Origin of the sequence: Idiomarina sp. ST10R2A5, assembly GCF_051842325.1 — a bacterium.
Classification (GTDB): Bacteria; Pseudomonadota; Gammaproteobacteria; order Enterobacterales; family Alteromonadaceae; genus Idiomarina; species Idiomarina abyssalis.
The window spans coordinates 53823-111493 of record NZ_JBNIEX010000007.1 but is presented as its reverse complement, the minus strand read 5'-3'; the positions used below and the strand labels follow the sequence as shown (position 1 = coordinate 111493).

The 57671-nt window shown below is 47.6% G+C and carries 49 protein-coding genes (2 of these 49 cut by a window edge); 22 read left to right on the top strand and 27 right to left on the bottom strand.

The features are described from left to right. The 4 genes in view from murB to ACP7FG_RS10100 are tightly spaced (at most 37 nt apart) and all read left to right on the top strand, a layout consistent with a single transcriptional unit that may run on beyond the window. Positions 1-172, top strand: partial view of a UDP-N-acetylmuramate dehydrogenase gene (murB, locus tag ACP7FG_RS10115; protein ID WP_439226289.1) — the 3' end only. The gene continues 830 nt to the left of window position 1, outside the view; 172 of the gene's 1002 nt are visible here — the last part of the coding sequence; the start codon falls outside the window, past its left edge; it ends in the stop codon at positions 170-172. Then, a complete protein-coding gene (gene birA / locus ACP7FG_RS10110; RefSeq protein ID WP_439226288.1) occupies positions 169-1164 on the top strand; it encodes a bifunctional biotin--[acetyl-CoA-carboxylase] ligase/biotin operon repressor BirA in 996 nt (331 codons plus the stop codon). Before murB ends, birA begins: the two co-directional genes overlap by 4 nt. Further along, positions 1151-1939 carry a type III pantothenate kinase gene (locus ACP7FG_RS10105; protein WP_439226287.1) on the top strand — a complete coding sequence of 263 codons (789 nt, stop codon included), beginning with the start codon at positions 1151-1153 and terminating at the stop codon, positions 1937-1939. The genes birA and ACP7FG_RS10105 overlap by 14 nt, the downstream gene beginning before the upstream one ends. Positions 1940-1976: 37 nt before the next feature. Next, positions 1977-2603 carry a tetratricopeptide repeat protein gene (locus ACP7FG_RS10100; RefSeq protein ID WP_054489265.1) on the top strand — a complete coding sequence of 209 codons (627 nt, stop codon included), beginning with the start codon at positions 1977-1979 and terminating at the stop codon, positions 2601-2603. Positions 2604-2638: 35 nt separating this feature from the next. Here the strand turns inward: ACP7FG_RS10100 and nspC are convergent, their stop codons facing one another. The 9 genes from nspC to ACP7FG_RS10055 all read right to left on the bottom strand — a co-directional run bounded on the left by nspC (position 2639) and on the right by ACP7FG_RS10055 (position 15735). Then, positions 2639-3772 carry a carboxynorspermidine decarboxylase gene (nspC, locus tag ACP7FG_RS10095; protein ID WP_199493569.1) on the bottom strand — a complete coding sequence of 378 codons (1134 nt, stop codon included), beginning with the start codon at positions 3770-3772 and terminating at the stop codon, positions 2639-2641. A 15-nt stretch (positions 3773-3787) separates the two neighbouring features. Next, the gene (locus ACP7FG_RS10090) at positions 3788-4987 is read right to left on the bottom strand and encodes a saccharopine dehydrogenase family protein (protein WP_278358477.1); all 1200 of its coding nucleotides are present in this window, start codon (positions 4985-4987) and stop codon (positions 3788-3790) included. 72 nt (positions 4988-5059) lie between these two features. Further along, a complete protein-coding gene (locus ACP7FG_RS10085) occupies positions 5060-7216 on the bottom strand; it encodes a prolyl oligopeptidase family serine peptidase (protein WP_439226286.1) in 2157 nt (718 codons plus the stop codon). A 65-nt stretch (positions 7217-7281) separates the two neighbouring features. Beyond that, positions 7282-9120, bottom strand: a complete 1839-nt coding sequence (locus tag ACP7FG_RS10080; RefSeq protein ID WP_439226285.1) for a GNAT family N-acetyltransferase — start codon at positions 9118-9120, stop codon at positions 7282-7284. Position 9121: 1 nt separating this feature from the next. Further along, the gene (locus tag ACP7FG_RS10075; protein WP_439226284.1) at positions 9122-10540 is read right to left on the bottom strand and encodes a sodium-dependent transporter; all 1419 of its coding nucleotides are present in this window, start codon (positions 10538-10540) and stop codon (positions 9122-9124) included. A gap of 250 nt (positions 10541-10790) precedes the next feature. Beyond that, positions 10791-11912, bottom strand: a complete 1122-nt coding sequence (gene zapE / locus ACP7FG_RS10070; RefSeq protein WP_439226283.1) for a cell division protein ZapE — start codon at positions 11910-11912, stop codon at positions 10791-10793. Between the two features lie 76 nt (positions 11913-11988). Then, a complete protein-coding gene (gene trxA / locus ACP7FG_RS10065; RefSeq protein ID WP_439226282.1) occupies positions 11989-12840 on the bottom strand; it encodes a thioredoxin in 852 nt (283 codons plus the stop codon). A gap of 82 nt (positions 12841-12922) precedes the next feature. Further along, positions 12923-14296: an aldehyde dehydrogenase family protein gene (locus ACP7FG_RS10060; RefSeq protein WP_439226281.1), complete on the bottom strand. Its 1374-nt coding sequence runs from the start codon at positions 14294-14296 to the stop codon at positions 12923-12925. Continuing rightward, positions 14293-15735, bottom strand: coding sequence for an NAD-dependent succinate-semialdehyde dehydrogenase (locus ACP7FG_RS10055; RefSeq protein WP_439226325.1), 1443 nt, complete (start codon positions 15733-15735; stop codon positions 14293-14295). The genes ACP7FG_RS10060 and ACP7FG_RS10055 overlap by 4 nt, the downstream gene beginning before the upstream one ends. A 344-nt stretch (positions 15736-16079) precedes the next feature. Between ACP7FG_RS10055 and ACP7FG_RS10050 the strand changes: the two genes are divergently transcribed. Further along, on the top strand, positions 16080-17858 hold the full coding sequence (locus tag ACP7FG_RS10050) for a DEAD/DEAH box helicase (RefSeq protein WP_439226280.1): 1779 nt from the start codon (positions 16080-16082) through the stop codon (positions 17856-17858). Here ACP7FG_RS10050 and ACP7FG_RS10045 read toward each other — a convergent pair. Next, positions 17855-18391 carry a lipocalin family protein gene (locus tag ACP7FG_RS10045; protein WP_439226279.1) on the bottom strand — a complete coding sequence of 179 codons (537 nt, stop codon included), beginning with the start codon at positions 18389-18391 and terminating at the stop codon, positions 17855-17857. The two genes, ACP7FG_RS10050 and ACP7FG_RS10045, sit on opposite strands and share 4 nt — an antisense overlap. Positions 18392-18402: 11 nt before the next feature. Then, the gene (locus ACP7FG_RS10040) at positions 18403-19959 is read right to left on the bottom strand and encodes a cryptochrome/photolyase family protein (RefSeq protein WP_439226278.1); all 1557 of its coding nucleotides are present in this window, start codon (positions 19957-19959) and stop codon (positions 18403-18405) included. A 119-nt stretch (positions 19960-20078) separates the two neighbouring features. On the opposite strand from ACP7FG_RS10040, the gene ACP7FG_RS10035 reads away from it, so the two are divergent. Together ACP7FG_RS10035 and ACP7FG_RS10030 are read left to right on the top strand one after the other, a co-directional pair. Beyond that, entirely contained in the window at positions 20079-20855 is a 777-nt protein-coding gene (locus ACP7FG_RS10035) for a glycosyltransferase (RefSeq protein ID WP_439226277.1), read from the top strand. A gap of 5 nt (positions 20856-20860) precedes the next feature. Beyond that, positions 20861-22846, top strand: coding sequence for a 3-deoxy-D-manno-octulosonic acid kinase (locus ACP7FG_RS10030; protein WP_439226276.1), 1986 nt, complete (start codon positions 20861-20863; stop codon positions 22844-22846). A gap of 71 nt (positions 22847-22917) precedes the next feature. On the opposite strand, the gene ACP7FG_RS10025 is transcribed toward ACP7FG_RS10030, so the two are convergent. From ACP7FG_RS10025 to mutY, 4 genes are all read right to left on the bottom strand, one after another. Further along, positions 22918-24171, bottom strand: a complete 1254-nt coding sequence (locus ACP7FG_RS10025; RefSeq protein ID WP_222235669.1) for a glutamate-5-semialdehyde dehydrogenase — start codon at positions 24169-24171, stop codon at positions 22918-22920. Further along, positions 24168-25283, bottom strand: a complete 1116-nt coding sequence (gene proB / locus ACP7FG_RS10020) for a glutamate 5-kinase (protein WP_054489237.1) — start codon at positions 25281-25283, stop codon at positions 24168-24170. The genes ACP7FG_RS10025 and proB overlap by 4 nt, the downstream gene beginning before the upstream one ends. 154 nt (positions 25284-25437) lie before the next feature. Then, a complete protein-coding gene (locus tag ACP7FG_RS10015; RefSeq protein WP_054489235.1) occupies positions 25438-25710 on the bottom strand; it encodes an oxidative damage protection protein in 273 nt (90 codons plus the stop codon). A gap of 7 nt (positions 25711-25717) precedes the next feature. Next, positions 25718-26761 (bottom strand): A/G-specific adenine glycosylase, encoded by a 1044-nt coding sequence (mutY, locus tag ACP7FG_RS10010; protein ID WP_439226275.1) that lies wholly within the window; start codon positions 26759-26761, stop codon positions 25718-25720. A gap of 115 nt (positions 26762-26876) precedes the next feature. Between mutY and ACP7FG_RS10005 the strand changes: the two genes are divergently transcribed. Continuing rightward, positions 26877-27968 carry an OmpA family protein gene (locus ACP7FG_RS10005; protein ID WP_439226274.1) on the top strand — a complete coding sequence of 364 codons (1092 nt, stop codon included), beginning with the start codon at positions 26877-26879 and terminating at the stop codon, positions 27966-27968. 112 nt (positions 27969-28080) lie between these two features. Then, positions 28081-28797 (top strand): tRNA (guanosine(46)-N7)-methyltransferase TrmB, encoded by a 717-nt coding sequence (gene trmB / locus ACP7FG_RS10000; protein WP_439226273.1) that lies wholly within the window; start codon positions 28081-28083, stop codon positions 28795-28797. Positions 28798-28814: 17 nt separating this feature from the next. Here trmB and hemW read toward each other — a convergent pair whose 3' ends face one another. Together hemW and rdgB are read right to left on the bottom strand one after the other, a co-directional pair. Then, complete coding sequence (gene hemW / locus ACP7FG_RS09995) at positions 28815-29966, bottom strand: radical SAM family heme chaperone HemW (protein ID WP_439226272.1); 1152 nt, start codon at positions 29964-29966, stop codon at positions 28815-28817. Further along, positions 29963-30574, bottom strand: a complete 612-nt coding sequence (gene rdgB / locus ACP7FG_RS09990) for an RdgB/HAM1 family non-canonical purine NTP pyrophosphatase (RefSeq protein WP_439226271.1) — start codon at positions 30572-30574, stop codon at positions 29963-29965. The genes hemW and rdgB overlap by 4 nt, the downstream gene beginning before the upstream one ends. A 131-nt stretch (positions 30575-30705) precedes the next feature. On the opposite strand from rdgB, the gene ACP7FG_RS09985 reads away from it, so the two are divergent. Next, entirely contained in the window at positions 30706-32436 is a 1731-nt protein-coding gene (locus ACP7FG_RS09985; RefSeq protein WP_439226270.1) for a potassium/proton antiporter, read from the top strand. Here the strand turns inward: ACP7FG_RS09985 and ACP7FG_RS09980 are convergent. From ACP7FG_RS09980 to ACP7FG_RS09965, 4 genes are read right to left on the bottom strand one after another with little or no spacing between them, the layout of a single operon-like run. After that, complete coding sequence (locus tag ACP7FG_RS09980) at positions 32433-32858, bottom strand: DUF4426 domain-containing protein (protein WP_224798220.1); 426 nt, start codon at positions 32856-32858, stop codon at positions 32433-32435. The genes ACP7FG_RS09985 and ACP7FG_RS09980 overlap by 4 nt on opposite strands. A 23-nt stretch (positions 32859-32881) precedes the next feature. Continuing rightward, a complete protein-coding gene (locus ACP7FG_RS09975) occupies positions 32882-33409 on the bottom strand; it encodes a YggT family protein (RefSeq protein ID WP_054489223.1) in 528 nt (175 codons plus the stop codon). An 8-nt stretch (positions 33410-33417) separates the two neighbouring features. Beyond that, complete coding sequence (gene proC / locus ACP7FG_RS09970) at positions 33418-34242, bottom strand: pyrroline-5-carboxylate reductase (RefSeq protein ID WP_199495112.1); 825 nt, start codon at positions 34240-34242, stop codon at positions 33418-33420. Then, positions 34242-34952: a YggS family pyridoxal phosphate-dependent enzyme gene (locus tag ACP7FG_RS09965; RefSeq protein WP_439226269.1), complete on the bottom strand. Its 711-nt coding sequence runs from the start codon at positions 34950-34952 to the stop codon at positions 34242-34244. Before ACP7FG_RS09965 ends, proC begins: the two co-directional genes overlap by 1 nt. Before the next feature lie 36 nt (positions 34953-34988). Here ACP7FG_RS09965 and ACP7FG_RS09960 point away from each other — a divergent pair, with 36 nt between their 5' ends. Together ACP7FG_RS09960 and ACP7FG_RS09955 are read left to right on the top strand one after the other, a co-directional pair. Beyond that, positions 34989-36023: a type IV pilus twitching motility protein PilT gene (locus ACP7FG_RS09960; RefSeq protein ID WP_439226268.1), complete on the top strand. Its 1035-nt coding sequence runs from the start codon at positions 34989-34991 to the stop codon at positions 36021-36023. Beyond that, positions 36023-37063, top strand: coding sequence for a phosphodiesterase (locus ACP7FG_RS09955; RefSeq protein ID WP_439226267.1), 1041 nt, complete (start codon positions 36023-36025; stop codon positions 37061-37063). The genes ACP7FG_RS09960 and ACP7FG_RS09955 overlap by 1 nt, the downstream gene beginning before the upstream one ends. On the opposite strand, the gene ACP7FG_RS09950 is transcribed toward ACP7FG_RS09955, so the two are convergent. Continuing rightward, positions 37041-38597 carry an amidase gene (locus tag ACP7FG_RS09950; protein WP_439226266.1) on the bottom strand — a complete coding sequence of 519 codons (1557 nt, stop codon included), beginning with the start codon at positions 38595-38597 and terminating at the stop codon, positions 37041-37043. The genes ACP7FG_RS09955 and ACP7FG_RS09950 overlap by 23 nt on opposite strands. Positions 38598-38723: 126 nt before the next feature. Here ACP7FG_RS09950 and tsaD point away from each other — a divergent pair, with 126 nt between their 5' ends. Then, complete coding sequence (gene tsaD / locus ACP7FG_RS09945) at positions 38724-39758, top strand: tRNA (adenosine(37)-N6)-threonylcarbamoyltransferase complex transferase subunit TsaD (RefSeq protein ID WP_278356598.1); 1035 nt, start codon at positions 38724-38726, stop codon at positions 39756-39758. Here the strand turns inward: tsaD and plsY are convergent. After that, positions 39742-40332: a glycerol-3-phosphate 1-O-acyltransferase PlsY gene (gene plsY / locus ACP7FG_RS09940; RefSeq protein ID WP_439226265.1), complete on the bottom strand. Its 591-nt coding sequence runs from the start codon at positions 40330-40332 to the stop codon at positions 39742-39744. The genes tsaD and plsY overlap by 17 nt on opposite strands. 97 nt (positions 40333-40429) lie before the next feature. Here plsY and folB point away from each other — a divergent pair, with 97 nt between their 5' ends. Next, the gene (gene folB / locus ACP7FG_RS09935; protein WP_126783000.1) at positions 40430-40813 is read left to right on the top strand and encodes a dihydroneopterin aldolase; all 384 of its coding nucleotides are present in this window, start codon (positions 40430-40432) and stop codon (positions 40811-40813) included. Between the two features lie 11 nt (positions 40814-40824). Next, the gene (folK, locus tag ACP7FG_RS09930; RefSeq protein ID WP_439226264.1) at positions 40825-41334 is read left to right on the top strand and encodes a 2-amino-4-hydroxy-6-hydroxymethyldihydropteridine diphosphokinase; all 510 of its coding nucleotides are present in this window, start codon (positions 40825-40827) and stop codon (positions 41332-41334) included. Here folK and ACP7FG_RS09925 read toward each other — a convergent pair. Next, positions 41331-42443, bottom strand: coding sequence for a multifunctional CCA tRNA nucleotidyl transferase/2'3'-cyclic phosphodiesterase/2'nucleotidase/phosphatase (locus tag ACP7FG_RS09925; RefSeq protein ID WP_439226263.1), 1113 nt, complete (start codon positions 42441-42443; stop codon positions 41331-41333). The two genes, folK and ACP7FG_RS09925, sit on opposite strands and share 4 nt — an antisense overlap. A gap of 109 nt (positions 42444-42552) precedes the next feature. Between ACP7FG_RS09925 and ACP7FG_RS09920 the strand changes: the two genes are divergently transcribed. The 4 genes from ACP7FG_RS09920 to ACP7FG_RS09905 all read left to right on the top strand — a co-directional run bounded on the left by ACP7FG_RS09920 (position 42553) and on the right by ACP7FG_RS09905 (position 47014). Further along, on the top strand, positions 42553-43983 hold the full coding sequence (locus tag ACP7FG_RS09920) for an ExeA family protein (protein ID WP_417447979.1): 1431 nt from the start codon (positions 42553-42555) through the stop codon (positions 43981-43983). Positions 43984-43985: 2 nt separating this feature from the next. Next, positions 43986-44693: a general secretion pathway protein GspB gene (locus ACP7FG_RS09915; RefSeq protein WP_439226262.1), complete on the top strand. Its 708-nt coding sequence runs from the start codon at positions 43986-43988 to the stop codon at positions 44691-44693. A gap of 109 nt (positions 44694-44802) precedes the next feature. Continuing rightward, on the top strand, positions 44803-46587 hold the full coding sequence (locus ACP7FG_RS09910) for an acyl-CoA dehydrogenase C-terminal domain-containing protein (RefSeq protein ID WP_224798215.1): 1785 nt from the start codon (positions 44803-44805) through the stop codon (positions 46585-46587). Next, positions 46577-47014, top strand: coding sequence for a hypothetical protein (locus ACP7FG_RS09905; RefSeq protein WP_222235654.1), 438 nt, complete (start codon positions 46577-46579; stop codon positions 47012-47014). The genes ACP7FG_RS09910 and ACP7FG_RS09905 overlap by 11 nt, the downstream gene beginning before the upstream one ends. Positions 47015-47064: 50 nt before the next feature. Here the strand turns inward: ACP7FG_RS09905 and putA are convergent, their stop codons facing one another. Further along, positions 47065-50232 carry a bifunctional proline dehydrogenase/L-glutamate gamma-semialdehyde dehydrogenase PutA gene (gene putA / locus ACP7FG_RS09900; protein WP_439226261.1) on the bottom strand — a complete coding sequence of 1056 codons (3168 nt, stop codon included), beginning with the start codon at positions 50230-50232 and terminating at the stop codon, positions 47065-47067. Between the two features lie 225 nt (positions 50233-50457). On the opposite strand from putA, the gene ACP7FG_RS09895 reads away from it, so the two are divergent. Continuing rightward, positions 50458-51957, top strand: a complete 1500-nt coding sequence (locus ACP7FG_RS09895; protein WP_222235652.1) for a CYTH domain-containing protein — start codon at positions 50458-50460, stop codon at positions 51955-51957. Positions 51958-51964: 7 nt separating this feature from the next. Then, entirely contained in the window at positions 51965-54814 is a 2850-nt protein-coding gene (gene glnE / locus ACP7FG_RS09890; RefSeq protein ID WP_439226260.1) for a bifunctional [glutamate--ammonia ligase]-adenylyl-L-tyrosine phosphorylase/[glutamate--ammonia-ligase] adenylyltransferase, read from the top strand. On the opposite strand, the gene lpxL is transcribed toward glnE, so the two are convergent. Both lpxL and tolC read right to left on the bottom strand, forming a co-directional pair. Further along, positions 54805-55731, bottom strand: a complete 927-nt coding sequence (gene lpxL / locus ACP7FG_RS09885; protein WP_439226259.1) for an LpxL/LpxP family Kdo(2)-lipid IV(A) lauroyl/palmitoleoyl acyltransferase — start codon at positions 55729-55731, stop codon at positions 54805-54807. The genes glnE and lpxL overlap by 10 nt on opposite strands. Before the next feature lie 99 nt (positions 55732-55830). Continuing rightward, the gene (gene tolC / locus ACP7FG_RS09880; RefSeq protein WP_439226258.1) at positions 55831-57213 is read right to left on the bottom strand and encodes an outer membrane channel protein TolC; all 1383 of its coding nucleotides are present in this window, start codon (positions 57211-57213) and stop codon (positions 55831-55833) included. A gap of 185 nt (positions 57214-57398) precedes the next feature. Between tolC and ACP7FG_RS09875 the strand changes: the two genes are divergently transcribed. Further along, positions 57399-57671, top strand: the 5' portion of a protein-coding gene (locus ACP7FG_RS09875) for an NUDIX domain-containing protein (RefSeq protein ID WP_439226257.1). The gene runs 339 nt beyond the window's last position; the window shows 273 of its 612 coding nt (coding positions 1-273); its start codon is at positions 57399-57401; the stop codon falls past the right edge of the window.

Here is a 57671-nt window from a genome sequence, read left to right as displayed (position 1 = left end):
TCCGAATCAGGCACTGGTGTTAATTAACCGGGCAAGAGCGACTGGAGCAGATGTCAGCCAGTTGGCACAGAAAATCATGAAGCACGTAAAAGAAGCCAGTGGAATTGAACTGGAGCCGGAAGTTCGTCTGGTTGGCAAGCACGGGCTTGTGCAGTTGGCGGCAGAAAAATGAAACAATCAGAGCGTCTTGATCAACTGATTACCCTGTTAGCTAATGGTGAATTTCACTCCGGGCAAGCTATTGGTGAGTCTCTGGGGATATCCCGGGCAGCGGTTAATCAACATATTCATAAGCTGGAAGAACTTGGTCTTGAATTGTTTTCTGTCACAGGGCGTGGCTACAAACTGGCAAGGTCTATTGAATTGCTGCGCTCACAAGCTATTGAAAAAGAAACACCGGCGCAATGGAAAAATAAACCAGAGTTTGAAGTACGCTCCGTGGTTGATTCCAGCAATGATCAGGTAAAAGAACTTGCTAAGTCAGGGACTTTGGACGCCGGCTTCTCCTTATTTGCAGAAGCTCAGACAGCCGGTCGTGGGCGGCGAGGCAAACAGTGGCACTCGCCTTTTGGCAGTAACCTCTACCTAAGTATTTACTGGCCTCTGGATGACGGTATTCATGGCGCTATGGGGTTAAGTTTAGCCGTTGGTGTTGCTTTGGCGGAATGCTTTACCAATTTGGGTATTGATGAGGTCAGTGTAAAATGGCCTAACGATGTTTATATTGCTGGTAAGAAAGTGACCGGAATTCTGGTCGATCTGGAAACTTCCCCAGAAGGTGCTGCGCACAGCATTATTGGTATTGGTATTAATTTAAGAATGCCGGACCATGTCGGAGAAAAAATTGATCAGGCATGGACAGATTTAAACTCTGAGTTACCACAACCTGTTTCACGTAATAGGGTTGCGGCCGAGGTGCGGGCATCGGTGTTGTCTGCTTTGCAGCAATACGGACGGAGCGGGCTTTCCGCGTTCCAGCAACGCTGGCAGCAGTACGACCGGTTTATCGATAAACCGGTAAAACTGATTATGGGGCAAAGGGTTTGCTTAGGAACCTGCCGTGGGGTTGATGAGAACGGTGCTTTACTCGTAGAAGATGAGCAGGGCGTACGTCGCTATTTTGGTGGTGAAGTTTCATTGAGGGCGCAAGATGCTATTAATTGATGCCGGTAATACCCGCAGTAAATTTGCCTGGTGGGATACTGACACCGACGAGATTGAAATATTGGGTGCGATACCTCACCAAAGTTGGCTTAATGATTTGAGTCATTCGCTAAAAGAGCTACTGCTGGAAGTCATCAGCAACCAACAAATTCAGCGCGAGCAAAAAGCCATAGGTTGCAGCGTTGCTGCGGTTCAGGTGATGGATACCCTGAATAGCTCACTGGCGGAGCTTGGTATCAGTGTTGTCTGGCAAAAAACGAAAGCGGAACAGGCGGGAGTCATTAACGGCTATGGTGAACAAGCTGAGCGTCTGGGTTCTGATCGATGGATGGCATTACTTGGCTGTCACGAGCAGATTCAAAAGAATGCTTTGATAGTAGATGCCGGTACTGCATTAACCATTGACTGGCTGAGAGCTGACGGGCGACATCTGGGAGGCTGGATAGTCCCCGGACGCCAGCTCATGCTAAATGCCCTTGGCCAGGGAACAGCGAACTTAAAAGGTATTACGGTAGACGATATTGAGCGTGACGGGCTTGCGGCCGGGCAAAATACCTTTGACGGTATTGCTCAGGGAACGGAAGCCGCGCTCACAGGCGCTATTGCACAGGCTATTCAGTTATCTCGGGAGCATTTCTCGCAAGAGTCTTTTGATGTCGTTGTTACCGGTGGCGATGGTGAGCATTTAATGCGAACCTTGTCTGGTAAATTTCGTCGTTATGACGATTTGTTGTTTAAGGGTTTGCGACTCTGTGCCGATAACCTAAACAGTTAAACCTTTAGGTAAATTCAGAGAGAGCACAGGCAACTTTATGAAAATAGTCATTCCAATGCTGATTGCTGTAGCCGGACTGACCGCAGTGCACAAAGCGCAGGCGCAGGACGTTGAGGCTGTGCAACTGTACTCAGACGCCGAACTTGTTGAGATGTTTGCAACCAACGCGCATCTTAAACGAGTACGCGATACCGACCGCTGCCAGCTGGCGCAGGATATTGAAGCTCAGGCAGAGCTCGAGCGTCGTCCAACGTATCAGTTCTTATATGGCGACATGATGGCCTGGGGCGTCTGTTATGACCGTGACCCTGAACTTGGCCTGCTTTATATGGAAAAAGCGGCTCAGCATGGCTTACTGGAAGCTCTGGAGCAGTTGGGGCGCTATTATCATGAAGGAGTTCTGGTTCAAAAGGATATTGACCGCGCCATTTTGTATCTTCGTGAAGCTGCTTCGTTAGGGAATTTGCCGGCGCAACGACGCTTTGCTGAGATCTTGCTGGCGGATAAAGGCAGCCCGTATGACTACGAAAAGGCCTATCATTGGTTACATAATGCGATAACAGCAAACCAGGGCACCTATCAGGATATTGAGCAAAAACTGGCAAAGCTGGCTGAGAGAATGCCACCTTCGGTCGTTGAAAAAGCAAAAAGGCCACTGGATTAGTGGCCTTTGTTTGAGTTGCGCAAGTTTACTTGTGCTTAAGACAAGCGGTTGCGGAAATCTTCGTAACTAAATTGCCGTACACAGTCAAACTGACCACTTTCCCGTAAAATACCAATAGCCGGATGCTGAACGCCGTTAAAGAAGGATGTCTTCACCATGGTGTAGTGCATCATGTCTTCAAAAACTAAACGGTCACCAACAGCCAGAGGCTGATCAAAACTGTACTCACCGATAACATCCCCGGCTAAGCAACTGTTGCCACCTAAACGGTAACTGAAGGCTTTTTCGGCGGGTAAGCCTGCGCCGGTAATGACCGGGCGATATGGCATTTCCAGCACGTCCGGCATGTGAGCCGTTGCTGAAATGTCCAGTAAAGCGATTTGTCCCTGGTTCTCAACAATATCCACCACTTCGCAGACCAGCGGACCGGTTTGCCAGGCCACTGCCGAGCCAGGCTCCAGTATCACTTGCAGATCATAAGTTTCGCGCAAGCGTTTCAGCTGCTTTATCAGGTGATCAACATCGTAACCCTGACGGGTCATGAGATGCCCACCGCCTAAGTTCAGCCACTTCATTTGTTTTAATTGCTCGCCAAAACGGCTTTCAACAGCATCAAGTGTGCGCTCAAGAGCAAACGAGTCGCACTCGCACAGGTTGTGCACGTGCAAACCGTCAACGCCGGTTAAGTCCTGCTGCTGAAGCTCGCTGGCGCGAATCCCCAGACGTGAACCGGGAGCACTGGGATCATAAAGCTCGGTTTCTGCTTCCTGATGCTCCGGGTTAATACGAAGACCAATAGAAACACCGGCAGCTGCAGTTTGTTCACGGTATTTATGCCACTGAGAGACACTGTTGAATGACAAGTGATTGACCAACGGCAATAGCTCGTCGATGTCTTCTTGTTTATAAGCTGGCGCATAAGCGTGAACTTCGCGTGAAAACTCTTCCGCTGCCAGCTTTGCCTCCCAGACAGAGCTGGCTGTGCAGCCTTTCAGATACTGACGGATAAGCGGAAAGGCCGACCACATGGCATAGCCTTTCAGTGCCAGAATAATGTCAGCACCACTTTGCTCTTGCACCTTTTGCATCAGCTCCAGGTTCTTGCGCAGCAGTTTTTCATCCAGCACATAGCAGGGAGACGGAATTTCCGGCGATGTATATTGGCTCATGCGTTGTCTTCTCTGTTACTTCTCAAATGGCTTATTGCATTCCTGAACTTGCCATGGAAGGCCATACTTGTTCAGGCGCTCCATAAACTCGTCCGGGTCAAACTGCTCCATATTCCAGACACCAGGCTCCATCCATTTACCTTGTAACATTAAAGATGCGCCAATCATTGCTGGTACACCCGTTGTGTAGGATACCGCTTGTGCGCCCACTTCTTTGTTGGTTTCGGCGTGGTCCGTATTATTGTAAATGAAAATGGTCTTTTCCTGACCGTCTTTCATTCCTGTCACATAAGTACCAATACAGGTTTTGCCGGTGTAACCTTCTGCCAGAGAGCCTGGGTTAGGTAGCACGGCTTTTAAAAACTCCAGAGGTACAATTTTTTTGCCTTCAAACTCTACCGGTTGGATAGAGGTCATGCCGACGTTTTCAAGTACGCGTAGGTGAGTCAGGTATTGATCGCCAAAGGTCATCCAGAAGCGCGCGCGTTTAATAGTCGGGAAGTGCTTAACCAGCGACTCGAGCTCTTCATGGAAAAGCAGGTAAGAAGGGCGCACGCCAACGTTAGGGTAGTCCAGATCTTTACGCACGCTGATAGGGGCAGTTTCGTGCCACTCGCCGTTTTCCCAGTACTTACCTTTCTGGGTAATTTCGCGAATATTAATTTCCGGATTAAAGTTGGTTGCAAATGCCTGACCGTGGTCACCACCGTTACAGTCAACAATGTCCAGGTAATGGACTTCATCAAAGTAATGCTTAGCGGCATAGGCGGTAAAGACGTTGGTTACGCCCGGATCAAAACCGGCGCCCAACAACGCCATTAAGCCTTTTTCTTTGAAACGCTCCTGATAAGCCCACTGCCATGAGTATTCAAATTTGGCTTCGTCTTTTGGTTCGTAGTTTGCGGTATCAAGGTAGTGCACTCCGGTTTCCAGACAAGCGTCCATGATAGGTAAGTCCTGATACGGAAGTGCGACGTTGATAACCAGTGACGGGTTAATGCCACGGATGAGCTCAGCCACTTCTGCTGAATCATCGGCGTCTACCTGATACACACCAACAACGCGGTCTTTACCCGCTTTTTCCTGCAACGCCTGACATTTTGACAGGGTACGGCTGGCCAGGTGAATCTCAGAGAATACTTCCGGCAGGCCCGCACATTTTTGTACGACTACGCCAGCAACACCGCCGGCACCAATAATTAGAACTTTAGACATGAATGCTATCCTTCACAGAAATCTTTTAACTAATAAAGTTGCTGCGAAAGATAGCATATTTTTATGGAATCATCATTCAGAAGCGTTGCTTTGTGCTGCCTCGGAATCCATACCTAAATGCTTATGTAAAAATGCCCAGTTTTCGGCATGTTCTTCAATGCGCATCCAGGTTGGTGTGCCGGCACCGTGTCCGGCCCGGGTTTCTACGTTTAATAATATTGGGTTGTCGCAGCTTTGGTCTCGCTGCAGTGCTGCTGCAAATTTATAACTGTGCCAGGGGACAACTCGGTTGTCGTGATCACCCGTAGTAATAAGGGTTGGCGGATAACAGGTACCACTCTCTGTATTGTGAACAGGGGAGTACTCGTACAATGTTTTGAAGTCTTCCTCGTTTTCGCTTAGACCAAACTCACTACTCCAGCCTCTGGCATTCGCGCTGGGAAGCTGATACCTCAGCATATCGAGCACGCCAACAGCCGGAAGAGCCGCAGCAAAGAGTTCAGGTCGCTGAACCATTGTTGCTCCTACCAGTAAACCACCGTTACTGCGCCCCTGAATAGCCAGTTTGTCTTTATTCGTGTAGTTATTATTTATTAGCCATTCGGCCGCGGCAATAAAGTCATCAAATACATTTTGCTTGTTTTCTTTAGTGCCCTGCTGATGCCATTTTTCGCCGAACTCACCGCCACCTCGTAAGTTGGGAATGGCCAGTACGCCGCCCATTTCCAGCCAGACAACACGAGTTGTATCGTAGTCGGGAGTGAGGGAAATATTGAAACCGCCGTAACCATATAACAGCGTCGGATTGTTACCATTCAGTTCCAGGTCTTTGTGATGAACGAGGAACATAGGCACTTCGGTGCCATCAGCACTGTTATACACCACTTGCTCGGTTGTATATTGGTCTAAACTCGCTGGCACCTCGGTTTCATACCAAAGGGTTGTGCGCTGTTGCTCTGGTTGGTAACGATACACTTTGCCCGGCTCGGTAAAACCTTTAAACGTGAAGAATGTATCCGGCGCTTTGTGGCTGCCCTTAAAACCGTCAATTGAGCCAATACCCGGTAAAGCAAGCTCCTGCAGCATCGTTCCCTCGATATCAAAGATAGCCACCCGCGAGCGAGCCGACTGCAGGTAGTGAGCAAACAGCTGCCCACCTACGGCGCTGACCTCTTTTAAGGTATGAGTTTTAGGTGCGATAATTTCTGTCCAGTTTTCGGGAGCCGGTTGCTCAGGGTCAACGGCAATAACCTGGCCAGTTGGTGCGCCATTTGTGGTTTTAAAATAAAGCTTTCCGTTGTGACTGGTAACATATTGGTATTGCCCGTCCCACGCTGTGAACAAGCTCTTAAAGGGCGCTTCTTCCTGTGCTAAAGGTCGCACGTATACCGCGTTGGCATCATAGCCTTTGAATACATCAACGAGTAAGTACTGGCCGTCGTCAGATATTTTTGGATAAGGGTTCCAGCTTGGTTTTTTATCAAAAGCAAAAATGAGCTCATCTTCACTTTGTTTGGTTCCCAGTTTGTGGAAATAGACACTGACCGGCTTTGAGTCATCAAAGCTTCCGTCTTCTTTTTGCGGATAACGACTGTAATAAAAACCACGCTCGTTAGGCAGCCATGCCACCTCACTAAATTTCACCCCTTTGATCAGGTCGCTGGTGTCTTTTCCTGATTGAATATTACGGACTTTTATCTGTGTCCAGTCACTGCCCCCGTCAGATAGTGCGTATGCCACGTATTTTGCCTGTGGTGAAACACTAATGCGGGCCAGTGAAACGGTACCGTCGTCGCTAAATGTATTAGGGTTAATCAGTACATCCGGTGCGCTGCTTAGGTCGGTCATAGTATAGAGAACGGCTTGGTTTTGCAGCCCGTCGTTGGAGAAATAGAAGTAACGATCAGCATAGCGAAAGGGCGTACTCACTTTTTCGTAGTTCCAAAGCTCCGTCATTCTGTCTTTAATGTTCTGAAATTGAGAGTAGTCCTGAAGCGCTGGTGTTGATAGCTGGTTTTGCTCGTTAACCCAGTTCTCAACTTCTTGGTTGTTTTGTTCTAACCAACGATAAGGGTCTTCCACCAGAGTCCCGTGGTAGTTATCTTGTTGATCAACGGTTTTTGTTTCCGGATAAGGGCCTTCAGGTTGTTCTTTCTCCTTTTCAAAAGAACTACAGGCGCTCAGTATCAGCACAGTAGAACAAGCAATAAAAACCGAATAACGAGTCATGGTAGAGATTCCTGGTGAAGTTCTGTGTTGATGATAGAAAGTTGTAACGAAAACAACAAGTCACATTAGCGCAGTGCTCGTATGTCTTTACACAATTTTTCGTTAGCTTGCCGCTGCGAAAGCCCGCCCCAGACTTGGCCGAGTTGTTTCAGTGTTATATCTGGCTTGCAGATCAACGATGTTAATGTGTGGTCGGGATGTTGCCAGTAAAGCCACTGTGCTAAGGCAAAATGCGCGGCATCGAAGGGAATTATATGGCGAGTATAGGAATCGATAATCAGGGCTCTTATTTCGCTAAGATTTTCGGTGGAAGCTAACGCAGCTATATCTTTAGACAGCCACTGTAACTTCTGCTGCCCCCACGCACTGAGGCGTTGAAACTGTTGCGAATTGTTGGTGCTAAACGGGTATGCATAAATAGCAGCAGGGCGGGCGGAAACGGAATCAATACGGCTGCTTATACGCCATGGCGCGTAATTGTTATTTTGCCAAAACGTATCTAACTCTGATGACCAGGCAAAACTGGTTCCTAATACTTGAAAGTGATTATCTCCGCCCCACTTGGATATTTCAGTGAGTAATGCTGAAGCGTACTTGCGGCGACGCTTGTCGGCGGGTACTGCTATTCGGGCTACTCGTAACCAGGATAAATCGAAAGCCCATTCTTGCTGCAGGAAATAGCCGATAGCCTGAGGAAGTAAGTTACCTTTTGGACGGCGTCGCCCCTGTTTAATATCGTGCTTTAATGGTGCGTCAATAGGGCCTTCAGCCATTAACCAGGCAACAGCAGTAACTCTACCTTGCTCAAGGCTATACGCAACTTTATGCAGCGGCTCGGTTAGTAAGAGGTTCAAGTCGTTAGGACTGCTTTGGTAGTGAGCATTGAGCAAGAGTTGAAAGCATTGTTGTAAGAGGCTTTCTTCGAGTTCAGACGCGTGCTTTATAAAGGTGCCTGTTATGGCTTCAGTTGAGGAAGCCAAGGGGCGTTTTTCGTCTAACAAAAAAGTTTCTGTTAGCCATTGTTCTAGTGGGTCATTGACGGGCCAGCGCATGGGCTGAGTCAGCTGGTGAATAGCAACCCCGGCCAGGTTTTTCTTTGCCCAGTCTGTAAAATGCACAGCAAAGCCACGGCCACAGCCTTCATATCCGGCTACTGTGGTGGCAAGCAGCCACGGTGTAAACTTTTGACAAAGCCTCTCAGTTGCCCAAAGCGGCAGACCGGCGGCTTCATCGATAATTAACTGCTTGTCGGGGGCGTCTGGTTGTTCAAGAAGCTTATCCCAGGCGACAAACTTAGCCTGAGGAGCTTGTTGCAGTAAAACTTTGGCGTTGGCTTTTCGTGGGGCGGTGACAATAACAGAGCTTTTATTCTTTGCATGGGCGAGAGCCTGCCCCAGTAAAGTACTTTTACCCCGTCCACGCTCAGCCGTTATGATGTGAGTTGTCGGCTCACTCTTAGCGCCTGAACCGGTCTCGTTAACGAGCTCCAAAATGTCACTTTGTTCCGATGTGAGTTTAAGCTTGTTGCCTGCCGGTAATGATTCAGTAGAGGTTTCAGGAGAAAGGTCAGCGGCGGCATTGCTCCAGTACTTTAAAGCAAAATGCTCCATGCGCTGGCTCATGGCATTGGGCTTTTCAGGTAGCAATATCGATAAGAGTCCACCGGCGGTTACCGTTCCGCAAAGCGCCGCAATGGCGTCAGCATGCAAACTGTCGCGGCAATCTATAAAGACACGTTCAAATTCATGGCCAAGGTAGTCACGATAACGCGAGAGCGCAGCATCTGCCTGTTTATTCGTGTCGGATAAATAGATAGAAAGGCCGGAGCGAGCCTGGCAATGTTGCTGCCAAAGGCTCGCATCATGCAGCAGTTCAAGTTTTCTGTAACCGCTGCGTTTGGACATGCTAGAAAATAGAGATTGCGAAGAACTTCGTGAGCACCGTATTAATAAATACTGCTGCCAATATCAGTGGAATAAAGGTGCAAATGGATAAACGCACGTATTTAGCCAGCAGTGTATTTGGGTACCCTGGGTTGCCTTCGGCAAGTTCAGCGTCCAGATTCTTGCGACGCCAGTGAAAGCTGACAAACAAGCAAATCAGCAGGCCATTCAGCGGCAAAATGGTATCGTAGAAAACGTCATAGATAACATCAAAAACTGACTTAGGCGTGTCCGCGTAGAAAGTAAACTCAGTAAATGCCGGAACAAAACCAAAAGAAGTGGCGGCAATAAGGGTTAAAATGGTAACGGCGATACCCATAAACAACAGAGCTTTTTTACGGCTGATCTTGGCTTGCTCAATAACCGCTGCGGTCGGAACTTCAAGAATTGAAACCAATGAAGTAATGGCTGCAATAAAGGTCAGAAGAAAGAAGACAGTCGCAGCAATACTCGCTCCTACATAACCGACAACGCCTTCAAGCGCGATGAAGATTTGCGGGAAAAACGAGAAGATCATGCTAACCGATGAGTCACTTAATGCGTCCGGGTCAGTATTTGGGTTGATGGCAAATATTGCAGGCAGTGTCATTAAACCTGCGGTAAAGGCTACGGCGGTATCTGTTAATGCGACCAGTTTACCTGAAGTAACAATGTCATCGCGACGGCTAAAGTAAGAGCCATAAGTAATTAAAATACCCATGCCCAGAGAAAGCGAGAAGAATGCCTGTGCTAAAGCGCCGTTTATCACTGAACCGTCAATTTTTGAAAAGTCAGGGACTAAATAAAACTCCAGTCCAAGGACGGCGTTGTCCAGCGAAAGAACAAAGATAACCAGCAGAATAAGCATAATGAACAATGCTGGCATAAGGAACTTGGCCGCTTTTTCGATACCCTGGCGAACCCCTCCAATCAAAATAACGTTAATAATGATAGTGACGGCGACAAGAAAGCCAACAAAACCGTAGTCGTTAACGAATTGAGAAAAATACTCCGGGTTGGCAAGCATATCGAGGTTACCCATGATGGAATGCCACAGGTAACCAAATATCCAGACAGTAATGACCATGTAGAAAACGGCAATCATGAATGGCGTAATCACCGCCAGTAAGCCAGCAATGTGCCATCCTTTATTATTTGGCGATAAGGCCTTATAGGAGCCGAGAGGGCTTTTTTGTGCGCGACGGCCGAGGCCCATTTCGGCAAGCATGACCGGTATACAGATGAAAGCAACGAACAAGGCATAGATAATTAAAAATGCACCGCCACCGTTCTTGGTAGCCGCAACCGGGAAGCCAACCAGGTTGCCAATGCCGACAGCAGAACCTGCTGCCGCTAATATAAATCCAATCTTAGAGCTAAATTGATCGCGTTGTTCGCTCATTCTGAACCTTCTTTTCTCGTTATTGTTTTAACGCCTTGTAAGCGCTGCCGTTCAGCAAATTTCAGCAATCCTAGCAAGGTGGCAATTTAACGGCAAGCAGCTAATCAGTGATTGTGCGGCAGAATGCGGGAAATTAGGTTTAAAAACAAAATTTATTTTAACATCCATTACAATTGCAATATTGGAATTTGTTAAAAATAATATAACCTTTTTATAACTCAGTTTTAACACGCTGGTAAATACAGGGAATTTAGCTCTCTGGAACAGATTGGCGTCTTTTTACCAGCGTGTTTCCTTTCATTGAGTTTCCCCACTGCTGCATTTCAAATAGACGAGAAACGCACCGTCTGAAAGGAAACTCCAGCTGCTTTGCCTGATACAACTTATCGATATCGGTTTCTGCGGTCAGTATTAGCAGGCACTCGTTGTCGTAGCATTCGTCAACCAAAGCGATAAAACGACGCGCTTCATTATCCAGTTTGCTGACGCTATTGGTTTGATGCTCACGTTGATAAGTTTCTTCAACGCCGTGTACCAGGTCTTTATCGGGCAGATAAGAAAATGTGGGCACACCATGGACCGCAATTGCACTATATTGAGCGGCTAACTCCATGTAGTCGCGTTGGCTTCTGGGGCCTGAGCAAAGTGCCATAAACTCAAAGCCAATGACGTTATCGTTTCGCCATAAAGAGTGAATTGACCGGTTCATAACCGAAATAGAGGAGCATTGGAGAGTTTCCCCAAACTGCTTTTCTGCGACCGAACGCAACTGCTTTTGAGTTCCCTGTTTGAGGTAAAACGGCAGGTCTGTATCCTTAAGTCGCCGATAGTCGGTGCCTAAGCCTAAATCCAGACATTCACATTCTTCATTCAGTAAGTCGATGGTAGGTTCAAAACGGTGACGTGCCAAACCACCTTTGTAAAGTTCTTTGGGTGGTGCGTTTGAAGTGGTTACCAAGGTAACGCCGTTATTGAACAGAGCTTCCCATAACCTGGCCAGGATCATTGCATCACCAATGTCTTCGACAAAGAATTCGTCAAGACAGATAACCGAATATTGCTGCGCCCAGGAACTTGCAATGGCTTCCATAGGGTCGGCTTCGCCTTGTCTTTGGTTAAGGGCTGTGTGAATTTTTGCCATAAAGTGGTGATAGTGCAGACGTATGGCTTTGTCTTTCGGAAGGTATTGGTAAAACAAGTCCATTAAAAGCGTTTTCCCACGGCCTACAGGGCCAAACAGGTACAGGCTTTGTGGTTGATTACCTCGGGCAAGTGAGTCCAGTCGCTGTTGCAGTGCATTAACAGCACTGTGTTGGTGTTTATCGGACTGAAGTGACCCGAACTGAATACGCTGATGATAGATTTTCTGCATGGAGTTATTATCACGAAAAGCCAGGATAAAAAAAAGCCGGCTGAGGAAGCCGGCCAAAGTTGCTAGTGAACAGCCATTAATACATAGTGCTGTATAACTTCCTACGATAGGTCGCTGCCAGAGGATCACCATCCGGTAAGGAATTGATAATGTCGAGCGCGTATTTTTTCGCATCAGCAAAGTTCACATCTTTAGCTAACACGGTGAATACCAGCTCTAAGGCTTCTTCATCGCGGTGTGCTTCATGAAGTTTAAGAGCAAGCTGCAGCTTTAGAGATAAATCGTCGGGTTGATTTTCGACCTGCTCCTGCAGAGCTCTCAGTTCCGGTGAGTCGGCGGCATCTTCGGCAAGTTCAAGTTTACCTTTTATGCGCTGGTAGTCGCCATCTTGTTCAACCATTGGAATTTTAGAGACCAGTTCTTTTGCCTGGTCTAGGCGGCCAGCATCAACGGCAGCTTCGGCCAGCAGTTTCAATGCCTGCATATTGCTGCTGTCGATATCGTAAGCCTGTTTCGCTAACGTATAAGCTTTATTCGCATCACCTTCGCCCATCGCGGTTTGAGCTTGCTGAATCAAGTCGTCAGACGGACTGGGCAGATGTTTATCCAGTATTTCACGAATTTCGCCTTCAGTTTTGACTCCGCCAAAACTGTCTACGGGCTGGCCATCTTTAAAAAAGGCGACTGTAGGTAAGCTTCGAATACCAAACTGCATTGCCAGCTCTTGCTGTTCATCACAGTTTATTTTGGCGAGGATAACCTGGTCACTGTATTGCGAGGCCAGCTTTTCCAGTACTGGCATGAGCTGTTTGCAGGGCTCGCACCAGTCTGCCCAAAAATCGATAATAATGAGTTTTTCTTTTGAACCTTCCAGTAGAACCTGCTGGAAGTTTTGCAAGTCAACGTTAACGATGTTGGATTCAGACATTAGCAGCGCGCGCTCCTGTAGATATTTCATTTCACTAAACTGTTACTAGTGATATGCAGACGCACCCGCTGAATTTCAATGCCTAGGGACTAAACCAGGATAAGATTTTGTCCTTAAACTTGCTGTAAGGCGGATAGCGCAAGGCAACATCAAACCGAAAACTGCGCTTCATAACGGGCTTTAAATGGCTGAATGTGTCGAACCCAAACTTACCATGGTAGCGACCCATACCGCTGCGACCAACACCGCCAAATGGCAGTTTGTCGTTAAGCATAAACATGAGCGTATCGTTGTAGCACACGTTTCCGGCAGAAACTTTCTCGGTAAATAAAGAGAGTAGCCGTTGAGTGTTGCTAAAGACATAAAGCGCAAGCGGTTTAGGATGGCGATGGATTTTCTCAATCGCATCGGCTGCTGATTTAATGGTAATAACAGGAAGTATTGGGCCAAAAATTTCTTCCTGCATGAGGGCACTGTTTTCTTTAACGCCATCGACTATGGTTGGTGCGATATAACGCTCCGCTTTATCAAAGTCGCCTCCAATAGCGATGTTTTCCTGATCCAGCATTTGCGTGAGACGCTGCCAATGCCCCTGGTGAATAATTCTGCCGTAACAGTCACTGTTCTGTGGGTCATCGCCGTAAAAGTTAACCAGCTCCTGATGCATAGCGCTAATGAGTTGTTCTTTTACACTGTCTTCGACCAGTACGTAGTCAGGTGCAATACAGGTTTGACCGGCATTCAGGAATTTACCCCAGACAATGCGTCGGGCTGCTACCTGAATAGGTGCATCGGCTAAAACTACCGCGGGACTTTTGCCGCCAAGCTCAAGTGTGACGGGTGTTAAATTTTCAGCTGCGGCTGCCATAATTGATTTAGCGGCATGTTCACCACCGGTATAAAAAATGTGGTCAAAAGGCAATGTTGTCAGCTGTTGCGACTCGGTTGCCGCTCCGGTCACAATTTTTATGGCGGAGTTATCCAGGTAGTCGGGGAGCTGTCGGGATAGTAAATCCGCCGTTGCAGATGCATGCTCGGATGGTTTTATTAATGCGCAATTACCCGCAGCGATAGCTGCCACTAAAGGCGCTAAAAGTAGCTGTAAAGGGTAGTTCCAGGCGCCTAAAATTAATACTGTACCTAAAGGCTCAGGGACTAACTGACTTTTAGCGGGCCAGGCGAGTAATGGATTTCCGACTTTACGGGCTTTGCTCCATTTCGGTAAGGCTTTTATTGTGTGTTTAATATCGCTTTGCAAAAACTGCAATTCAGTTAAGCGTGCTTCACTCGGGTGCTTGTTCAGGTCATTCTTTAATGCTTCCAGTAAAGGTTTTTCATTTTCATCCAGGAAGCGTTTCAGTTGTTTTAGTTGATTTAAACGCCATGACAGCGGACGGGTGAGTCCGCTGTCGAAATGGCTTTTCAGCTGTTTAAATGTACTTTCGAATGGGTTCATCCAAGTCCGCCAAGAGTCACTGTTTTTAACTCAAGGTATTCGTCTATACCGTATTTAGAACCTTCACGACCAACACCTGACTCTTTAATTCCGCCAAACGGATTGTAGGCGTGAGAAATTCCACCGGTATTAACACCAACCATGCCATATTCAAGCGCTTCGCTGACGCGGAAGATACGAGCTGTGTCTTTTGCTGCAAAGTAAGAGGCCAGACCAAAAGGTGTGTTATTCGCTTTCTCGATACCTTCTTCTTCGCTTTCAAAGGTATTAATAGCCACCACCGGGCCAAAGATCTCTTCTTCACTGATGTCCATATCGTCAGTGACGCCAGTTAATACCGTCGGAGCGTAGAATAAATCACCGAGCTCGGTCATTACTGAACCGCCGGTTTCTATGGTTGCACCATCAGACTTGGCCGACAATACCAGCCGCTGAACCTTATCAACTGCATCCTGATCGATAAGTGGACCTAAGTCGACGCCTTCTTCAGTTCCCGGCCCCACTTTCAGACCTTTTACCTTGCTGACAACAGCATCTGTAAACTTCTCGGCGACAGATTTTTGTACCAGTATTCTATTGGCCGATACGCAGGTTTGCCCGCCGTTACGGAATTTGCAGGCAATGAGCTGCTCAGCTGCTTGTTCAATATCGGCGTCATCAAAGACGATGAAAGGGGCATTACCTCCAAGCTCTAATGACAGTTTGGTTACGTGCTCTGAACATTGTTGCATTAAAATTTTGCCAACCCCGGTTGAGCCGGTAAATGACAACTTGCGAACCTTAGGAGAGGTAGCCAAACGTTTGCCGACTGTTTTTGCGTCGCTGGTTGGAATGATATTAATGACACCATCGGGAATACCAACCTCACTGGCTAGCTGTGCCAGGGCTAAACTGGATAAAGGCGTTAGCTGGGGCGGCTTAACTACGATAGTGCAGCCTGCTGCCAATGCCGGTGCTATTTTGCGAGTGATCATGGCATTCGGGAAGTTCCACGGAGTAATGGCCGCACAGACACCCACTGGCTCTTTAGTTACCATGACGCGCTTACTGCTGTCAGCATTAGGCAATATATCGCCATCGATGCGTTCAGCTTCGCCGGCAAACCAATCGACAAAGCTGGCGCCGTACTCGACCTCACCAACGGCTTCGGCGACGGGTTTACCTTGCTCAGCACTCATTAATTCGCCCAGTGCTTGCTTGTTTTCCATCATGGCTTCGTACCATTTACGCAGAAGAACTGCACGCTCGCGAGCGGTTTTCTTACGCCAGCTTTTCAAAGCCGTTTCAGCAACATTGATAGCGCGTTGCGTTAAATCCTCGTCGGCGTCAGCAACTTCGGCTAACACGTCGCCGGTTGCCGGGTTGGTAACTGAGAAACGTTTGTCTGTAGGAACCCAGTGACCTTCGATAAAGCAATCTTTCTTAGTCAACGATGACATAGAATGTGCTGACATAGTGCCTCCAAATTTGAAAAAACTCTCTAATAATGTAGGCAATATAAAGAGAAATGGTTCAACTTTTTCGATGATTTTGACAGAAATTGATGTGTTTGGTGAAAAAAAGCTCAAATACATTGCGTTCCTGGTAAAAAAACGTATAATCCGCCGTTCCTCAAGGAACACCGCATAACTGATGAGGCAGCGGTCACCCTTGATTCGTGGGGTTGCAGCGCCTGATTCCAGTCCAGACAGTTTAGAGACTGAATACTGATTCCTGTTGCCGGGCCATAACCCCTTTTTTGTTGTGTTTGCCAATGGGCAAACGGGAATAAAGTGAGACAAATATGTCAAATACCCAAACGGGCGTGTCGTTTAACGACATGGCCTTACCTAGTGCTGTGCTTGAACAATTAAACGCAATGCAGTTTTTAACCCCTACTCCTATTCAGCTGCAGGCTATTCCTGCGTTGCTTGAAGGTCAGGATGTATTGGGTGAAGCCCAGACAGGTACCGGTAAAACTGCCGCTTTTGGTCTACCAGCGTTGGCAAAAATAGACGCATCAGTTAAGCAAACTCAGGTATTAGTAGTAACGCCAACTCGTGAGCTGGCTATTCAGGTTGCTGAAGCGCTTGAAGGCTTTGCTGCAAAAATGCGTGGTGTTGGCGTCGCAACGGTATACGGTGGAGCGCCATTTGGACCGCAGGTCAAAGCTCTGAAGCAGGGAACCGCCATTGTTGTTGGTACCCCGGGTCGTCTTATCGACTTATTAAACAAAAACGTTCTGCAACTGGACGGTTTGAAAGTGGGTGTTCTGGATGAAGCCGATGAAATGCTTAACATGGGTTTCATTGAAGACATCGAAACCATTTTGAAAGCCGTACCGAGTACTGCACAACGTGCATTATTTTCAGCAACTATGCCGAACGCGATTCGCAAACTGGCAAAAACGTTCCTGAAAGATCCACTGAACATTCAGATTGAAGCTATTGCTCGCGAAAAAGCGACCATTAAGCAGAAAGCCTGGAAGGTCCAGGGCATGACTAAAATGACTGCTCTGACCCGGTTGTTAGAAGTGACTCCGTATCAGCGCGCATTGATATTCGTACGTACCCGTCAGGATACAATGGACGTGGCTGAATTATTGCAACGCAACGGCTTTAAAGCGGCGCCATTAAGCGGTGATTTGAACCAGGCTCAGCGTGAGCAGACCGTCAGTCAGTTACGTAGTGGACACATCGAAATTCTGGTAGGAACCGACGTTGTTGCTCGTGGCTTAGATGTTCCTGAAATTACGCACGTTATTAACTATGACTTACCAAGCGATACTGAATCTTATGTTCACCGTATTGGACGTACTGGTCGTGCGGGCCGTACAGGTGAAGCGATTTTGTTCTTCCGTGCAAAAGAGCGTCATTTGTTGCGTCACTATGAACGCTTAACCAATGCACCGGTTGAGTTCTTTGAAGTACCAAACGCTAACGAACTGAGCAAGTATCGTCAGCAACAGTTATTAGAAAAGCTGCAAGCGTCACTGGCACCTGAAACTGCAAGCGCTGATAAGCCTAAACTTGAGAAGCTGTTAGGGCAGTGGCTGGAACAGTCTGAATTGAGTGCTGAAGAAATTGCATTAGCTCTTCTGACTCAACAGAACGAGCAGCGTCCATTGTTCCTGAAAGAGGACCGCCCTGTGCGTGAAATGCGCAGTGAACGTTCAGGTCGCAATGAGCGCAGTGATCGTGGTGATAAACGCAAACCTCGTGCAGAGCGTGCGACAAGCCGTGCCGCCGATGTGGATTTTGAAACTTACAAAATTCAGGTTGGCCGCGAACATGGTGCTCGCCCTGGTGACATCGTTGGTGCTATTGCTAACGAAGCTTCAATGGACAGCAAGTACATTGGTCAAATTCAGTTGTTTGATAATCATTCTTTAGTGCAGCTACCTAAGGGTATGCCAAAAGATATTATGCATGTACTGAAAAAAGCCCGTGTGCGTCAGCAGCCAATGGGTCTTGAGTTAAGCGATGAGCAAGTAAAACGTGCGCCACGCCCACCGCGTGACCGTGATGCTCGCGGCGGACCTAAGCGCAACTCCGGTAAGGGTGCTGCGCGCCGCTTTAATTAATTAGCGTCTTGAAATTCGGCCGGATGATCAACCATGATCATCTGGTCTATATCGTATCCCCATTCATGAGCCTTAGCTAAGGCATAGTCAATATCATCCTGAGCAACATCAGGAGTCCGCGACAATAACCAAAAGTATTCGTGTGAGTCACTGGTTACTATTGCCAACTGATAGTTGTCATCCAGCCAACTGACATAGTACCCACCGTAGAATGGCCAGAAAAACGTCACTTTGTAAGCTGCTTTCATGTTTTCAATGGGTTTAGCCAGACCAATAGCTGTCTGCCACTCTTCGTTTTCAACATGATAACCGCGATTTGTAACCTCTAAGGTACCGTCACCGTTTAGGCGATACTCTGCCGTAACGCTTTGCAGACCTTCTTCAAAGCTGTGTGGCATGCGGACAATTTCGTACCACTTGCCTAAGTAACGTTTTGCCTCGAAGTCTTCGACAACATTGGCTACCGGTGTTGGCTGCGTGTTACAGGCACTCAGCAGAACTGTTAAAAGTAGCGGGATTATCCATTTGTTCATTGTGCTTCCTTTTATAACTCGTTGATATTATCTAAATAAATTTCGGCCTGTTTCAGTAGCGCCTGCTGTTCTTCGTTGGTTTTCTTACCCCATACCTGATACATCATGCGCATTCTGTGATTATCTTTAAACTGTTCTTTGTGACGCTCAATAAAATGCCAGTACAGGCTGTTAAAAGGGCAGGCTTTATCTCCACTTTTTTTCTTTGGATCATAATAGCACTCTTTACAATAGTGCCCCATTTTCTGCATATAGTTAGCACTGGCAATATAAGGCTTTGTGGCAATCAGACCGTTGTCAGCATACTGACTCATACCTCTGGTATTAGGCATCTCTACCCATTCAATAGCATCAATGTAAATACCAAGGTACCAGTCATCCAGAGCATCTGGTGACACACCCGCCAACAAGGCAAAGTTTCCGGTTATCATTAACCGCTGTATATGGTGTGCATACGCATATTCTAAGGATTGCTCAATAGAGTGATGCAGGCAATTCATTTTGGTGTCGCCAGTCCAGTAAAAATGAGGCAAAGGTTTATTATGATCCAGGGCGTTAAGGTTTTTGTAGTCAGGCATATGCGCCCAGTAAATCCCCCGGACGAATTCACGCCAGCCGATAATTTGCCGGCAAAAGCCTTCAATCTGAGCGATTGATATACTTTCTTGATTCTCAGACCAGGTATTAACAGCTGCTTTTACAACTTCTAGTGGATGTAACATTTTCGTGTTTAAAGAGAACGAGAGCCTGGAGTGATACAAACTCCAGTGGGCTTCCTTAAGTGTGTCTGCTGTTGCCATAGTGTCCTGATAACGACCAAAATTGGGCAGCCCAAACTGACAAAAATGTTCAAGTAACTGTTGTGATTGTTGACGGTTTACCGGCCATATTAATTGGTTTGGGGAAGCTTTGCCCATTGTCTGAATATGGCACTTTTGCAGCAAAGTATCGATATCTGAGACATCATTAGAAAATACCAGGGGAGGTTCTACACCTTGATTGGCAGGAATCTTTTTCTGGTTTTCCTCATCGTAATTCCAGCGACCGCCGACCGGGCGACCATTTTCCATCAAAATATCGTATTGCTGGCGCACCTTTCTGTAAAAGGTTTCCATTAAGTAGTTTTTGCTATCGGGAAAATATTCTCTTAATGAATCACGCGCAGTGAGGAAATGCTCAGTATCATACCAGTTTAACTTGATGCTTCTGGCGCCGGCCCAGCTTCTAAGTTGGTGATCGAGCCGATACTCGTCGGGTTGCTGACACTCCAGGATCGCTCTCTTGTTTTGAGCCATAATATATTCAAGGTTTTGTGTCAGACTTTGCTGGTTGTCGCTGTCATCCAGTTTAATATAGTGTAACCGATGTCCAGCCGAGTCTAATGCATTAGCAAAGGCGCGCATTGCGCTAAAAAAAGCCAAAACTTTTTGTCGATGATGAACGACATAGTCAGTCTCCTGTTTGAGCTCCATCATGACATAAAGTACGCCTTGCTCCTTTTGTCGGAACCAGGAATGCCTGACATTGAGTTGGTCGCCGAGTACTAGCCGAACGGTATGAGTGGTCATAGTCACTTAAGTTTAAATGTTCAGTCAGCTAATACGCAGGCTCTGAGGATTCAGATCGGCGTACCTAAATGAGCTAAAATATGGCATGATGCGCGGTAATTTAAGATCCAGGAGTGATTATGAATCAGGTTACAGAGAGCGGAAACTTTTCAGAGCAAAACACAGTTAATGTAATTTGTATTAAATGGGGTAAAAAGTATGGCTCAGATTACGTCAATACTTTGCACTCTATGGTCAGTCGACATCTCAGCCGGCCATTCCGTTTTGTTTGTTTTACAGACGATTTTGAAGGCATTAATGACGACATTGAAGTAAAGGCGATTCCTAAAATCGGCTTTAAAGACTTTGATGAACAGCTTCCCTGGACTAAAGGACACGGTTGGCTAAAGCTGACTTGTTTCGCAAACCCTTTGTATGATCTTGAAGGGCCTACACTGTTTCTGGACCTGGATATTATTATTGTCGGCAGTCTTGATGAATTCTTTGAACCTGAAGGTGACTTTATGGTGATCAAAGAATGGGATAAATCAGACGCTACAGGCAATACCTCGGTATTCCGGTTCAATATTGGGGCACATGAAGACGCCTTAGAGCATTTGAAGAAAGACCCTGATGCAGCTACCGCCGATGTGCGAAATGAACAAGAGTACATTACGCACTTTGTCGACCGTCAGAACAAGCTGAAATACTGGCCGGAAAAGTGGTGTCGTAGCTTCAAACGTCATTGTCTGCGCCCGTTCCCGTTAAGCTTTTTCCAGGAGCCCCGTATACCTGAAGAAGCAAAAGTTATTATCTTTCATGGCAAGCCACACCCGGATGATGCATTAGAAGGCCGAAGCGGTAAGTGGTACCGGAAAGTCCTGCCGACTAAGTGGATTGCCGAGTATTGGCGTTAAAGAATATGAGACTGTGGCTCTATGGAATGCTATTGCGGCTGGTCACTCCAGCCGTTTTTGTCTGGTTGTGGCTGCGTGGCAAGAAGGATGCCCGTTACCGTCAGAACTGGTCAGAAAGGCTTGCATTAGGCGCTGTTGATAAAAAGCTGCAGGGGTGCTTTGTTATCCACAGTGTTTCTGTTGGAGAAACCTTAGCGGCTAAGCGATTAATAGAGCAGCTGTTGCATCAACAGCCCGGACAAAAAGTGCTGATTACTTGTATGACGCCAACCGCCAGGACGCTCATTCAGCAGCATTTTGGCAAGTCTGTCAGCTGTCTTTATTGGCCAGTTGATACTCCGGGTTCAGCGAAGCGCTTCGTGCGTAAGCTGAAACCTAAAGCTGTATGGATAATGGAGACAGAGCTTTGGCCGCAGATGCTGAACCATTTTTCCAAAGCTAATGTACCAGTAAGTTTATTGAATGCCCGGCTTTCGGCGCGCTCCGCCAAGGGTTATCGGCGTTTCCATTGGCTTATGAAGGCTGTATGGAAACAACTGACTCTGGTGTCGGTTCAGAATAAAGAAACTGCGCGTCGAATGAAAGTTTTTGGGGTAGCGCCGAGCCGGCTTTTTGTAGACGGAAACCTTAAATACGATATCCAACTTTCCGGCAAGGATACCGATAAAGCTTACCCGTGGAAGCAGAGTTGCTCTGGAAGGAGTGTCTGGTTGGCGAGTAGCAGTCACCCCGGGGAGCATGAAGTTCTTCTTGAAGCACATAAGCTGGTTCAGGCAGAACAACCTGATGCCTGTCTTATTATTGCGCCAAGGCATCCGGAGCAATTTGAAAAAGTTGCTGAGCTGACCCGGCAGTCGGGACTAAAGTTGGCTCGACGCAGCGAGTTTAATGAGATACCACAGGACTGTGATGTCTTTCTCGCTGACAGTATGGGGGAAATGATGCTGTGGGGGCAGTTAGCTTCTATGAGCTTTGTCGGCGGAAGTATCATTGAGCGTGGAGGGCACAACCCCCTTGAAGTTATTGCTTCTGGCTCCAATGTTATGTCTGGGCGGCATGTATTTAATTTCCCACAGGTTTACGCTGAGCTGTCTAAAGTCGGTGCTGTACGGTGGGTAAAAAATGCCGAAGAAATTAAACAGGCAGTGAGTTTGATGCAGCAGACAGCGGTCATGAAAACGCAACATGAAGCTGCTAAAAGCGTTTTACAAACGCATCAGGGTGCTACGTTAAGAGTCTTAAAGCGAGCACTGGAATATACTCTGACAGGAAGCGGTATGATAAAAACAGAGCAGACTCCCCGAGGGCTCATTCGCTATGACAGCGATATTATGGAAACGATAGAAGATAAGCATTTTTCAGCCCAATATTGGCAGCAACAAAAGGCGATTGCCGGGAATTCGACGGGGCGTGCAACTGTTTGGTTTATCCAACAAGGCGATTTGGGGCTTTTGTTACGACACTATTACCGTGGTGGTTTAGTTGGAAAAATTAATAAAGACCGTTTTTTACGCGAGCCAGCGGAGAAAAGCCGGGCAATACACGAGTTTGATTTGCTCTGTAAACTCCGTGATATTGGCTTGCCGGTTCCTCGCCCTGTGGCGGCGAGAATGGAAAAGACCGGCGTATTTAGTTATAAAGCTGATATTTTAGTTGAAGTGATTCCTGGCGCAGTTGATGTTTATCGGCTATTGCGTGAGAAACAGCTTTCAGCAGAGCTTTGGCAAAAGCTCGGAACTGCTATTAAGCAATTGCACGATACTGGTGTTTATCACTCGGATTTGAATTGTCACAACCTTATGCTGGATGACAACGACAAAGCCTGGATTGTGGACTTTGATAAGTGTGATTTCCGTGAAAGTGGTGAATGGAAGGAAGCGAATATTCAGCGTTTGCTGCGCTCCCTGCGCAAAGAAAAAGAAAAGAACGAGACTTTTTACTGGAAGGAGTCTCGTGACTGGCCTGAGTTATTAACGGGTTATCGCCGTTAAGCTTCAATCCATAAAAAAAGCCCCGGCTCACTTCAATGAGCCGGGGCTTTTTTATGCGTTAAAGCACTGAATTAGTCGCGAACTTGACCGTTACCGGTTACCACGAATTTTTCAGTTGTTAGTGCTTCAAGACCCATTGGTCCATAAGCGTGCAGCTTACTGGTAGAAATACCAATTTCGGCACCTAAACCTAACTGACCGCCGTCTGAGAAGCGAGATGAGACATTCGCCATAGTAACGGCTGAATCTACTTCACGAATGAAACGCTTAGCGGTTTCATCGTTTTCAGTAATAATCACTTCTGTATGACCACTACCAAACTCCTGAATATGCTCGATAGCACCTTCGTAGTTATCAACGGTTTTAACCGCAATTTCCAGAGCAAGGTATTCTTCGCCAAAGGCATCGTCTGCAATCTCATCAGCGCCGTCAAAGTAGCTTACTGAGCGTTTATCGGCGTGGATTGTTACGTTTTTCTCAGCCAGGGCTTTAGCAGCCATAGGTAAGAATTTATCAGCAACATCCTGATGAACCAGTAAGCCTTCAAGCGCGTTACAAACGCCGGTACGCTGGGTTTTACCATTAAGTAAAATAGCCAGGGCTTTATCAAGGTCGGCGTCTTTATCAACGTACAGATGACAAACGCCTTTGTAGTGTTGAATCACCGGGATCTTACTGGTGTCACTAACAAAGTGAATCAGACCTTCGCCGCCACGAGGGATAACCAGGTCAATATAATCTTTCTGTTGCAGTAACTCGGTCATCAGTTCACGATCAGGTGTCGGTACTACCGTGATGACGTCTTTCGGCAAGTTGCTGGCTTCTAAAGCTTCGTGCAATGCTTCAGCAATGGCTTTACTGCTCTCAATTGCTTCACGGCCACAACGTAATATAACGGCGTTGCCAGACTTGAAGCACAGGGCACCGGCATCGGCGGTCACATTTGGACGCGCTTCATAAATCATGCAGATAACACCGAGTGGAATGCGCATTTTTTCAATTTTCATTCCGTTAGGGCGTTCATCCAGCACGTAGCTGTCGCCGACCGGATCTTTTAATGCAATGATTTCCTCAATGGCGGACGCCATGCCTTCAACACGTTCCGGAGTCAATTCCAGGCGATCCATCATGGCATCGCTCAGACCTTTCTCTTTACCGGTGGCCAGGTCTTTCTTATTGACTTCAATAATCTTGTCCTGGCGTGCGCGAATTGCGTCTGCCATTTTCTGTAGCACACGGTTTTTATCTGCTTCAGATAAGGTTGCTACAGCGCGTGCTGCTTTTGCAGCGCGCTGTGAAATTTCTTTTGCTAATTGCTGGCTCATGCGTCCTCCAAAATCATTAGATCGTCACGGTGAATGACTTCTGTAATTGGGCTATAGCCAAATTTTTCAGCTATGTCTTCTGTTTGCTGCCCTTTAATGTGCATAAGTTCATGCGCGCTGTACTGACAAATACCTTTTGCAATGGCGTCAGTATCATTAGCACTACGAACCAGCACGGCGTCACCGCGATCAAAATCGCCTTGTACATCAACAATGCCTGAACTCAATAGCGAGGCACCGTTCTCAATTAATGCTTTTTCAGCACCTTCATCAACCAATATTTCACCTTGAGCAACCAAGGTATGTCTTAACCAATGCTTTTTGTTGCTAATTGGATCAGATTGGCGACGGAATAATGTGCCGGGGATGTCACCTTGTAACAACGATTCAAAGGTTTCACCTTTGCGACCGTTGACTATGTAGGTATCAATACCATGGGAAGTGGCTTTCTCAGCGGCTTCAACTTTGGTCCGCATACCACCAGTACCTACAGAACTCACAGAACCACCGGCAAGTGAGTAAATACTTTCGTCAATTTGTTCAACCACCGGTATTTTCTTGGCATCCGGGTTCAGGTTTGGATCGGAATCGTATAAGCCGTCGATGTCTGAACAAATAAACAGAGCGTCAGCATCAACTAACGTGGCTACCATGGCTGACAAGTTGTCGTTGTCGCCTACTTTCATTTCGTCGGTAGCCAGAGCATCGTTTTCGTTTACCACAGGTAAAATGTTGTGCTCTAACAATCTGTTTAAGGTGTTTTTAATGCTCACGTAGCGAGCGCGGTCGCGTAAGTCACTGTGTGTCATTAACAACTGGGCGCAGGGGGAATCAAAGAAGCGCGACCAGTAGCCCATCATTTCATTCTGACCGACGGCTGACATTGCTTTGCGTACGGCTACAGGAACTTTTTTGTGTTCAAAGTTAATATGCTTGCGTCCGGCAGCGACACTGCCCGATGACACTAAGACAACTTCTTGTCCGCGTTCGCGGCATTCGTTAATAAAACGAGCGATGGGTAAAAGGTATTTGGTACTAACCCCAGTTTCATCTGGCGCGATGAGCGCACTCCCCACTTTCAGTACGGCTCTTCGCCAGGATGGCGCTTTCATAGAGACTCCCTTTTGTTGAATTCGTTAGTAGTCTAACAGATTGGCTGTCTAAGCTCCAGTGAGGCTCATAAGCCATACCTATTGTCAATATATTAGACAATAATTTAGATTGACAAGAAAAAAGAGCATTCTTTAAAAAAGATTACTGAGACAATTACTTCTCGGGAGGAGTATAGCCCTCTATTTGGGGATCTTTGCCTTCAAATAAAAAGGCCGTCATTTGGGCTTCAAGAAATTCGCGATCAGATGGATCCATCATATTTAGTCGCTTTTCATTAATCAGCATGGTCTGTTTCTTTTGCCATTCAGCCCAGGCTTCTTTTGATATGTTATTAAAAATTCGTTCGCCCAGTTCACCGGGGTAAAGTTGAAAGTCCAGTCCCTCGGCTTCTTTCTGATAATGCTGGCAAAATACGGTACGACTCATGTTGTACTCACTTATTGGTCATTAATTGTTTCATCAGTCTAACGGTTGGTGCAGCAAAGCCCAAGTCCTTATCGGTGTCAGGTTCTACCCAGAGGTGCTGGTTTTCGTTAAGCTGAGTTTCAGCGGGAACGACGTCTATCAGCAGAGGGTAGCAATCCAGATGAAAATGGCTGAAGGTGTGCCTGAAACCGTGCAACTGTTGGCGGCTATGCTCAGTTAACCCGTACTGCCTGATCACTGAGGGCACTTCTGTTTCTTCTGAGCTTTGAGGGAAGCACCACAACCCCCCCCAAATACCTGTTTGTGGTCTTTTCTCCAGTAACAAGTGGCCCTGGTGGCGGAAAAGCAGCATATGCGTTGCCTTGACTGGCTTGGCTTTTTTCGGCTTCTTACCCGGGTACTGTGTAATTGTATTCTTTGCTTTGGCTAAACAGGAATTGTTGACGGGACATTGCTCGCAGAGCGGCTTAGTTCGGGTGCATATCATTGCACCGATATCCATCATGGCTTGATTATAGGCACCAGAGTCACTCTCAGGAGTAAGCTCCTCGCTGAGTTGCCAGAGCTCTTTTAATACACTGGTCTTACCCGGCCAACCTGCGACAGCAAAGTGGCGGGCTAAGACACGTTTAACATTGCCATCTAAAATTGGGGCGTACTCACCATGCCCAAGTGAACGAATAGCACCTGCTGTCGAACGACCAATACCGGGTAATTCTTCAAGTTCATGAACTTTTTTAGGAAATTCACCGTTAGATCGGGTGCAAATGATTTTTGCCGTTTTATGAAGGTTGCGGGCGCGGGCATAGTAGCCTAAACCTGTCCATAAGTTCAGTACTCGGTCTTGCGGAGCCTCGGCTAATGCTTGAACTGTAGGAAATGTCTCCATAAAACGTTCGAAGTACGGAATAACGGTGGTGACCTGGGTTTGCTGCAGCATAATTTCTGAAACCCAGACACGGTATGGAGTGACATTTTTCTGCCAGGGAAGATGCTTGCGGCCATACTGTTGAAACCAGCGAAGGACCTGAGAGCTGAATGTTTGAGTCAACTGTAAATCTCTGCAAATAAAAATGACTAATTTCAAGAATGTACTATTCTTTATGACATACACAGTGTCTCATATTCCGAGCATGATTGTTATTGCAATTAAAAGGAGCTTTGCAATGAAAACCTTAAACCTAATTACTTTATCTTTGCTTACCGCTGGATTAACCGCTCCGGTTTTTGCACAGCAGACTGAGGTTGAGCAAAACGACTTTTATCTGGGTGCGCGTTTGGGCGTATTCTCTGCTGATGATGACCGCGTTGCGGTCAAAAATCAGCAGTTATTTTTTGTTGATGACGGTTTCAAAACCATCACCTCAGGTATTGAAGCTGGCATGATGTTTACTGAGGCATGGGAAGCCCGTATCTACTACGATTACATGGAAGCCGATTTAGTTGGCGGCGGCGATGGCTATGGCGACAGCTATGGTGTCGATGCGCTGTATCACTTTAATAACAGCTTTTATGCCGGTTTAGGTGTGAATAACACTGAAATTGGTGATGTAACCGATGTCGCAGCTCGCCTGACTCTCGGTCACCGTAGCTTTATTAACGATAATCTCGCGTGGCGGATTGAAGGTGGAGCCCAGCGTGGTTGGGAAGAAGACTACACCGAAATGTTTGCAAACATTGGTTTGCAGTGGTTCTTCGGCGGCCGTGATACAAGCCCTGAGCCAAGACCTCGTCCTGAGCCACAGCCAGAACCTCAACAAGCTGCACCTGAGCCTAAATCAGAGCCTGTAGATTCAGACGGTGACGGCGTTGTTGACTCTAAAGACAATTGCGCAAATACACCTAAGAATTACTCAGTGGATGAGAACGGCTGCATTTTATACGAGAACGAGACTATCACTGAAGAATTACTTGTTGAGTTTGACCTGAACTCATCTGAGATTCGTAGTGGCGAACGGAATGATATCGATGAAATGGCGGAGTTCATGAAAGAACACCCACAATTGGATATTACCATTCATGGACATACCGACAGCACCGGTGAAGCCGAGTACAACCAATGGTTGTCTGAGCGTCGTGCAGAGGCTGTTGCTAATTCACTTGTTGAAAAACACGGTATTGCCAGAAGCCGAGTCGACTTTAAAGGACACGGTGAATCTCAGCCTAAAGTTCGTGAAAACAGCGCGGCTGATCGTCAAACAAACCGTCGTATTGAAGCAACATTGAAAGTTGTTAACCGTGTACCTAAAACACGTTAATACCAATTGTATTGATTGCTTGAAATAGCGATAATAGCTCTACTGTAAACAGGCCTGATTTTTCAGGCCTGTTTTTTTGGTATTAGCTAAGTCACTAATTGTCAGGAAAGTCATGAGCCAGTTTAAAAGTGCCGAAGAAGCCGCAGCGGCGGGTAAGTATGTCAGAACAGTTCGGAGTTTCGTTAAAAGAGAAGGAAGGCTAACGAAAGGACAGGCAACTGCAATTGAACGCCTTTGGCCGACTCTAGGCTTAACGCTGGATAATGGTCGGTTGGATCTTGCCCGGGTTTTTCATCGAAAGGCCTCTGTAACTCTAGAAATCGGCTTTGGCATGGGGCACTCACTGGTTGAAATGGCTGCTAATGACCCCGAGCGCGACTTCATTGGTATCGAAGTGCATGAGCCTGGTGTTGGTGCCTGTCTTATGGCTGTCGAAGAAGCGGGGATAGACAACCTTCGGGTATTTCACGAAGATGCCGTTGAGGTGTTGAAACAGTGTATTCCGGACAAAAGCCTAAACTGCGTTCAGATTTTCTTCCCTGATCCCTGGCATAAAAAGCGCCATCATAAACGTCGTATAGTGCAACCAGAGTTTTTGAGCTTATTAACTCAGAAACTAGAATCTGGCGGAATTATTCATCTGGCAACAGACTGGGAAAATTACGCTGAGCACATGCTAGAGGTGCTAAATGAAGCCTCTGATTTAAGCAATTTATCAGCTTCAGGAGATTACGTGCCCAGACCTGAAAGCCGGCCCAAAACCAAGTTTGAACGCCGGGGCGAGGGTAAAGGGCATGGCGTCTGGGATTTACAGTTCCAAGTTAAGTAATGGTATACGCTTCCGGGTTAATCCAGAAGCGTATCTAAAACTGAGTTCAGAAAGCGGTGGCCTTGCTGTGTTAAACGCCAGTGCTGTGTGTTTTCAGTTACCAACCCTAGAGATTTTGCCTTGCGCAAGTGTTCTGACGCTAAGTCGGCGGAGAGTCCGGTAGTCTGTTCAAAGTTATGTTTGCTGACTGGCTCCAGTAAACGGAACTGATTCATAAAGAATTCAAACATACGGTCGTCAATTGCAACTTCTTTTAACTGATAACGCAGAGCTTTAGTCAGGTCTAAGTAACCTTTAGGGTGCTTTATCTTTTCACAGCGCAGAATCTTATTTTGCTGTGGAAGTGTGACTTTGCTGTGTGCTCCGCAGCCAATGCCTAAGTAATCGCCATACTGCCAATAGTTTTTATTGTGACGGCTTTGGTGACCCGGTTTTGCATAAGCACTCACCTCGTACTGATGATAACCGGCCGCTTCCAGAAGCTTATGACCCTGTTGGTAAATTTCCCATAAGGTGTCATCGTCAGGCAACTCAGGCGGCTGGCTCGCGAACAGGGTATTAGGTTCAATAGTTAACTGATACCAGGAAATATGTGGAGGGTTCAGCGCGATGACCTGACGCAAATCATCTAATGCCATTTCTACGGTTTGATCCGGCAGTCCATGCATAAGATCAAGATTAAAGCTGGCGAGCGGTAACTGATTTGCGTGTCTGGCTGCCTCTTTTGCCTGCTGCGGGTTATGAATACGCCCCAAACGCTGCAGTTGGTGCTCCTGCAGACTTTGAACGCCAATAGACAATCGATTTATGCCGGCAGCAACGAACGCGGAGAATTTTTCGGTCTCAAAAGTACCCGGGTTGGCTTCCATGGTTACTTCGCAGTCAGAACTCAGGGTTACCGTTGCCCGCACACCGTCCATTAATTGCTGTATTGCTGCTGCTGAGAGTACGCTGGGTGTGCCTCCGCCAATAAAAATAGACCGAATTTCTCGCTCCTGTACCCACTCAAGGTCGGCCCTTAGATCTTCCAGCAGGCGGCCGACATAACTTGCTTCGGGCACATCGCCCGTTAGCTTATGCGAGTTGAAGTCGCAGTAAGGGCATTTCTGAATACACCATGGAATGTGTATATACAGAGATAACGGCGGAAGAGTCAGTGGGTAAGTCATTTAGTGAGCTGCTCAAGCAGTTGTTTCAGAGCCTGACCACGATGGCTGAGCTCTTGTTTTTCTGTTTTATCAAGTTGTGCGGCTGAAGCATTTTTTTCTTCAACCCAAAAAACGGGGTCGTAGCCGAAACCATGTTCACCGACAGGTTTTGTTAATATGCGTCCGTCCCAGCGGCCCTGACAGATAATTGGCGTTGGGTCTTCTGCACTTTGCATATAGACCAATACGCAATGAAAACTGGCCTGTCGCTGGTGCTCTTCAGCGCCCTCTAAAGCCTGTAATAATTTATTGATATTCTCGGAGTCTGTCGCATTGGATCCAGCATAACGAGCAGAATAAACACCCGGGGCGCCGTTTAACGTTGCAACGGCAAGGCCTGAGTCGTCGGCAATGGCGGGTAACCCGGTTTGTTGGCACGCATGACGCGCTTTTATAATGGCGTTTTCGACAAAGGTGGTGCCAGTTTCGTCGGCTTCAGCGAAGTCCCAGTCGGACTGTGGGCGGACCTGCCAGTCGGCAGTAGCCTTCGTTTGACTTAACATATGACGTAACTCGGCAACTTTACCTGCATTGCCGGTAGCCAGTACCAAAGTTTTTTGCGGCTTCATAAAACGGACCTGTACACTCATTATTAAGGGGCACAGGATAAAGGGTTTTAACGGGATTTGAAATCTTACATTAGCGTCTAAGTTAAACCTGTTATGATAAATAGGCAGATACAGAGATAAGGAGATTCTATTTGGACTCGGCTAACACCTTGATTTTATTGTGTGGCTTGTTGTTGGTTGTCAGCATTTTAGCCGCTGTCGCCTCCAATCGACTGGGAGCCCCTGTACTACTGACCTTTTTGTTAATTGGTATGCTTGCCGGTGAACAAGGAGTGCTGGGAGTCGAGTTTAACAATCCGGATATCGCCTTTTTTATAGGCTCTGCTGCTCTGGTCATTATCCTTTTTGACGGGGGAATGCGAACTCACCCCGAACGCTTTCGGGTCGCCTTGTTGCCTGCCATTAGCCTGGCAACAATAGGTGTTGCCTTAACCTGTACCTTAGTTGCCTCGCTGGCTGTATATTGGTTTGCTTTGCCCTGGCCTGCAGCCTTGCTTATGGGGGCGATACTTAGCTCAACTGACGCGGCAGCGGTGTTTGGTATATTTCAATCCAGAGGACTACAAATTAAAGAGCGGGTTGCCTCAACACTTGAAATAGAGTCGGGTAGTAACGATCCCATGGCGGTCATTCTGACTTTAACGATGACCGGTGCCGTAGCCAGTGGCAGTTTTCCTGATTGGTATTGGATAGGTCTTGATATTGTCTGGCAGTTAATTGGCGGTCTGACAATAGGTTGGTTAGGTGGGCGGCTATTCATTATTGCCGCTCGAAAACTGCCGTTAAGCTTTAGCTTTTTCCCCTTATTGGCCGTAGCCTGTGCTATCTCCATTTACGCATTAACGGCGAAACTTCACGCCAGCGGCTTTCTGGCTGTTTATTTAATGGGGTTTGTTATCGGTAATGCGCGGTTACCTCAGTTGGTTCATATACTGCAGGTGCAGGACGGACTGGCGTGGTTAAGCCAGATAGCGATGTTCCTCATTCTCGGGTTGCTTGTTGTTCCTTCTCACTTAGTCGCTAACGCACCGGTCGCAATAGGTATTGCCTTTACTCTAATATTTATTGCTCGTCCGTTGGCGGTGGTGGTGAGTTTATTGCCCTTTAGCTTTCCGTGGCGAGAGCAGGTGTTTATCAGTTGGGTTGGTTTAAGAGGGGCCGTTCCCATTATCCTTGCTTTATTCCCATGGCTTAGTGGTGTACCAAATCAGGAGCTTTACTTCGATATTGCTTTTGTTGTGGTAATGATTTCATTGATTATTCAGGGCTGGAGTATTGCGCCGGTAGCGCGCTGGCTGGGGCTGGAGGTACCGTTAAAAGCAAAACCGCAGCAACGTATGCCATTATCGTCTGTGCCCAGTAAAGAGGCGTTGGAGGTCTGGCTTTATCGCATTGATAAAAACTCACCTGCCTGTGACCATACCTGGAAAGAGCTGAAGTTAACTGCGCCTGCCACTTTCGTTGGGTTGATCCGCGACGGCGAATGGTTGCAGCCGGAAACCCAGCCCATGGTTGAAGAAGGTGACGGTTTACTGGTAGCCGCAACGGTTAAAGATATTGATGAAGTCAGTCGAATTCTTGCATCGGGCGGTAAAGGCTTAAAAGTATCAGAAAAAGACTTCTTTGGTGACTTCACTTTACGCGGCGACTTGACGCTGGCCGATGTCGGTAGTTTCTACCCTGTGGGGGACCTCAATGAAGGGTTATTGAGCACAACGATATCCGATTACTTCTTGCTGAAGTTCCATCGCCGCGTAGTTATCGGCGACATGATACGTTTAGGTGATGTTATTCTGACCGTACGGAAAGTCAGTGACAAAGGTGATATCCAGTCAATTGGTGTAAAGCCGGTAAAAGGCTAGTCGTTTAACCAAAATTCCTGGTTAAATTTAAGCGTTTGCTGGTCACCAACCTCAATAGTAAAACGCAGGGTTTCGGCATTGGTGTAATTAAACTGTGCCAGATAGTAACTGGCATCGCCTTCTGTTACCTGCTGAAACTCGAGTTCCTGTATTTGACCCAGCGGGTTAACAACTTGCCCGGTAACGCCAGGGGTTTGTGCTTTTTGAGTTTGTTTGTCGAGCACGGCAATATTAAGTACACCTTTTGAGGCGCTTCGGGTTAAGTCATATTGCGTTGCTACTGCCGGAGCTAATAAGGTGGAGGTAAAAGCGCTGTAGTGAACATCCCATTGACCAAGAGTCTTTTTTTGCTCAGCCATAAGACTGGCAGAGAGCAGCATGGACATAGCTATTACTGTCTTAACAAAGAATGTTTTACTCATCACTTTATCCTCCACCAGTAGCGTTAAACGCCAATTAATATTCGTAAAAACTGCAGGGCAATAATAACAACCAGTACCGATAAATCTAAGCCACCAATTGGTGGAATAACTTTACGTACAGGTGCTAACAGAGGCTCTGTAATTTGATGCAGCATGGCTTCTACCGGGTTATACCCCTGTGAGAACCAACTAAGTATGGCGCGGATTATCAATACCCAGAACAGCATCGACAGCAGGCTGCTAATGGTTGTTAGTATGCCCTGAATGACAATAACCAGTGGACCCACAGCCAGACCATTTAGCCAGACCAAAGCTGCCACTTTCAACATGCCTAGCGCTAGCGCAAATATTAAACTGGCAGTATCCAGCTTACCTATCATTGGCATGAAGCTACGAAGCGGTCCGACAACGGGCTGTGTTGCTTTATACACAAATTGGCTGACCGGGTTGTAAAAGTCTGCCTGGGTTAACTGCATCCAGAGTCGCAACAGCACAATGATCAGATACAGATCAATTAGGGTGGCGACTAAAAATGTTAGGGCGTTATTCATAGTGACTCCTAGAAGAGTTTCGCCATTTCCTGATTACGGTTTACCGCTGCTTTTACGGCTTTTTCCGAAATGCCGTGTAAGTCAGAGTCCTGGTAGGCTTCAACACCCTTAGCTGTTGAGCCGCCTTTACTGGTGACTTGTTTGCGCAAGTCTTCTAATGACAGTTCACTTTCTTTAGCCATTTGTGCGGCGCCTAAACAGGTTTGCTGAACCATTGCGCGGGCTTTCTCTGCATCAAAGCCAAGCTCGGTCGCTGCTTTTGCAAGGCTGTCCATAAACTCGAAAAAGTAAGCTGGTCCGCTTCCGGCAACTGCACCGAGAATATCGAGCTGATCTTCGTCACTAACCCAGAGGGTTTCACCTACGCCGTTAAAGGCTTCTGTGACAAAGTTTTTATCGGCATCGTCCACTGAGTTGTCTGTGACTAACCCCGACATGCCCTGGCCAACCAATGATGGCGTATTGGGCATAACGCGGATAATACGGATGTTTTCGCCTAAATACTCGCGATATTTAGGAATACGGATACCGGCGGCAATGGTAATAATCAATTTATCGGTCAGGTTGTGGACGTTTTCGCGTAAGTGAGCGCAAACTTCTGCCATTAACTGAGGTTTAACTGACAATACGATAGCGTCAGCGTTATTCACCACTTCCAGATTGTCATTGCTGGTATTAACGCCAAGCTCCGACTTCATTTTCTCTAATTTGGCATCGCTGGGGTTACTGACCCAGACCTTGTCAGCAGGGTAACCGCTTTTACACATACCACCGACAATGCTTTGTGTCATGTTACCTGCGCCGATAAAGGCAATATTGCGAATGTCGTTCATTAGGACTCCCGTTCTCCAAAAATTGCTGTTCCAATACGTACCATGTTAGCACCCTCAAGCACTGCTTGTCGCATATCGCCGGACATCCCCATGGATAAGGTATCAATTTGCGCACCATAGGTTTGTTGCAGTTGCTCATAAAGACGAAACATGTGCTGAAAGCTTTGCTTGCGTTGCTCTTCAGTTGTTCCTGCTTTAAGTATGGTCATTAAGCCGCGTAATTTAAGTCTTGAGCAGCTCGTCACATACTCAGCTAATTCTTTAACTTGCTGTGGCGGCAGACCTGACTTGTTGTCATCGTCGTCAATATTCACCTGTAGCAAAACGTTGAGCTGCTCGAGACTGTCTGGGCGCTGTTCATTCAGGCGGCGTGCAATTTTCTCGCGCTCTAAGCTTTGTACCCAGTTAAAATGCTGAGCAATATCTTTTGTCTTGTTGGACTGAATCGGTCCAATAAAGTGCCACTGGACCGGGTCGGGTATTTGTTCTTTCAGCTGCGTTATTTTATCAACCGCTTCCTGAACGTAATTTTCGCCGAAATGCATTTGCCCGGCGGTTACGGCGGCTTTTATTGCATCCAAAGAGTGCTTCTTACTCACGGCAAGCAATCTAACCGACTGCCCATGTTGAGACTCTTCGGCTAAAATCTGCAATTGCTGACGTATTTCCGCAAGATTATTTGTTATCTTTTCTGATACCTTAGTTGTCATTGCCACCGTCATCTCACTGATTCAGGAATAAGATATATGAATGTTAACGAATTACTGGCCTTTAGTGTGAAACAAAATGCTTCGGACTTACATCTGTCTTCCGGCAGTGTTCCTATGATTAGAGTGGATGGGGACATTCGGCCATTAAATCAACCCGAGCACCAGCCCGACGAGCTGAAAGATATGTTGTTTGAGGTGATGAGCAAAGGTCAGTGGCAGGAGTTTGAAGAAAAATTTGAGTGTGACTTTTCGTTCGAGCTTGAAGGCATTGCGCGTTTCCGGGCGAATGTATTCACACAACGAAAAGGTATTGCGGCAGCGTTTCGTATGATCCCCAGTGAAGTCACCACACTGGAACAACTGGACGCTCCTGAAATATTTAAAGACATTGTCAGTGCCAACCGTGGTTTAGTTTTGGTGACCGGGCCAACGGGTTCCGGTAAATCAACGACCTTAGCGGCTATGGTCAATTATTTAAACCAAACCAGGTCGTTACATATTTTGACTATCGAAGATCCGATAGAGTTTGTTCACGACAACCAGAAAAGTCTGGTCAGTCAGCGCGAGGTACACCGGGATACGCGAAGTTTCAGTGCGGCGCTTCGCTCTGCATTGCGTGAAGACCCTGACGTTATCCTGGTAGGGGAAATGCGCGATTTGGAAACCATTCGTTTAGCCATGACAGCCGCTGAAACAGGACACTTGGTTTTAGGTACTTTGCATACAACGTCGGCGCCAAAAACCATTGACCGTATAATTGATGTGTTCCCGGGGGATGATAAGCCCATGATCCGCTCTATGCTGTCGGAGTCATTACGTGCAGTAATTTCACAGAGTCTGCTGAAGCGTGTTGGCGGTGGTCGCGTCGCTGCCCATGAAATTATGCTGTCGTCACCCGCTATCAAGAACCTTATCCGTGAGGATAAAGTGGCGCAAATGTACTCGTCCATACAAACAGGGGCAGAGCGTGGCATGCAAACATTGGATCAGGCGCTCAAGAAATTGGTTGCACGTGGCGATATAGAAGCAGATGAGGCGCGCCGCTGCGCGGTGAATAAAGAGGATTTCTGATGCAAATACGGAGTGTTTGGCTGTTTTTATTGCTGGCCTTTGCGTCCAGTGTGTCGGCACAACAATCAACACGAGTGGCCTTTGGTTGCTGCATTGACCATACCAGTCGGCAGGAAATCTGGGATGCCGTTAACCATGCACAGCCTGAAGTGTTTGTTTTCCTGGGCGATACGGTTGATGTCGATGCAGATGATATGGATGACCTACTCGATGCCTACGAGGTTTTTAACCGTTACCGGGGGCCGAGGGTTTTACGCCGCAACTCGGCAGTAATGTCCGTTTGGAACCGTAACGACTACAGCCTGGGTGGCAACAGTGGCAAGAATAACCCGAATCGCTATGCCGTTAGGAATCACTTTTTGACCTTCTGGCGTGAGCCAGCAACTTCAAAACGACTTTTTCAGACGCACGGTATTGCTAAAAGCGTGATTTTTGGCAATGAACCGCAACGTGTTCAAGTCATTGTGCTCGATGGGCGCTGGAATAGAGACCCACTCACTACCGTAGGTTGGATGGAGCGCCAAACGCGCCGTTTTAATTCTGACTTAGGCCCTTATCAGGCAAATAATACCGGTGCCTTACTGGGTGATAAACAATGGCAGTGGCTTGCTGAACAGTTACAAAAGCCAGCTGAGGTGCGTATTATTATGAGTGCGACACCGGTACTGGCTCCGGCAAACGGCTATGACAGTTGGGCGCTCTACAAACGTGAACAAAAACGCTTAAAAGAATTGTTAACTGAGCTGAAGCCCTCTGGTTTACTCTTGGCCAGCGGCGATAGGTTTTTTGGTGAATTTGCAAAGTCCGACGAGTTTCTTTCTTACCCACTATGGCAGGTAACTCCGGGTACTATTAACTTTGACGGTGATACCCCTTACCAGTCAAGTTATCGCGACGGAAAGGCTTTTACGGAAAGCCGTTATGGTCAAATTGAAGTGATATGGAAAGAGCAGCCGGAATTGGTATTAACGCTCAGAGACATTGATGGCCGGCCGCTCGATAGTCGTAAACTTAACCTTAGTCAGTTGCAACCAGATTAGGAGCTACACGGTGTTGTGTGGCTTGTTCGTAAGCAAATGCCGCTTCTATCAGTATTGCTTCAGAACGTGCTGCTCCAAAAAAGCTCATTCCAACGGGTAGAGCCGGTTGGTCACCTATTTGAATGTAACCCATCGGCACGGTTATGTGCGGGTACCCGGCGACTGCCGCTGGTGAACTGGCCGAGCCTGAATAATTGTCTCCGAGAACATGGTCAATTTTCCAGGCCGGACTGGTTGTTGGAGCAATGAGTACATCAAGGTTGTTTTCGCTAAGCATGGTGTCAATGCCTTCTTTACCGGCCAGCTTTTTGCTGTTAGCCAGGGCCTGCTGATAAGCCGCTTCATCTTCCTGCGCATTGGCCATTTCAAAAAGCTCCTGACCAAATAATAAAAGCTCTTGTTCAGCCAGTTCATTATTGGCTTCTATCATGTCGCCGAGGTTGCGGTAAGGAAGCTTGGTGTCGGCAAGATACGAAGCCATGTCATTCTTAAACTCATACAGTAGTACTGTGAACTCGTCACCACCGTATTCGCCGTAGGTTGGCATTTCGACATCAACAAGTTGCGCCCCCTGAGCTTTCAGAATCTCAAGTTGTTGTTCAAATTGTTTGTCCAGTAGCTCGTTGTATCCCATTAAATTGCGAACCACACCAATGCGTTTGCCTTGTAGCCCGTCTGTTTTTAAATGAGAAGCAAAGGTTGTTTCACTGCTGTAGCCGGCAGAGTCGCTGGAGTCATGTGCTTTCATTACATCGAGCATCAAGGTAGCGCCGGTGACAGTGCGTGCCATTGGGCCTGCGGTGTCCTGGCTATGTGCGATAGGAATAATGCCGTCGCGACTGATAAGCCCCAATGTTGGTTTTATGGTGACAATGCCATTAACAGCTGCAGGGCAGACTAACGAACCATCGGTTTCCGTACCGACCGATAGCGCAACGAAATCTGCGGCGACTGAAGTAGCAGAACCTGCACTTGAACCACAAGTTGAGCGGGTTCTGTCATAAGGGTTTACGGCCTGACCGCCTATGGCGCTCCAGCCTGAACTTGAACGCGTTGAACGAAAGTTAGCCCACTCACTTAAGTTGGCTTTGCCAAGAATAACCGCACCGGCATTTCTCAGTTGTTGCACTAAAAATGCGTCATCTTCCGGATAATTTTCTGCAAACAGAAGCGAACCTCCGGTGTTTGGCATACCGTCTGCGGTATCAATGTTGTCTTTTAGCAGAACAGGTATGCCGTGCAGTGGACCGCGGACTTTCCCCTGCTGGCGCTCTTTATCCAGCCGTTTGGCATCAGCTAATGCGTTTTCATTCAGTCTATTTACCGCTCTTAGTTCGGGACCCTGCTGATTGTTTTGGTGGATGCGTTGCAGGTAATACTGTGTGAGCTGTTCGGCAGTTAGTTGACCTTCGTTCATGGCTTGCTGAAGCTCAGTTACTGAAGCATCCTGCCAGGTAAATTCGGCGTGATCTGCAGGTGATGTCTGGCAGGCTGTTAAGGCCAGAATAAACAGAATTGAAACCAGTTGTCTCATGCTTAAACCCTTATTGTTTTTGTGTTTTCATAAAGTGGCATAACTTTGGTCGTAAGGCGAGTCATGCGAATAAAAATCAGGTAAAATGGCAGCAATTGTCGATAAAGAACTGAAGTGGTTAGCGTTATGCGGGTATTGGGTATTGAAACCTCCTGTGATGAAACAGGGGTTGCGGTGTATGACACTGAAAAAGGGTTACTGGCACACCAGCTGTATTCTCAGGTTAAATTGCATGCGGACTATGGTGGTGTGGTGCCCGAACTTGCCTCTCGTGACCATGTGCGTAAAACGTTGCCGTTAATTAAGGCCGCGCTTAAAGAAGCCGGTATTACGCATCAGCAATTGGATGGTGTGGCCTATACTATGGGGCCGGGGTTAGTCGGGGCTCTGTTAGTTGGCTCTTGCATTGGCCGTAGTTTAGCTTTCGGCTGGAACTTGCCGGCAGTGGGTGTTCACCATATGGAAGGGCATCTGCTGGCTCCTATGCTGGAAGAGAACCAACCCGAATTCCCGTTTGTTGCTTTGCTCGTGTCTGGTGGTCACACTCAATTGGTGCAGGTAAAAGGCATAGGCGATTACCATTTGCTGGGTGAATCCGTCGATGACGCAGCTGGCGAAGCTTTCGATAAAACCGCTAAACTGATGGGGCTGGATTATCCGGGGGGGCCGCGACTGGCCGCTCTGGCAGAACAAGGTAACAGTGACCGGTTTACTTTCCCCAGACCAATGACAGACAGACCCGGGCTTAATTTTTCTTTCAGTGGTTTAAAAACTTCCGCAGCTAATACTCTGGCCGCTAATGATAATGACGAGCAGACCCTGGCTGATATTGCACGGGCATTTGAAGATGCAGTCGTTGATACCTTGGTGATCAAATGTCGCCGGGCATTAAAAGAAACTGGCTACAAGCGCTTAGTCGTTGCTGGTGGTGTCAGTGCCAACAAACACTTACGCGCCAAACTTGAGGCTTTGTTGCAAAAGCAAAATGGGCAGGTGTTTTACCCCCGTACTGAGTTCTGCACCGACAATGGTGCGATGATTGCTTTAGCTGGCGCCCTGCGTTTACAAGCGGGAGAACGCGAATCACTGGCAGTAAAAACACATCCAAGGTGGCCAATGACAGACTTGAAACCCATGGCGAAGGTTAGCGACGCCGTTTAAAGGCTTTCTCCTTACCGGAGGATAAGCGCAAAATGTTGGCCTGGTGACGCCAGAGGATCAATAGTGAAATCATAATAACCGGCACCGTGTATTGGGGTTTTATCCAATAAGCATAAAACGGTGCCAGACAAACGGTTACCAGAGCAGCCAGGGATGATACCCGGCTTATACGGAAAACCAATAACCAGGTCACAATAAGCAATAAGGCCATTTCCCAGGCCACAGGAAACATTGCCCCTAAGGCGGTCGCTACGGCTTTACCGCCACGAAAATGGAAGTAAAGCGGGAAAATATGGCCAAGGCAGGCAGCAACGGCAATTAAGCCAAGGAAAAATGGTTCAATGCCGAGAAAATAAGATCCCCATACCGGAACCATCCCCTTTAAAACGTCAAACCAAAGAGTTAATAATGCGGGAATTTTTCCGCCCACCCGGTAAACATTGGTTGCTCCCGGGTTACCAGAGCCTTCTTTGCGTGGGTCAGGCAGCCCCCAGATTCGGCAGATAACCACAGCGCTACTGATAGAGCCCAGAAGGTAGGCTGAAAGTATCATCAGTAAAGTAAGCGCTGTCATGGGGTACGAATCCCTCGTTGGTTAAGGTAGACTGCGATTAAAAGTCAATGCCCATAGAATAAGCGGTTTTTTGGGCAATTACCACGGGTTAACACAAATGGAACAAGCAGATATTGATGTCGTCAGTATTGAGGGTCTAACCATAGAAACCATTATTGGCGTTTACGACTGGGAAAAAGAAAAAAAACAGCAGTTAGTGCTGGATATTCAAATGAGCTGGGACAACCAGCGTGCAGCGACCACTGATGATATTGACGACGCTTTAGACTACGCTCTGGTGAGTGAACGGGTTTCGGCCTGGGTTGCAGAAAAGCCGAGACAGTTAATTGAAACCGTTGCTGAAGGGGTGGCTACCTTAATTCTGAATGAGTTTGGAGTTCAGAATGTTGAAGTGCGCGTAGCTAAGCCCGGAGCAGTGCCCAATGCAAAAAATGTCGCAGTTACGGTTCGCCGAAGCGTTTTTGACAGTCCGTTCGGTTAAGAGGATAAGTTGTGGCGCAAGTTTTTCTCGGGGTAGGCTCTAATACGGATCGTGAAAAATACATTCGTGCCGGCTTAGAAGCAATTGCCGAAAGCTTTGGCTGGCGTCAGCGTTCACGAATTTTTCGCAGTGAATCGGTTGGATTTTCCGGCAGTGATTTTTACAACCTGGTGGTAGAGGTGGAGACAAGCCGCTCGGTTACCGAAGTTTTAGCCGAATGTAAACGTATTGAACAACAAAATGGACGAGTGCCTGAAAGTGCCAAGTACAGCCCACGGACTCTGGATATTGACGTGCTGCTTTATGATGATGTAATACGAGCGCAACAGCCGCAATTACCACGTGCTGAGATCCTTGAAAACGCTTTTGTTCTCTGGCCGTTAGCTGAAATTGCCGGCGATCTCCTGCATCCTGTTTTGGAAGTCAGTTATCAGCAACTGTGGAAACAGTATCAGGAGTCCAATAAGCAGGCGCCGCAGCAGTTAGAGCCTCTTGAAAATACTGGCTGGCTGGAGGGTTAAACCAGCGCCTCTGCAAGTATTTGCTCGCGCTGTTCACGCAGTGCATTGCCAAGTGCTTTACCGGTGAGTCCCTGCTGCTGCAAAGCCTGAGAACTAAGCGCTGACGCTTTCTCGGCAGCTAAGCGCAGTTTTTGGTGCTGCTTATCAATAGTTGTCTTCTGTTCTGACTGACTAAATTCGGCTTCCCTTAATTGAAGTAACTGCTCGAGTTTCTCCGGGCGTCGCCAGTAGTCAATTTGTTTTAAAGTGGCCGAAAGCGACTCTGCCTCAGGAAGCTTAGCCTGGGTTATAAAGAGCTCATTATTCCTGGCAAGGGTCGCGGCGTCGCGGTAGTGGTTTGGAATAGCCAGTCGGCGACAAAACTGCTTGATATCATCGGGTGTCTTTTGCTCTACAAATAAACAGGCAAAACGCAGTATTGCCGAATCTGAATAAGCTGAAGTCCTGTTGAGTCTTTGCAGCTGGCTATCACCTGCCGTGATACCCGGTAAAACCTGGGGCAGTGCGTCGATACTTTTAAGTAAGTCTAAGAAGACGAAAGGTGTTTCGCTTAACAGCGCTTTTTCCCATTCTCTCCAGACTCTCTCGGGAACTAAGTGACTGAGCTCTTCGCTTTCCGACATCTGTTGCAGTAGCTGCTGGGTTTCTGCAGCCACAGTAAACCCTAAATGTGCAAAACGAGCCGCGAACCGCGCAACTCTCAAAACTCGTAGAGGATCTTCTGTAAAAGCTTCTGACACATGTCGCAGTTTACGGGCTTCAAGATCCTGTACACCTTTGTAAGGATCAATAATTGTTCCGTCTTCGCTTTCAGCAATGGCATTAATGGTTAAGTCACGACGAGCAAGGTCCTGCTCAAGAGTAACCTCTGGCGAGGCATAAACGGTAAATTCTGTGTGACCTCTGCCTGACTTTCGCTCGGTACGGGCTAACGCATATTCTTCATGCGTATCCGGATGCAAAAACACCGGGAAGTCTTTACCTACTTGCTGAAAACCCTGGTTCAGCAGCTCTTCTGAGCGGGCGCCAACAACCACCCAGTCGCGTTCATGCACGGGTAATTTAAGGAGTTTGTCGCGTATTGCGCCACCGACTAAATAGACTTCCACTGTTCACCTCAACTTTGTTTGGCATGATCATGTCGAATCACTGGTCGATGTGCAAGCAAGTCGTTACACTGTTGGACAAATAATAACATCAGCACAGTAGCGGACCGATATGTATCAAAACTATTTTGGTCTTCAGGCAGAGCCTTTTTCTATTGCCCCGGACCCAAACTACCTTTACCTGAGTGAACGGCATCAGGAGGCTTTAGCGCACCTTACGCAAGGGCTGCAGGGTAGTGGTGGCTTTATTTTACTGACCGGTGAAGTGGGCACAGGAAAAACCACGGTGTCACGGGCGTTGCTGGAACAACTACCTGAGTCGACTGAAACCGCCTTTATTTTGAATCCGATGCTGAATGAGGACGAACTGCTTGCCAGTTTGTGCGATGAGTTTGGTATCCGTTATCAAAAGCGCTCCGCCACTCGTAAAACCTTGACTGACAAACTCAGCCAGTTTTTCCTGAAAGCCAATGATGAAGGTCGTCAGTGTGTGGTGCTTATTGATGAAGCTCAGCATTTGCGCCCGCAAGTGCTGGAACAGTTGCGGTTGTTAACCAATTTAGAAACTCATGATCGGAAATTATTGCGGGTGATTTTAATTGGTCAGCCAGAGCTTCAGGATTTATTGCGCAGGCAGGAGTTGCGTCAACTGGCACAGCGTATTACCGCCCGTTATCATATTTTGCCGCTGACAGAAGCCGATACTCAACGTTATATTGCATATCGACTTCAGGTGGCAGGAGCGAACCGGCCACTTTTCAGTGCAGCTGCGGCGCGTAAAGCGCATCAACTGACTCAGGGGATTCCCCGTTTATTAAACCTGTATTGCGACCGGGCACTACTGGCGGCCTATACGGAATCAAGTGCAGAAGTTTTACCTCGGCACTTACAACAAGCACATGCCGAGCTCAATGGTCCGGCCGACAGAAGAAGCGGTGTTAAGCACCAGTCACCCTTCTGGCGTTGGGCTGGCGCACTTATCTTATTCGTGGCCAGTGCTATAGGAAGCTATAGCCTGGTCAGAGAAACGGCCCCTGAGCCGGACAGGACAACCACCATGCAGTATAAGGCAGCGCAAGAGCTGGCCAGTGTATGGGGTTTACCAGAGCCTCCGTTAGACACCGATTTTTGCAAGTGGGTAGAACAATATGACCTTGCTTGCCTGGAGTTACGGCAAAGCCTGCAACAGTTGCGCAGTATTAATTACCCGGCCTTACTTTATAAACGCGACAAAATGGCGAATCTGGTTACCGATGGTACGGCTATAGACACTAACGGCTGGAATGGTGCCTTTTTAATTTTGTACCAGAAACCGCTGGCAGACAGTCCGGATGAAAAAGAACAGTGGGTGCGTGAACAAGTGCGCGAACATGTAAGTTCAGAATGGCAAAAAAAGTCATCTGAGGAGCAGTTTAAAGCGTTGCAAAAGAGCCAGGGACTTCGTGTGACCGGCAAGTTGGATGAAGCAACGATGGCATGGCTGGCCTCAAGAGCTTCAGATTTTGGGCCCAGATTGAATAAAAGAGCGAGTAAAGAGAGTTAGTCATGTCCTCCTTATTAAAAGCATTAAAGCAACAGCAGTCGCCGCTATTAAAGCAACGGTCAATATTAGACGCGTCTTTAATGGCTACCGACAATAGTACCCGACGTTGGGGGTGGCTAATATGGCCCGCAATAATTGTTGCAGGGGGAGTGCTGGGGGCAGGAACCGCTCAGTGGCTCGCGAAAGAACCAGAGCCTGAAACTGTTGCGGCGGAGCGCTTTAGTTGGGGGAAAACCGAAACCGTTGAAGCGATAAGCTGGGATGCTGAACCGCAAGAAGAAACAGTAGAGGTTGCTAAGAGCTCAGAGTTGCCAGAGCCAGCTTCCACGGGCGCGTCTCAGCCCGAACAAACAGAACCACAGCGTGAAGCTCTCGATTTATCTGCCGTGTCGCCCGACTTGTTAGAGCGTTTTGAAGCCGCAGTGAATGATACCGATAGTAACAATAATGATAATGCCGATACAAGCGTTATTCCGCCACTAGGTGAGCTTTCGCGTTCATTTCAGCGACAGGTGCCAGCCTTTAGCTACGATAGCCATATGTACCGTTCCAGTGCGTCCCAGCGATGGATTGAACTCAATGGCCAGCGACTATACGAGGGCGATGCGCTGAATCAATTGACTATTCTGAGAATAGAGCCGCAGAAAGTGGTGTTGGTGATGGATTCACAAGCATTCTCACAAGCCGCTTTAGAAGACTGGCAACCGTAGAAATTATTGACATCCCGCAAAGGGATTCATACTCTTGTGCGATAAAGTTTAAACAGGCGTTTGAATTATTTGTTTGAATGCCCGTGTGATTCATACAAGAGGTAATGATATGGCTGACTACAGAGCTCCCCGCGACGATATGGACTTTGTCCTGCACGATGTATTCCGAGTTGCCGACGACTGGCAGCAAACCCCTGAACTTGCCGACATGATGGATGTTGAAACTGCCGGTGCTATTTTGGATGAAGGTGCCAAGGTTGCTGAAAACTTAGTAGCGCCGCTGGCCCGTGAAGCCGACGAGGAAGGTGTTAAATTTGCAGATGGGGTAGTAACAACTCCTAAAGGCTACAAAGAGAACTTTCGCCAGTTAGCTGAAGGCGGCTGGGTTGGCGTAACAGCTAACCCGGACTTTGGCGGCATGGGTTTACCTAAGTCTTTGTCTGCTCAATACGAAGAAATGCTTTGTAGCGCCGATATCGCTTTCTCGCTCTACCCGGGGTTAACCTCCGGCGCTATTATGGCGATTAACTCGCATGGTAGTGACGAGCTAAAGAATCATTATCTACCGCGCATGGTATCAGGTGAGTGGACCGGCACTATGTGCCTGACAGAATCTCATGCCGGAACAGATTTAGGTATTATTCGCAGTAAAGCGATACCAGCTGAGGACGGCAGTTTTTCTATCAGCGGTACTAAGATATTTATCACCGGTGGCGAACACGATTTAGCGGAGAATATCGTTCATTTAGTGTTGGCCAAATTACCTGATGCTCCGGCAGGTACAAAAGGCATTTCGTTGTTTGTGGTGCCTAAGTTTTTGTCTGATGAACAAGGCAACCTGACCGAGCGTAACGCTGTTAGCTGTGGCTCAATTGAACATAAGATGGGTATTCATGGGTCAGCCACCTGTGTCATGAACTTTGACGGTGCAAAAGGCTGGTTGGTCGGTGAACCGCATCGCGGTCTGCCAGCTATGTTCACCATGATGAACTATGAACGCTTAGGCGTTGGTATCCAGGGACTTGGTGCTGCAGAACGGTCGTACCAGAACGCTCTGGAATACGCTAAAGATCGCATTCAGGGACGAGGCGCTAAAGCAACTCGCAACGACCAGGCCGAAGCCGATTCAATTTTAGTGCACGGCGATGTGCGCCGTATGTTGCTGACCATGAAGTCGCTTACTGAAGGCGGTCGCGCGTTCTCAACCTGGGTGGGTCAGCAGCTCGACCGCTCGAAATACGCCGAAGATGAGCAGGTTAGACAAAAAGCAGACGCGATGGTCGCGTTATTGACACCTGTCGCTAAAGCCTTTTTAACTGACACCGGACTCGAGTGCACGATTCACGGGCAGCAGGTTTTTGGTGGCCATGGTTACGTGCGGGAATGGGGTCAGGAGCAGTTGGTTCGTGATACTCGTATAGCGCAAATTTATGAGGGCACAAACGGTATTCAGGCACTGGACTTATTGGGTCGTAAAGTGTTTGGTTCGCAAGGCAAACTATTGCAGCCGTTTAATGAAGAAATTCAGAGCTTTCTGGATGAAACGGCGACCGGCAGTGAATGGATCAAGCAGCGTGAGCAATTGCAGCAGGCGCTGAATATACTGAATGGTGTCAGCGAGGAAGTACTGCAAAAGGCCGCGGGCGATGAGAACCTTGTTAACAGCGTAGCGGTTGAGTATCTGCATCTGGTGGGTTATGTTTCTTACGCTTACTTGTGGTTGAAGATGGCGATAGCAGCTGAGCCACTGGTAAACGAGAAACCCTATTTGGCAACCAAAACAAAAACGGCCCGCTTCTATTTTGCGCGTATTCTGCCACGTATTCATAGCCTGGCTTTAGCGATAAAAGACGGTAGCGAAAGCCTTTATTTACATAGTGACGATGACTTCTAAAAACGAAAAATCACAAGAAACAGCACTGACGTTTTATCGTGACAGTCGCCGCCCCCAAGCGTGGGGCGGCTTCTTTTTAGCGATATGGATGGCAATTTATATTGGTGATGCAGTTCCCCTGTGGATTATCATCACGGGCGCATTGCTGACCATGGCGATTGTTATGACGATTGTCGTGAAATTCAGGCCATTGCAGCCGGCTGCGTTTTATCGTGACCTTGAATTGACAGAAAAGCGCCTGATTTTGCCACCAAGAACTTATCAGCTCGATAAACCACCGGTATTACACCGGTACGAGAAAGACTTGGCCGGGTTGAGCTTTGCTGATGAAAAAGGACGCCGGCAGGAAATTATTATCGTTTTTAATGATAGCCTCAGGCAGCAGTTGGATGATTACCAAATAGAATTGAAAAATTACGAAGAGTAAAATAAAAAGCCAGCGATTTCTCGCTGGCTTTTTTGTACCTTACTTTGCTTTTAATCGTCTAAAGACAATAACGTTGCGTTACCACCAACAGCAGTAATGTTATCACTGCGTGTTTTTTCGGTGACGAAACGGGTAAGGTAATGTGGACCACCAGCCTTAGGCCCGGTACCAGACATGCCGCGACCACCGAATGGTTGCACGCCGACAATTGCGCCTATCTGGTTACGGTTAATGTAGACGTTACCCACATCGATTCGGCTTGCAACATCGTATGCAAAGGTTTCGTTCCGGCTGTGAATGCCAAAGGTTAAACCGAAGCCGGTATTGTTGATGCTATCAATAACCTCATCAATTTCGCTGGTTTTATAGCGTATCACGTGCAGTATTGGGCCAAAGTTTTCTTTTACCAGTTGGCTAATACTGTCAATTTCTATCGCCGTAGGTGCGACAAAGGTGCCACCCATAGCATAATCAGGCAGAGGTGCGCGCGCAATTAAGCGTCCCGCCTGCTGGATGTCAGAAATGTGCTGTTCCAGGTTGGTTTTGGCGATACCATCAATAACCGGACCGACATCGGTTTCATGCAGTAATGGGTCGCCAACCTGCAATTCTTCCATAGCACCGCGTAGCAAGTCGATAATACGATCAGCCACGTCGTCCTGCACAAAGAGAACGCGCAGAGCTGAACAGCGTTGTCCGGCGCTCTGGAAGGCGCTGGCAACTACGTCGGTGACAACCTGCTCTGGCAGAGCGGTTGAGTCAACCATCATGGCGTTCTGCCCACCGGTTTCCGCTACCAGAGGGACGATTGGGCCTGTTCGTGCCGCTAATGCACGGTTAATTGCCTGAGCTGTATAGGTTGAGCCGGTGAAGCAAACACCGCCAATATCTTCCTGGCTGGTTAAGTAGCTGCCGACCTCGGCACCACTACCCGGCATAAAGTGCAATACGTTGCCTGGAATACCTGCTTCTAAAGCTAACTGCACCGCGCGGTAGGCAATTAAACCCGTCTGCTCTGCTGGTTTGGCAATAACTGAGTTACCGGTAACTAACGCTGCCGCAACCTGACCGACGAAAATTGCTAATGGGAAGTTCCATGGGCTGATACAGATAAAGGTGCCGCGACCTTCAACGAATAGCTCGTTGTCTTCGCCTGTCGGTCCTGGCAACTGAATGGGTTTACCCATGAGCTCACGGGCCTGGTTGGCATAATAGCGACAGAAGTCTACGGCTTCGCGAACTTCGTCGATACCATCCTGTAAGCCTTTGCCCGCTTCGACTGAACATAAAGCGATCAGTTCGTTACGGTTAGCTTCCATTAGATCCGCGAATTTTTCCAGGCATTGTGCACGCTCTTCGGTCGGCACGTCGCGCCAGGATTTGTAGGCGGCGTTGGCGCTTTGTAGCGCTTTCTCGGAAAGCTTTTTATCGCCCCAGTAAATGCGGCCAGCCTGTTTAGCTGTTTCCTGAGGGCTGGTAATACTGACATGGTGGTCGGTTTCAACGGTTTTTCCATCAACGATGGGACCGCCTTGCCACTGTTTGTCGCGGTACTGTTGAACCGCTGCAATAAAATCATCTGCTTGTGAGTGAATATTCATATTCAATCCTAACGAATTTGTGCGATCCCCATACATTTGAGGGGGAAGTGGAATTTTGCTGTTTGCGTACTTTTCGTAACCTGAAGCTGTTTTCATGGGGTGTTCAACCAGCTCATTGACTGGCGTATCTGAATCTAACAGCTTGTGAACAAACGACGAGTTAGCACCGTTTTCTAACAGACGACGAACTAAATACGGCAGCAAATCTTTGTGCGGGCCAACTGGCGCATAAATGCGAACAACCATGCCCGGATTCTGCTCCATTATGGTGTCGTATAAGCTGTCACCCATGCCGTGTAAGCGTTGATATTCAATGCGCCGCTTATGAGTTTCGTTCATCTGTTCAATGGCCACAAAGGTTTGCGCATTGTGAGTAGCAAACTGCGGATAAATAGCTCCGTCGGTATCGTCACTTAACAAATAGCGTGCGCAGGCCAGATAAGAAATATCACTATGAGACTTGCGGGTAAATACAGGGTAGCCGAGCAGACCGTTTTCCTGAGTCCACTTAATTTCGTTATCCCAATAGGCGCCTTTAACGAGGCGTACCGGTATTTCGTCGCCACACTCTTTGGCCAGAGCTGTTATCCAACATAAAGTTGGCAGGGCACGTTTTGAATAGGCCTGGACCACCAGACCAAATCGAGGCCAGCCTTTGCAAACACCGCTGCGATAGACTTTTTCAAATAACTCCAGTGACAGCTCATGGCGGTCGGCCTCTTCGGCATCAATGGTCACACCAACATCAGCTTCTTTTGCCAGCTTAACCAAGTCAGTTAAGGTGGTGGCAAGCTCAGTCAGTACGCGTTCGTGGTTGGCCGATTCATAGCGGGGGTGCAATGCCGACAACTTGATTGAAATGGTCGGTCGTGGTGCATCCGGGTTATTAAATTCTTCTTTGGTAATGGTCTTAATTGAGTTGACGTACTGCTGCTTGTAGTAGTTCGCATCTTTCATCGTTAATGCGGCTTCACCAAGCATGTCGTAAGCGTGAGTATAACCTTTATCGCGGTTGTCGCGACTTTCTTTCAGGGCTTCCTCAATGCTGCGTCCCAGCACAAACTGCTTACCCATAATTTGCATGGCGGTGTACGTCGCCTTGCGAATGACCGGCTTGCCGAGCTTACGGATAAGGCGTCGAAAAGCACCGCGTGGTGTTTCCATTGGCTTGCCGGTGGGGTTCGTTACACTGTTTGTCAGTGCCAGACCCCAGGTACCGGAATTGACTAACCATGAGGCGCTCTGGCCCATGTGCTTTTGCCAGTCGCCGCCGGAAAGTTTGTCCTGAATTAATGCGTCTGCTGTATAACCATCGGGTATACGTAATAGTGCCTCGGCAAGACACATTAAAATGATACCTTCTTTAGTATCCAGGCTGTACTCTTGCAAAAAGGCGTCAACAACGCCGTTATCTGCCCGTTCCCTCACTTGCTCAACTAATTTAGCTGCGCGCTCGGTAACTGCACTAACCGTTTCATCATCGGCAGGAACCAGCGGCAGTAGCTCACGCATATATTGGTCTTCGTCAACAATATAATTGTTAGTGATTGCCTGCTGTAAGGACTTTAAGTCCTCAGCCTGATGCTGTTTGGATAGCACCTCACTCGCTTTGAACATAGCATCTCCTGTATAGCCAGGCCGAAGCTCGGCGTGCTTCCCCAATGTTGGGAATCAGCGCAAGTATAAGCTTATTATTGCGCTGGTAAAGACCCTTTATGGTCGGATCTCACGTTGCAACTTTTCACCCTTAGTGTCAAGTGAACTAAATGCCCGTGTTTGTTGACCGTTAGCCGCCAAGCCAGTACCTTTAATCTAACTTATTAAACGCATCGGAATCGATTTATGTCACAAGAAGTTGAGCTCAAATTACTGATTGCTCCTGAACAACGAGAAAAAGCACTCGAAGTCTGCCAGTCGTTGGCGGATGCTAATCAGGCTAAGCCCAATAAAGAGCAGTTTGAACTTACAAACGCTTACTTTGACACATCCGATTTGCGTTTACGTCAGTTCGATATTGGATTACGGATACGTAGCTATAAAGATCATAAAGAGCAAACAATCAAATTGGCTGGCCGGGTTATGGGCGGCATGCATCAAAGGCCCGAGTACAATGTTAATGTTGACAAGGACAAGCCTGACTTAACCTTATTTGACAACGAAATATGGCCGGATGACTTCCCGGTATACGATATCCAGCGAGACTTAGATACCCTATTTGTGACTGACTTTATGCGCACTCAATGGCGACTTCCCAGTGGTGAAGGTGTTATCGAGATGGTTTTTGATGATGGCTATATTGAGTCCGGGGAGCAACGTGAGCCGATAGCTGAAATTGAGCTTGAAGTGCAAAAGGGCTCTTTAACTGAGGCCTATCGACTGGCAAATGAGCTGGTTAAAAAAGCGGGTGCGAGAGTAGGCTCGCTCAGTAAAGCTGCAAGAGGTTATTTGTTAGCCGGGAAGAGCCTGCTTGAACCATTTACGCAGATGCATTACGTACCGCTAAAGTCGGAATATAATGTCGGTCAGGCATTATATCGGTCGTTAGAATCGGGTCTACGTCATTGGCAGCACAATGAAGCCTGTCTGGAGTTTCAGCCCAGTGTAAGAGCCGTGCAGGGCATGGCAGATGGTATTCAAATGGTGCAGGTTGTACTGGAACAGTTGATTGAAAATGGTGTAGGAGAGCGCCGGCTACTGACCAATATCTCGCAAATAATGTCGAAACTGCAGTGGTTAAAACGTTTTGAAGGGCTGGATGAACTAACCGCTGAAGATGGCGCTTATCATCGTGCGCTTAAGCGCTATAACAAGCTTTATGAGTCGCTGCTTAATAGCCAGGAGGATGTGATAAGGCTGACGGAAGTTTCGGAGCTGGTTCACTCAGTCAGCTATCAGAGAACGCTACTGGAACTGTCTGAATTTCTTTTCAAAGAAGAAATGACCGAAGAGTTAGAGCAGCCAGTTTTGCCCTGGAGCAGCCAGCTATTGAAAAGTGACTGGCAACTCGTGCAGACCGCTTTTTCAGAGCACGAAAGATTAAATGAAGAAGGCTATCTGAAACTGCTGACACCCCTGCAAAACAGCTTGCTTATGGGGACTTGTTTTGGCCATTTGTTTGATCCTGACTTAAGGGAAAAATTCCGTCTGCCGTGGCAGGATTTAGCAAGAGGCATCCGCGAAATTACGGCCCTGCATATTTTGCATGAGCGTATCAAAGAACGTGACGACGAAATTGATGAAAAGTTAATGGAATGGCAAAAGGTACAACGTGAATCCTTGTTGAAAGCGCTGGAGTATTCGCGAAAAGCAGCTCTGAAACGTGAACCCTATTGGATGAATTAAGGTAGCTATGCTGACTCCCGGCAAAGAATTACTTAAAGAGAGTGAGGCGGCCTGGCAACGCTACCAGGATGTTGCTTCCGGTTCCCTGTTAAACAATGAACAGCAACAACTGCTAAGGTCTTTATTTGCTGTAAGCCCATTCATAGGCCGTGTGGCGGAGAGTTATCCCGATCACTTGGTCACTGAGCTTTTTGTTGCTAGTAAGACAGCCATTCAGCTGCCCGAAGTGAATGACTATGAAGCGCATATTGCAGAGGCGTTAGAACCTTTAAATAGTGAAGAGGACGCCAAAAAGTGCCTTCGGCAATTGCGTCATTGCTGGATGGCAAAGCTGGCCGCCGCTGATATTTTACAGCAACTTTCTCTAAAAGAGTCTCTGGCTCACTATAGTGCTATTGCTGATGCTGCAATCAGCGAAAGCTTAAGTTGGCTATTTGAGCGTTATATTAACCGTCATGGTAAGCCGCTTAATGCCGAAGGCAACCTCCTGCCGCTGTTGATTATTGGTATGGGGAAACTGGGCGGAAGGGAATTAAATTTTTCGTCGGATATCGATCTTATTTTTGCGTTCCCTGAGCAAGGTGAGACTCAGGGGCCGGGCCGTAACTTAGAGCATGGTGTCTTTTATAAACGATTGGCGCAGTCGCTTATTGGTTTACTCGATGAAACGACCGCCGATGGTCAGGTTTTCCGGGTTGATATGAGGCTTCGGCCTTTTGGCCAGTCGGGTCCTTTAGTGACCAGTGTTAACGCGTTAGAGCATTATTATCAGGAGCAAGGGCGTGACTGGGAGCGTTACGCTATGGTAAAAGCACGGATGATAGGTGCTGATGAACAATACCAGCAGGCTTTTCAGCAATTAATACGACCTTTCGTTTATCGCCGCTACATTGATTTTGGTGCGATTGAAGCCCTGCGTAAAATGAAGCTTCTTATTACGCAGGAAACCCGGCGCCAGGGCGTGAGAAATAATATAAAGTTGGGTGCCGGTGGCATCAGAGAAGTCGAGTTCATTGTTCAGGCACACCAGCTTATTCGCGGGGGACAGGAAAAGTCCCTGCAGACACGTTCGGTTTATAAAGCTATGGACGAACTGACTGAGCTGGACTTAATTGATCAGAAGCAAGCCAGTCAGTTACTGGATGACTATGAATATTTGCGTGTTATAGAGCATCGTCTGCAACAAATAGATGACCAACAAACTCAACAACTACCGTCAGATGAGCTGGGTCGAGCGCGTTTATGCGCTATGTTAGATGAGCCGAAATGGCAAGAGCTGCAGGATAAGATTGATCAATGTATGGCTCGCATTCATAGTGAATTTCGGCAGGTGGTTGGGGCTGAGTCCGAAGATGACGAAGATGAGCAAAGCTTGCAGGTTTTATGGCAGGACATGCTGGATGACGATGCGGCGATAGAGATTCTGGAGAGTGAAGGGGTCAACGAGCCGCAGGCTTTATGGACACAAATTAAAAACTTCCGTCAGGAGAGCCGACGCCGCAGTTCCGGCCCCCGGGGACGAGCAGCTTTAGCTCGCTTAATGCCCATGATGCTGCGCCACGCAATTCAACATCAACATCCGGAACGTTTGCTGGAAAGGCTGTTATCCATCATTAAAGCCGTGATGAGTCGTACGGCCTATATCGAGCTGCTTGCGGAAAACCCCGGTGCACGCGAACAACTGTGCAAACTTTGCATGGCAAGCCCATGGATTTCGGAGCAGCTGGCATTACACCCGATACTTTTAGATGAGCTTATCGATCCCCAGCAACTCTATAGTTTGCCCGAATCGAAGGATTATGCGTCGGTGTTGCGGGAGTATTTGCTGAGGATCCCCGAGCAGGACTTAGAAACGCAGATGGACGCTTTACGGCAAGCCAAACAAGCGTTGCAGTTAAAAATAGCGGCGGCCGATATTAGTGGTGTTCTTGAACTGATGAATGTCAGTGACCACTTAAGCGCGCTGGCTGAAGCTATTATCGCTGAGGTGGTCGGTCTCGCATGGCATCACCTGACGCAAAAACATGGTAAGCCCGAGGGCACCAGTGTCGACAATACAGGTTTTGCCGTACTTGGCTATGGAAAGCTCGGAGGTCAGGAATTAGGGTATGGCTCTGATCTCGATCTTGTTTTTGTTACAGACGCCAATTATCAGGGCCAGACCGATGGTCAACGACCGATAGAAGTTCAACAGTTTTACTTGCGTCTTGCACAACGGATTCTGCACCTATTTACCACCCGGACCGTAGCTGGCATTTTGTATGACGTTGATTTGCGCTTACGCCCCTCTGGCCAGGCAGGATTACTGGTGACTCAGGTCAGTTCATTTGCACGTTATCTAAGGGATGATGCCTGGACCTGGGAATTACAGGCGCTGGTTCGCGCACGGGCCGTGTTTGGTGTTCCGGCATTGCGCGAAACTGTTATGGATATACGCCGCAGTATTTTGTCTCAGCCCAGAGATGAGAAGGAATTGCGCAAAAGTATTGTGGAGATGCGTGAGAAAATGCGAGAGCATTTAGCACAACGTAACAGCAGCATGTTTGACCTAAAACAGGATGCCGGCGGCATTGCGGATATTGAGTTTATAACTCAGTACATTGTACTACGCCATGCGCATAAGCATCCCGAGCTATGCCAATACAGTGATAACGTCAGGCTTCTGACTGAGGCACAACAACTGCATTTGTTATCTGAGGTGAATGCGCAAAATTTGATTAACGCTTTTCAGATTTTCCGTTGCGAGAGTCATGCTTTGGCACTACAAGGCGAGCAGTTGCTGGAAGAGCACAACCTGGATGCTGAGCGTCAGGCTGTACTCGACTGCTGGAATCAATTGCTGGAAGATCAGCGGTAGTAGCTTGGCATATCAGGGTCGGGGCGCGTTTTAAAGCGCCGATGAACCCAGAGGTATTGCTCCGGAGCTTTTAGTATTGCCTGTTCAGCTAACTGATTAACCCGCTCTGCATCGGCTTTATCGTCACCGCTGGGGAAGTTCTCAAGTGGTGGCTCGTAATAAAGATCGTACCCACTGCCGTCATCACGTCTGACACAGCGGCTGACCAGTACCTTGCAATTAGGGTTACGTGCAAAAAGCATGGTGCCTAAAGTGGTGGAGGTGTCTGGTACCTCGAAAAACTTAACGAACTCAACACGGCGCCGGCCATAATCTTGATCTGGCAGGTAGCCTGCAATATCTCCTTGAGTCAGCGCATTCATCATGGCTTTAACATCACGTCGCTGGATCATGTACTTGTTTGAGCGCCCACGTCCGCGAGTCTGCAAAAATTCCATCACCGCATTATTGTGAGGACGATACAAGCCAACGGCTGGTTCGACAAAGCCATGCAGTCGCGCATGGACTTCCAGACTAAGGAAGTGAAAAAGCAATAACAGAATACCACTGCCGTCTTCCTGAGCTTTGCGAAGGTGTTCCTCACCGTGAATGTGCAGCTTTCGTTTAATTCGCCAGTTTGGCCACCACCAGGCCATGCCAATTTCAAAATAAGCGATACCGGTGTTTTTCATATTCTCGGTTAGCAACGCTTCAATTTTTTCATCGCTGTAATTAGGGAAACACAGCTTCAAGTTGGTTCGGGCAATGTTGACGCGGCGCGGCATGAGCTTCTTAAACAGCAAGCCCAAGCCTTTACCCATGGCGAGTTGCAGGCGGTATGGCAGCCACGAAACCGTGTAAAGGACAAAGACACCAAGCCAGGTTAGCCAAAACTTAGGATGCAGAAAGTAGAACTTAAATTTGGGAGGTTCGATCACAACAGATGCCGCTAATTATTCTTCAATTATCGCGGATAGTAACATAAAACATTTGAAATAAGGCACCACCTGAAAACGGCGGTGCCCTGGTCTGCTCTGTTAGTCAGCCGCAGTGCCTTCTACATTTTCAGAAAGGCTACTGTTTATTGCTAACAGGTCTTGTTCCTGCAGTTGTCCCGCGGCTTGTTCAAGGCGCAGAATTTGGCGGATATAGCCATAACGAGCTTCAGATAAGTTACGTTTTGCATTATAGAGGTTACGGGTGCTATCCAGCACATCAACGATAGTACGAGTGCCGACTTCAAAACCGGCTTCAGTGGCTTTCAAAGCACTCTCTGCAGACACAACCGACTGTTGAAACGCATTAATGCTGGCAATAGACGCTGAAACCTCATAGTAGGCATTACGCACCTCGCGTTCAATATTACGGCGAGTCTGAACCATCTGTTGGCTGCTGGCCACATAGTTATCACGTGCTTGAGCAACTTCCGCTGACGTACGGAAACCTGAGAAAATAGGTACGCTGACATTCAAACCAATAGAGCGGCTGTCCAGACGAGGCAAATCTGTTTTCTGTTGACCATTCTCATTAGTAATTGTGCGCTCTGTGTCCGATGTAGAATAGCTGGCCTGAAGTGATACTGTAGGATAATGACCACCCTGGCGTAGCTTAATTTGCTGCTCAGCAATGTCTACCTGAACTTTACTTTCCAATAGGCTAAGGTTGCCATTTTCAGCTTTTTTCACCCACTGACGAACATCTTCTGGTGCCGGATCGCTCGGTGAAAAAGTTTCGGTATCTAAAGCTGCCAATGTTTGCGGGTATTGGCCGGTAATTTCGCGAATGTCTTCTAAGGCAATTTCAACCGCATTGCGAGCCTGAATCTCACGTGCGACAGCGCTGTCGTATTGAGCCTGTGCTTCGTGAACATCGGTAATAGCGGTTAAGCCGACTGAAAAGCGTTGCTTGGTTTGTTCAAGCTGGCGCTCGATAGCCTTCTTTTCGGCTTCTGCGAAAGATAAGTCATCACGGGCCTGAAGAGCCTGGAAGTACGCATTAACAACACGTAACATCAGGTCTTGTTGGGCGTTGCTGTAGGCAACTTCCGCCTGATAGGCTTGCTTCTCTGCAATGTCGGCGTTTCTCCAGACAGTCCAGTCAAAAATACTCTGGTTCAGCGTAATGCCGGCTTGCCAGCCACTGCTGTCGCTATCGAAAACTTGAATGCCTGACTCAAAAACTTGCGGGGATTCGCTTGTTGAGTCACTGTAACCAGCTTCTCCCGAAACCTGAGGCAGGAATCCTGACTTGGCAATATCAATACCTTTTTGTGCGGCATCACGCTCTGCTGCGGCACGTAATAAGGTCGGATCATTATCAACTGCTAAGCGATAAATTTGAGCCAAATCTTCAGCATTTGACGTAAAAGTGACTGTGGTCAATGCCAGACCGACAGCTGCCGACAAAAGATGCTTTTTCATGGTAGTCAGTTTCCTGTTACTTGACATGCAATGTTCAATAATTGCGCATAGTTTACATACAGCGCTGAATGATTACCAGTGTAAATGATTTGCGCAAATACTTTAAGAAAAACATGGTTTCAGAATTCGCTCAAGTGTAACAGAATGTTTGTTTTCAGTTACTCTCAATAATAGGACTCGTTAGTATGGCAATTCGTTTTCACCGAGATGATGTGAAAGTAAAGGAAAAGACACCGCTTTATCAAGGTTTTTTGTCAGTTTATCGCTATTCTTTACAACACCGTTTGTTTTCTGGTGACTGGAGTCCGGTCATTGACCGGGAATTAATGGAACGGGGACATGCGGTTGTTGTTATACCTTATGACCCGGTAACCGATGAGTTGGTGGTTGTTGAGCAGTTCCGCGTAGGCGCACTTGAGGACGAAAATGGACCTTGGTTGTTTGAGTTTGTCGCCGGG

Excerpts from the sequence above, each read along its gene's own strand:
- birA (WP_439226288.1), top strand. The coding sequence starts at position 169 with ATGAAACAATCAGAGCGTCTTGATCAACTGATTACCCTGTTAGCTAAT.
- ACP7FG_RS10105 (WP_439226287.1), top strand. The coding sequence starts at position 1,151 with ATGCTATTAATTGATGCCGGTAATACCCGCAGTAAATTTGCCTGGTGG.
- ACP7FG_RS10100 (WP_054489265.1), top strand. The coding sequence starts at position 1,977 with ATGAAAATAGTCATTCCAATGCTGATTGCTGTAGCCGGACTGACCGCA.
- nspC (WP_199493569.1), bottom strand. The coding sequence starts at position 3,772 with ATGAGCCAATATACATCGCCGGAAATTCCGTCTCCCTGCTATGTGCTG.
- ACP7FG_RS10090 (WP_278358477.1), bottom strand. The coding sequence starts at position 4,987 with ATGTCTAAAGTTCTAATTATTGGTGCCGGCGGTGTTGCTGGCGTAGTC.
- ACP7FG_RS10085 (WP_439226286.1), bottom strand. The coding sequence starts at position 7,216 with ATGACTCGTTATTCGGTTTTTATTGCTTGTTCTACTGTGCTGATACTG.
- ACP7FG_RS10080 (WP_439226285.1), bottom strand. The coding sequence starts at position 9,120 with ATGTCCAAACGCAGCGGTTACAGAAAACTTGAACTGCTGCATGATGCG.
- ACP7FG_RS10075 (WP_439226284.1), bottom strand. The coding sequence starts at position 10,540 with ATGAGCGAACAACGCGATCAATTTAGCTCTAAGATTGGATTTATATTA.
- zapE (WP_439226283.1), bottom strand. The coding sequence starts at position 11,912 with ATGCAGAAAATCTATCATCAGCGTATTCAGTTCGGGTCACTTCAGTCC.
- trxA (WP_439226282.1), bottom strand. The coding sequence starts at position 12,840 with ATGTCTGAATCCAACATCGTTAACGTTGACTTGCAAAACTTCCAGCAG.
- ACP7FG_RS10060 (WP_439226281.1), bottom strand. The coding sequence starts at position 14,296 with ATGAACCCATTCGAAAGTACATTTAAACAGCTGAAAAGCCATTTCGAC.
- ACP7FG_RS10055 (WP_439226325.1), bottom strand. The coding sequence starts at position 15,735 with ATGTCATCGTTGACTAAGAAAGATTGCTTTATCGAAGGTCACTGGGTT.
- ACP7FG_RS10050 (WP_439226280.1), top strand. The coding sequence starts at position 16,080 with ATGTCAAATACCCAAACGGGCGTGTCGTTTAACGACATGGCCTTACCT.
- ACP7FG_RS10045 (WP_439226279.1), bottom strand. The coding sequence starts at position 18,391 with ATGAACAAATGGATAATCCCGCTACTTTTAACAGTTCTGCTGAGTGCC.
- ACP7FG_RS10040 (WP_439226278.1), bottom strand. The coding sequence starts at position 19,959 with ATGACCACTCATACCGTTCGGCTAGTACTCGGCGACCAACTCAATGTC.
- ACP7FG_RS10035 (WP_439226277.1), top strand. The coding sequence starts at position 20,079 with ATGAATCAGGTTACAGAGAGCGGAAACTTTTCAGAGCAAAACACAGTT.
- ACP7FG_RS10030 (WP_439226276.1), top strand. The coding sequence starts at position 20,861 with ATGAGACTGTGGCTCTATGGAATGCTATTGCGGCTGGTCACTCCAGCC.
- ACP7FG_RS10025 (WP_222235669.1), bottom strand. The coding sequence starts at position 24,171 with ATGAGCCAGCAATTAGCAAAAGAAATTTCACAGCGCGCTGCAAAAGCA.
- proB (WP_054489237.1), bottom strand. The coding sequence starts at position 25,283 with ATGAAAGCGCCATCCTGGCGAAGAGCCGTACTGAAAGTGGGGAGTGCG.
- ACP7FG_RS10015 (WP_054489235.1), bottom strand. The coding sequence starts at position 25,710 with ATGAGTCGTACCGTATTTTGCCAGCATTATCAGAAAGAAGCCGAGGGA.
- ACP7FG_RS10005 (WP_439226274.1), top strand. The coding sequence starts at position 26,877 with ATGAAAACCTTAAACCTAATTACTTTATCTTTGCTTACCGCTGGATTA.
- trmB (WP_439226273.1), top strand. The coding sequence starts at position 28,081 with ATGAGCCAGTTTAAAAGTGCCGAAGAAGCCGCAGCGGCGGGTAAGTAT.
- hemW (WP_439226272.1), bottom strand. The coding sequence starts at position 29,966 with ATGACTTACCCACTGACTCTTCCGCCGTTATCTCTGTATATACACATT.
- rdgB (WP_439226271.1), bottom strand. The coding sequence starts at position 30,574 with ATGAAGCCGCAAAAAACTTTGGTACTGGCTACCGGCAATGCAGGTAAA.
- ACP7FG_RS09980 (WP_224798220.1), bottom strand. The coding sequence starts at position 32,858 with ATGAGTAAAACATTCTTTGTTAAGACAGTAATAGCTATGTCCATGCTG.
- ACP7FG_RS09975 (WP_054489223.1), bottom strand. The coding sequence starts at position 33,409 with ATGAATAACGCCCTAACATTTTTAGTCGCCACCCTAATTGATCTGTAT.
- proC (WP_199495112.1), bottom strand. The coding sequence starts at position 34,242 with ATGAACGACATTCGCAATATTGCCTTTATCGGCGCAGGTAACATGACA.
- ACP7FG_RS09965 (WP_439226269.1), bottom strand. The coding sequence starts at position 34,952 with ATGACAACTAAGGTATCAGAAAAGATAACAAATAATCTTGCGGAAATA.
- ACP7FG_RS09960 (WP_439226268.1), top strand. The coding sequence starts at position 34,989 with ATGAATGTTAACGAATTACTGGCCTTTAGTGTGAAACAAAATGCTTCG.
- ACP7FG_RS09955 (WP_439226267.1), top strand. The coding sequence starts at position 36,023 with ATGCAAATACGGAGTGTTTGGCTGTTTTTATTGCTGGCCTTTGCGTCC.
- ACP7FG_RS09950 (WP_439226266.1), bottom strand. The coding sequence starts at position 38,597 with ATGAGACAACTGGTTTCAATTCTGTTTATTCTGGCCTTAACAGCCTGC.
- tsaD (WP_278356598.1), top strand. The coding sequence starts at position 38,724 with ATGCGGGTATTGGGTATTGAAACCTCCTGTGATGAAACAGGGGTTGCG.
- plsY (WP_439226265.1), bottom strand. The coding sequence starts at position 40,332 with ATGACAGCGCTTACTTTACTGATGATACTTTCAGCCTACCTTCTGGGC.
- folB (WP_126783000.1), top strand. The coding sequence starts at position 40,430 with ATGGAACAAGCAGATATTGATGTCGTCAGTATTGAGGGTCTAACCATA.
- ACP7FG_RS09920 (WP_417447979.1), top strand. The coding sequence starts at position 42,553 with ATGTATCAAAACTATTTTGGTCTTCAGGCAGAGCCTTTTTCTATTGCC.
- ACP7FG_RS09915 (WP_439226262.1), top strand. The coding sequence starts at position 43,986 with ATGTCCTCCTTATTAAAAGCATTAAAGCAACAGCAGTCGCCGCTATTA.
- ACP7FG_RS09910 (WP_224798215.1), top strand. The coding sequence starts at position 44,803 with ATGGCTGACTACAGAGCTCCCCGCGACGATATGGACTTTGTCCTGCAC.
- ACP7FG_RS09905 (WP_222235654.1), top strand. The coding sequence starts at position 46,577 with ATGACTTCTAAAAACGAAAAATCACAAGAAACAGCACTGACGTTTTAT.
- putA (WP_439226261.1), bottom strand. The coding sequence starts at position 50,232 with ATGTTCAAAGCGAGTGAGGTGCTATCCAAACAGCATCAGGCTGAGGAC.
- ACP7FG_RS09895 (WP_222235652.1), top strand. The coding sequence starts at position 50,458 with ATGTCACAAGAAGTTGAGCTCAAATTACTGATTGCTCCTGAACAACGA.
- glnE (WP_439226260.1), top strand. The coding sequence starts at position 51,965 with ATGCTGACTCCCGGCAAAGAATTACTTAAAGAGAGTGAGGCGGCCTGG.
- tolC (WP_439226258.1), bottom strand. The coding sequence starts at position 57,213 with ATGAAAAAGCATCTTTTGTCGGCAGCTGTCGGTCTGGCATTGACCACA.